The 56,039-nt window shown below is 66.6% G+C and carries 52 protein-coding genes, 2 tRNA genes and 1 pseudogene (1 of these 55 cut by a window edge); 16 read left to right on the forward strand and 39 right to left on the reverse strand.

The features are described 5' to 3' along the window. Both BMY12_RS20180 and BMY12_RS01985 read left to right on the forward strand, forming a co-directional pair. Window positions 1–282: pseudogene (locus BMY12_RS20180) on the forward strand (hypothetical protein); the annotation flags it as partial. A gap of 134 nt (window positions 283–416) precedes the next feature. Beyond that, window positions 417–1,478, forward strand: coding sequence for a fatty acid desaturase (locus tag BMY12_RS01985; protein WP_093281246.1), 1,062 nt, complete (start codon window positions 417–419; stop codon window positions 1,476–1,478). Window positions 1,479–1,552: 74 nt separating this feature from the next. Here BMY12_RS01985 and BMY12_RS01990 read toward each other — a convergent pair whose 3' ends face one another. From BMY12_RS01990 to surE, 4 genes are read right to left on the reverse strand one after another with little or no spacing between them, the layout of a single operon-like run. Continuing rightward, window positions 1,553–2,389: a peptidoglycan DD-metalloendopeptidase family protein gene (locus BMY12_RS01990; RefSeq protein WP_093281249.1), complete on the reverse strand. Its 837-nt coding sequence runs from the start codon at window positions 2,387–2,389 to the stop codon at window positions 1,553–1,555. Next, window positions 2,389–3,003 (reverse strand): DedA family protein, encoded by a 615-nt coding sequence (locus BMY12_RS01995; protein WP_093281252.1) that lies wholly within the window; start codon window positions 3,001–3,003, stop codon window positions 2,389–2,391. The genes BMY12_RS01990 and BMY12_RS01995 overlap by 1 nt, the downstream gene beginning before the upstream one ends. After that, on the reverse strand, window positions 3,003–3,656 hold the full coding sequence (locus BMY12_RS02000) for a protein-L-isoaspartate(D-aspartate) O-methyltransferase (protein WP_093281256.1): 654 nt from the start codon (window positions 3,654–3,656) through the stop codon (window positions 3,003–3,005). Before BMY12_RS02000 ends, BMY12_RS01995 begins: the two co-directional genes overlap by 1 nt. Continuing rightward, on the reverse strand, window positions 3,653–4,399 hold the full coding sequence (gene surE, locus BMY12_RS02005) for a 5'/3'-nucleotidase SurE (RefSeq protein WP_093281258.1): 747 nt from the start codon (window positions 4,397–4,399) through the stop codon (window positions 3,653–3,655). Before surE ends, BMY12_RS02000 begins: the two co-directional genes overlap by 4 nt. A 94-nt stretch (window positions 4,400–4,493) precedes the next feature. Here surE and BMY12_RS02010 point away from each other — a divergent pair, with 94 nt between their 5' ends. Next, window positions 4,494–5,039, forward strand: a complete 546-nt coding sequence (locus tag BMY12_RS02010; protein WP_093281261.1) for a Smr/MutS family protein — start codon at window positions 4,494–4,496, stop codon at window positions 5,037–5,039. A 242-nt stretch (window positions 5,040–5,281) separates the two neighbouring features. Here BMY12_RS02010 and BMY12_RS02015 read toward each other — a convergent pair whose 3' ends face one another. The 5 genes from BMY12_RS02015 to eno are packed head-to-tail and all read right to left on the reverse strand — an operon-like array spanning window position 5,282 to window position 8,747. Beyond that, window positions 5,282–5,920, reverse strand: coding sequence for a TetR/AcrR family transcriptional regulator (locus BMY12_RS02015; RefSeq protein ID WP_093281263.1), 639 nt, complete (start codon window positions 5,918–5,920; stop codon window positions 5,282–5,284). 41 nt (window positions 5,921–5,961) lie between these two features. Beyond that, window positions 5,962–6,441, reverse strand: a complete 480-nt coding sequence (gene ispF, locus BMY12_RS02020; RefSeq protein WP_093281266.1) for a 2-C-methyl-D-erythritol 2,4-cyclodiphosphate synthase — start codon at window positions 6,439–6,441, stop codon at window positions 5,962–5,964. After that, window positions 6,438–7,157, reverse strand: coding sequence for a 2-C-methyl-D-erythritol 4-phosphate cytidylyltransferase (ispD, locus tag BMY12_RS02025; protein ID WP_093281269.1), 720 nt, complete (start codon window positions 7,155–7,157; stop codon window positions 6,438–6,440). Before ispD ends, ispF begins: the two co-directional genes overlap by 4 nt. A gap of 3 nt (window positions 7,158–7,160) precedes the next feature. Beyond that, a complete protein-coding gene (gene ftsB / locus BMY12_RS02030; RefSeq protein ID WP_245732308.1) occupies window positions 7,161–7,451 on the reverse strand; it encodes a cell division protein FtsB in 291 nt (96 codons plus the stop codon). Next, window positions 7,452–8,747 (reverse strand): phosphopyruvate hydratase, encoded by a 1,296-nt coding sequence (eno, locus tag BMY12_RS02035; RefSeq protein WP_093281272.1) that lies wholly within the window; start codon window positions 8,745–8,747, stop codon window positions 7,452–7,454. A 186-nt stretch (window positions 8,748–8,933) separates the two neighbouring features. On the opposite strand from eno, the gene BMY12_RS02040 reads away from it, so the two are divergent. After that, complete coding sequence (locus tag BMY12_RS02040; RefSeq protein WP_093281275.1) at window positions 8,934–10,223, forward strand: M20/M25/M40 family metallo-hydrolase; 1,290 nt, start codon at window positions 8,934–8,936, stop codon at window positions 10,221–10,223. 33 nt (window positions 10,224–10,256) lie between these two features. Here the strand turns inward: BMY12_RS02040 and kdsA are convergent, their stop codons facing one another. From kdsA to rpsB, 21 genes are all read right to left on the reverse strand, one after another. Further along, entirely contained in the window at window positions 10,257–11,090 is an 834-nt protein-coding gene (gene kdsA / locus BMY12_RS02045; protein ID WP_093281278.1) for a 3-deoxy-8-phosphooctulonate synthase, read from the reverse strand. After that, on the reverse strand, window positions 11,087–12,784 hold the full coding sequence (gene pyrG / locus BMY12_RS02050) for a CTP synthase (RefSeq protein WP_093281281.1): 1,698 nt from the start codon (window positions 12,782–12,784) through the stop codon (window positions 11,087–11,089). The genes kdsA and pyrG overlap by 4 nt, the downstream gene beginning before the upstream one ends. Window positions 12,785–13,136: 352 nt before the next feature. Beyond that, entirely contained in the window at window positions 13,137–14,396 is a 1,260-nt protein-coding gene (gene tilS / locus BMY12_RS02055) for a tRNA lysidine(34) synthetase TilS (protein WP_093281284.1), read from the reverse strand. Window positions 14,397–14,427: 31 nt separating this feature from the next. Beyond that, window positions 14,428–15,390 carry an acetyl-CoA carboxylase carboxyltransferase subunit alpha gene (locus BMY12_RS02060; protein ID WP_093281287.1) on the reverse strand — a complete coding sequence of 321 codons (963 nt, stop codon included), beginning with the start codon at window positions 15,388–15,390 and terminating at the stop codon, window positions 14,428–14,430. Between the two features lie 3 nt (window positions 15,391–15,393). Next, window positions 15,394–18,981, reverse strand: a complete 3,588-nt coding sequence (dnaE, locus tag BMY12_RS02065; protein WP_093281290.1) for a DNA polymerase III subunit alpha — start codon at window positions 18,979–18,981, stop codon at window positions 15,394–15,396. Continuing rightward, the gene (rnhB, locus tag BMY12_RS02070) at window positions 18,978–19,610 is read right to left on the reverse strand and encodes a ribonuclease HII (RefSeq protein WP_093281293.1); all 633 of its coding nucleotides are present in this window, start codon (window positions 19,608–19,610) and stop codon (window positions 18,978–18,980) included. The genes dnaE and rnhB overlap by 4 nt, the downstream gene beginning before the upstream one ends. A 71-nt stretch (window positions 19,611–19,681) precedes the next feature. Further along, entirely contained in the window at window positions 19,682–20,830 is a 1,149-nt protein-coding gene (lpxB, locus tag BMY12_RS02075) for a lipid-A-disaccharide synthase (RefSeq protein WP_093281296.1), read from the reverse strand. A 7-nt stretch (window positions 20,831–20,837) separates the two neighbouring features. Then, entirely contained in the window at window positions 20,838–21,389 is a 552-nt protein-coding gene (locus BMY12_RS02080; protein ID WP_436278853.1) for a peroxiredoxin, read from the reverse strand. Window positions 21,390–21,413: 24 nt separating this feature from the next. Continuing rightward, the gene (gene lpxA / locus BMY12_RS02085; protein WP_093281302.1) at window positions 21,414–22,196 is read right to left on the reverse strand and encodes an acyl-ACP--UDP-N-acetylglucosamine O-acyltransferase; all 783 of its coding nucleotides are present in this window, start codon (window positions 22,194–22,196) and stop codon (window positions 21,414–21,416) included. 31 nt (window positions 22,197–22,227) lie between these two features. Continuing rightward, window positions 22,228–22,695, reverse strand: coding sequence for a 3-hydroxyacyl-ACP dehydratase FabZ (gene fabZ / locus BMY12_RS02090; RefSeq protein WP_093281305.1), 468 nt, complete (start codon window positions 22,693–22,695; stop codon window positions 22,228–22,230). After that, window positions 22,673–23,737 carry a UDP-3-O-(3-hydroxymyristoyl)glucosamine N-acyltransferase gene (gene lpxD / locus BMY12_RS02095; protein WP_093281307.1) on the reverse strand — a complete coding sequence of 355 codons (1,065 nt, stop codon included), beginning with the start codon at window positions 23,735–23,737 and terminating at the stop codon, window positions 22,673–22,675. Before lpxD ends, fabZ begins: the two co-directional genes overlap by 23 nt. 95 nt (window positions 23,738–23,832) lie before the next feature. Further along, the gene (locus BMY12_RS02100; protein ID WP_093281310.1) at window positions 23,833–24,348 is read right to left on the reverse strand and encodes an OmpH/Skp family outer membrane protein; all 516 of its coding nucleotides are present in this window, start codon (window positions 24,346–24,348) and stop codon (window positions 23,833–23,835) included. Between the two features lie 62 nt (window positions 24,349–24,410). Next, window positions 24,411–26,717, reverse strand: coding sequence for an outer membrane protein assembly factor BamA (gene bamA / locus BMY12_RS02105; protein WP_245732309.1), 2,307 nt, complete (start codon window positions 26,715–26,717; stop codon window positions 24,411–24,413). Window positions 26,718–26,735: 18 nt separating this feature from the next. Then, window positions 26,736–28,091 (reverse strand): RIP metalloprotease RseP, encoded by a 1,356-nt coding sequence (rseP, locus tag BMY12_RS02110; RefSeq protein ID WP_093281314.1) that lies wholly within the window; start codon window positions 28,089–28,091, stop codon window positions 26,736–26,738. Beyond that, on the reverse strand, window positions 28,091–29,275 hold the full coding sequence (gene dxr / locus BMY12_RS02115; protein WP_093281317.1) for a 1-deoxy-D-xylulose-5-phosphate reductoisomerase: 1,185 nt from the start codon (window positions 29,273–29,275) through the stop codon (window positions 28,091–28,093). Before dxr ends, rseP begins: the two co-directional genes overlap by 1 nt. Continuing rightward, window positions 29,272–30,087, reverse strand: coding sequence for a phosphatidate cytidylyltransferase (locus BMY12_RS02120; RefSeq protein WP_093281320.1), 816 nt, complete (start codon window positions 30,085–30,087; stop codon window positions 29,272–29,274). Before BMY12_RS02120 ends, dxr begins: the two co-directional genes overlap by 4 nt. A gap of 14 nt (window positions 30,088–30,101) precedes the next feature. Further along, window positions 30,102–30,830 (reverse strand): polyprenyl diphosphate synthase, encoded by a 729-nt coding sequence (gene uppS / locus BMY12_RS02125; RefSeq protein ID WP_245732310.1) that lies wholly within the window; start codon window positions 30,828–30,830, stop codon window positions 30,102–30,104. A 25-nt stretch (window positions 30,831–30,855) separates the two neighbouring features. After that, complete coding sequence (gene frr / locus BMY12_RS02130; protein WP_093281327.1) at window positions 30,856–31,413, reverse strand: ribosome recycling factor; 558 nt, start codon at window positions 31,411–31,413, stop codon at window positions 30,856–30,858. A 52-nt stretch (window positions 31,414–31,465) separates the two neighbouring features. Continuing rightward, window positions 31,466–32,191: a UMP kinase gene (gene pyrH, locus BMY12_RS02135; protein WP_093281330.1), complete on the reverse strand. Its 726-nt coding sequence runs from the start codon at window positions 32,189–32,191 to the stop codon at window positions 31,466–31,468. Window positions 32,192–32,316: 125 nt separating this feature from the next. Further along, the gene (tsf, locus tag BMY12_RS02140) at window positions 32,317–33,363 is read right to left on the reverse strand and encodes a translation elongation factor Ts (RefSeq protein ID WP_093281332.1); all 1,047 of its coding nucleotides are present in this window, start codon (window positions 33,361–33,363) and stop codon (window positions 32,317–32,319) included. 125 nt (window positions 33,364–33,488) lie between these two features. Continuing rightward, entirely contained in the window at window positions 33,489–34,304 is an 816-nt protein-coding gene (gene rpsB / locus BMY12_RS02145) for a 30S ribosomal protein S2 (RefSeq protein ID WP_093281335.1), read from the reverse strand. Window positions 34,305–34,523: 219 nt separating this feature from the next. Here rpsB and map point away from each other — a divergent pair, with 219 nt between their 5' ends. From map to dapD, 3 genes are read left to right on the forward strand one after another with little or no spacing between them, the layout of a single operon-like run. Next, the gene (map, locus tag BMY12_RS02150; protein WP_093281338.1) at window positions 34,524–35,309 is read left to right on the forward strand and encodes a type I methionyl aminopeptidase; all 786 of its coding nucleotides are present in this window, start codon (window positions 34,524–34,526) and stop codon (window positions 35,307–35,309) included. Beyond that, window positions 35,309–37,990: a [protein-PII] uridylyltransferase gene (gene glnD, locus BMY12_RS02155; RefSeq protein WP_093281340.1), complete on the forward strand. Its 2,682-nt coding sequence runs from the start codon at window positions 35,309–35,311 to the stop codon at window positions 37,988–37,990. Before map ends, glnD begins: the two co-directional genes overlap by 1 nt. Window positions 37,991–38,002: 12 nt before the next feature. Then, window positions 38,003–38,818, forward strand: a complete 816-nt coding sequence (gene dapD, locus BMY12_RS02160; RefSeq protein WP_093281343.1) for a 2,3,4,5-tetrahydropyridine-2,6-dicarboxylate N-succinyltransferase — start codon at window positions 38,003–38,005, stop codon at window positions 38,816–38,818. 39 nt (window positions 38,819–38,857) lie between these two features. On the opposite strand, the gene BMY12_RS02165 is transcribed toward dapD, so the two are convergent. Further along, window positions 38,858–39,313 carry an RT0821/Lpp0805 family surface protein gene (locus tag BMY12_RS02165; RefSeq protein WP_093281346.1) on the reverse strand — a complete coding sequence of 152 codons (456 nt, stop codon included), beginning with the start codon at window positions 39,311–39,313 and terminating at the stop codon, window positions 38,858–38,860. Window positions 39,314–39,385: 72 nt separating this feature from the next. Continuing rightward, on the reverse strand, window positions 39,386–39,865 hold the full coding sequence (locus BMY12_RS02170) for a DUF2721 domain-containing protein (protein ID WP_093281349.1): 480 nt from the start codon (window positions 39,863–39,865) through the stop codon (window positions 39,386–39,388). A gap of 98 nt (window positions 39,866–39,963) precedes the next feature. Here BMY12_RS02170 and dapE point away from each other — a divergent pair, with 98 nt between their 5' ends. Together dapE and BMY12_RS02180 are read left to right on the forward strand one after the other, a co-directional pair. After that, a complete protein-coding gene (dapE, locus tag BMY12_RS02175; RefSeq protein WP_093281351.1) occupies window positions 39,964–41,097 on the forward strand; it encodes a succinyl-diaminopimelate desuccinylase in 1,134 nt (377 codons plus the stop codon). Next, window positions 41,094–42,077 (forward strand): YheT family hydrolase, encoded by a 984-nt coding sequence (locus tag BMY12_RS02180; protein WP_093281354.1) that lies wholly within the window; start codon window positions 41,094–41,096, stop codon window positions 42,075–42,077. Before dapE ends, BMY12_RS02180 begins: the two co-directional genes overlap by 4 nt. Before the next feature lie 51 nt (window positions 42,078–42,128). Here BMY12_RS02180 and BMY12_RS02185 read toward each other — a convergent pair whose 3' ends face one another. Beyond that, complete coding sequence (locus BMY12_RS02185; protein ID WP_093281356.1) at window positions 42,129–43,142, reverse strand: class I fructose-bisphosphate aldolase; 1,014 nt, start codon at window positions 43,140–43,142, stop codon at window positions 42,129–42,131. A gap of 142 nt (window positions 43,143–43,284) precedes the next feature. On the opposite strand from BMY12_RS02185, the gene BMY12_RS02190 reads away from it, so the two are divergent. Next, window positions 43,285–43,372 (forward strand) — tRNA-Ser (locus BMY12_RS02190). Window positions 43,373–43,493: 121 nt separating this feature from the next. Here the strand turns inward: BMY12_RS02190 and adhP are convergent. After that, window positions 43,494–44,516: an alcohol dehydrogenase AdhP gene (gene adhP, locus BMY12_RS02195; RefSeq protein WP_093281359.1), complete on the reverse strand. Its 1,023-nt coding sequence runs from the start codon at window positions 44,514–44,516 to the stop codon at window positions 43,494–43,496. Window positions 44,517–44,664: 148 nt separating this feature from the next. On the opposite strand from adhP, the gene BMY12_RS02200 reads away from it, so the two are divergent. Beyond that, a tRNA-Thr gene (locus BMY12_RS02200) sits at window positions 44,665–44,740 on the forward strand. Window positions 44,741–44,882: 142 nt separating this feature from the next. Here BMY12_RS02200 and BMY12_RS02205 read toward each other — a convergent pair. Further along, window positions 44,883–46,352, reverse strand: coding sequence for a DUF5666 domain-containing protein (locus BMY12_RS02205; protein WP_093281361.1), 1,470 nt, complete (start codon window positions 46,350–46,352; stop codon window positions 44,883–44,885). Between the two features lie 315 nt (window positions 46,353–46,667). Between BMY12_RS02205 and BMY12_RS02210 the strand changes: the two genes are divergently transcribed. Further along, on the forward strand, window positions 46,668–47,534 hold the full coding sequence (locus BMY12_RS02210; RefSeq protein ID WP_093281365.1) for a hypothetical protein: 867 nt from the start codon (window positions 46,668–46,670) through the stop codon (window positions 47,532–47,534). 25 nt (window positions 47,535–47,559) lie between these two features. Here BMY12_RS02210 and BMY12_RS02215 read toward each other — a convergent pair whose 3' ends face one another. Both BMY12_RS02215 and BMY12_RS02220 read right to left on the reverse strand, forming a co-directional pair. Continuing rightward, window positions 47,560–48,261 (reverse strand): anti-sigma factor family protein, encoded by a 702-nt coding sequence (locus BMY12_RS02215; RefSeq protein ID WP_143068812.1) that lies wholly within the window; start codon window positions 48,259–48,261, stop codon window positions 47,560–47,562. Between the two features lie 9 nt (window positions 48,262–48,270). Beyond that, window positions 48,271–48,786, reverse strand: coding sequence for an RNA polymerase sigma factor (locus BMY12_RS02220; protein ID WP_093281370.1), 516 nt, complete (start codon window positions 48,784–48,786; stop codon window positions 48,271–48,273). 86 nt (window positions 48,787–48,872) lie between these two features. On the opposite strand from BMY12_RS02220, the gene BMY12_RS02225 reads away from it, so the two are divergent. After that, window positions 48,873–50,384, forward strand: coding sequence for a S8 family serine peptidase (locus tag BMY12_RS02225; protein ID WP_093281372.1), 1,512 nt, complete (start codon window positions 48,873–48,875; stop codon window positions 50,382–50,384). A gap of 11 nt (window positions 50,385–50,395) precedes the next feature. On the opposite strand, the gene BMY12_RS02230 is transcribed toward BMY12_RS02225, so the two are convergent. Then, on the reverse strand, window positions 50,396–51,304 hold the full coding sequence (locus BMY12_RS02230; protein ID WP_093281375.1) for a recombination-associated protein RdgC: 909 nt from the start codon (window positions 51,302–51,304) through the stop codon (window positions 50,396–50,398). A 136-nt stretch (window positions 51,305–51,440) separates the two neighbouring features. Between BMY12_RS02230 and BMY12_RS02235 the strand changes: the two genes are divergently transcribed. Beyond that, a complete protein-coding gene (locus tag BMY12_RS02235; protein ID WP_093281378.1) occupies window positions 51,441–51,962 on the forward strand; it encodes an RDD family protein in 522 nt (173 codons plus the stop codon). A 149-nt stretch (window positions 51,963–52,111) separates the two neighbouring features. Here BMY12_RS02235 and BMY12_RS02240 read toward each other — a convergent pair whose 3' ends face one another. After that, window positions 52,112–52,627: a CC0125/CC1285 family lipoprotein gene (locus tag BMY12_RS02240; RefSeq protein ID WP_245732312.1), complete on the reverse strand. Its 516-nt coding sequence runs from the start codon at window positions 52,625–52,627 to the stop codon at window positions 52,112–52,114. Window positions 52,628–52,915: 288 nt separating this feature from the next. Here BMY12_RS02240 and BMY12_RS02245 point away from each other — a divergent pair, with 288 nt between their 5' ends. Next, window positions 52,916–54,427 carry a leucyl aminopeptidase gene (locus BMY12_RS02245; protein ID WP_093281380.1) on the forward strand — a complete coding sequence of 504 codons (1,512 nt, stop codon included), beginning with the start codon at window positions 52,916–52,918 and terminating at the stop codon, window positions 54,425–54,427. A 46-nt stretch (window positions 54,428–54,473) separates the two neighbouring features. Next, window positions 54,474–56,039 carry the 5' portion of a phosphoethanolamine transferase gene (locus tag BMY12_RS02250; protein WP_093281383.1) on the forward strand. Its footprint extends 63 nt past the window's final position, so only the first 1,566 of its 1,629 coding nucleotides appear in the window; its start codon is at window positions 54,474–54,476; the stop codon falls past the right edge of the window.

Consider the following 56,039-nt stretch of genomic DNA (forward strand, 5'->3'; position numbering starts at 1 on the left):
GTCCCGGGTGCGGGCGTGGTCGTGGGTGGCGGCCAGGGCATCCGCGCCGGCGCCGGCAGCGCGGGCGTCAGCATGGGCGCGGGCCAGGGCATTCACGCTGGCGTGCCGGGCGCGGGCGCGTCCATCGACCGCAACGGGATTCGCGCGGGTGCGGGCAGTGCGGGCGTCGCCATCGGCGGCGGCCAGGGCATCCGCGCCGGCGTGCCGGGCGCCGGGGCGGTCGTCGATCGCAATGGCGTGCGCGCCGGTGTTTCGGCCGAGGTGCAGGTCGAACGGCGCTGAAGCCTCACGGGACGCGACGCCGGCAAGGGCGTCGCGTCCCCGCCTTGACCCAGGTCAAGACCCCTGCGAGGCACCCGGGCTAGCCTGCCCCGGTCCGGTGCACAGCACGTGCGCCGCCACCTCGCCTGGGACCCATGAACGCCCCCGACACCTCAATCGCCGCTGCCGAAATCCCTTCCCGCAAGACCATCCGCGAATGGTTGCAACCGTTTCGTGAACGCTCCACCGCGCGCGCGGTGAGCCTGCTGCTGCTGGACCTGACGCTGTTCGGCGCCTCGCTGGCGGCGGTGATCCTGCTGCGTGCCTGGCCGCTGAAGCTGCTGTTCGGCGCACTCGCCGGCATCGTCATCGGCCGGCTGTTCATCATCGGCCACGACGCCTGCCACCAGGCGCTCACCGACAGCAAGGCGCTCAACAACTGGATCGGCCGCATCGCCTTCCTGCCCTCGATGACGCCTTACAGCCTCTGGGAAGTGGGCCATAACACCGTGCATCACGGTTACACCAACCTCAAGCAGGTGGACTTCGTCTGGGCGCCGAAAACGCCGGAGGAATTCGCGGCCCTGTCGCCCTGGCGTCAGCGCCTGGAGCGCATCTATCGCAGCGGCTGGGGCCCGGGCCTCTATTACCTGGTGGAAGTCTGGTGGCTGCGCATGTACTTCCCCAGCGCGCGCTACATGAAGGCCCGGCGCAAGAACTTCCTGCCCGACACCCTGCTGGTCAGCGCCGTGGGCCTGGTCTGGATCGCAGGACTGGTGGCGGCGGCGCTGGCCACGCAGCAGAGCGTGCTGCTGATGCTGCTCACCGGCTTTGCCCTGCCCTTCCTGTTCTGGACCGCCATCGTGGGCTTCGTGATCTATGTGCATCACACCCACACCAGCGTGATCTGGCATCAGGACAAGATCGACTGGGCGCGCGCCATTCCCAATGTCACCACCACCGTGCACCTGAAGTTCCGCCACGGTGTCGGCACCCTGCTCCACCACATCATGGAGCACACCGCGCATCACGTGGACATGAGCATTCCGCTGTATCACCTCAAGGCCGCGCAGCGCTGCCTGGAAGCGGCGATGCCGGGCCGCATCATCATCCAGAACTTCTCCTGGCGCTGGTATTTCGACACCGCGCGCCGCTGCAAGCTGTTCGACTTCAAGCAGAACTGCTGGACGGACTTCCAGGGCGTGCGCGTGGCCTGAACGATGGGAGCTGTGAGAGGTGAGACAAAGCCGGGCAAGCCGCGCGGCGTCTCACGTCTCACAAGCTGCCCGGGTCAACGCTTCGGCAGCTTGAGCAGGGGATCGATAGGCTGGCCCTTGTTGCGGATTTCAAAATGCAGCATGGGCTGGTTCTCCGGCCCCAGGCCCAGTTCGCCGATGGGCTGACCACCGGTGACGATGTCGCCTTCCTTGACGTGCCGCAGGCGGTTGTAGCCGTAGGCGGAGAGGAAGGTTTCGTCGTGCTTGATGATGATCAGCTCGCCGTAACCTTTCAGCGCATTGCCGCTGTACACCACGCGGCCCGGCGCGGCGGCGAACACCGGCTGCCCCAGACGACCGACGAGGTCGATGCCCTTGCTGCCCTCCTGGCCGAAGCCCCGCTGCAGCTTGCCCAGGGTCGGCCAGGCCCATTCGTACTGACCCAGCTCTGCCAGGGGCTCGGGCACAGGCGCCGGCGGCAGGCCGGGCGGCGGCGCCTCCGGTTCCGCCACACCGGGCGCGGCCACGACTTCCACCGGACCGCTTGCGACAGGCGGCGATGGCGGCGGCGCGGAGATAGCGGGCGCCGGCATGGGCCGCGCCCCTGCCGGCGGTTTCAGACGCAGCAACTGTCCGGCGTAGATGCGGTAGTCGCCGCCGATGCCGTTCCAGCGCGCCAGCTCGCGATAGTCCAGGCTGTTGCGAAACGCGATGGAGTACAGGGTGTCACCGGCCTGTACGCGGTATTCACCGGGGCCGGCTGGCGGCAAGGCGGCACGCGCCGGCACCTGACTGCGCGCGGCGCGCGGCGCAGGTTTTTCCCAGGACGACCAGCTGCCGCAGGCGGCCAGCAGCAGCGCCGCGAGCCCCGCCCCCAGCCAGCGAAACGCGCGGGCGCGGGCCGATGGCATCAGCGGCGCGGATCGGGACGCGAACCGCGATTCTTGAGCAGGAAGCGCAGGCCCAGCACGCCCAGCAGCAGCAGGGCCGCCACTCCGATCTCGTTGGCGTAGTGGCGCATCACCACCGCAGCGGCCTCGCCGAAGTGATAACCCACGGCCAGCAAAATGCCGCACCACAGCGCCGCGCCCAGCGTGGTGAGCAGGGCAAACGGCGCCAGCGGCATGCCGAACACCCCGGCCGGCAGCGAGATCAGATGACGGATCACCGGAATCAGGCGCCCCACGAAGGTGGCCCAGCGGGCATTGCGCAGGAACAGACGCTCGGCCTCGTGATACTTGGCCTCGCTCACCAGAAAATAGCGGCCGTAGCGCAGCAGAAACACGCGCCCGGCATAGCGGCCCAGCACGTAGTTGGCGCTGGCACCGGCGAGCGAACCGCAGGCGCCGGCAGCCAGTGCCAGCAGCGGATCGAGTTGCTGCTGCGCGATCAGATAGCCGGCCGGAATCATCACCAGCTCGGAAGGCACCGGGAACAGGCTCGACTCCAGCGCCATCAGAAAGAAGATCTCGGCATAGCCCAGATGCGCCAGATACTGCTCCAGCCAGCCGCTGAGCAGATGCATCAGACCTTGCCCGCCAGCAAGGGCACGAAGCTGACCCAGCCCAGATCCTGCTCGCGCAGGATGCCGCCGCGCCGCTCGATGAGCCTGAGCGACTGGCGCCCCTGCGGCCCCACCGGAATCACCAGACGGCCGTTGGGCCCCAGCTGATCGAGCAAGGCCTGCGGCACGTTCTCGGCGCCGGCGGTGACCAGGATGCCGTCGTAGGGCGCATACGGCAGCCAGCCCTTCATGCCATCGGCATAACCGAAATGCACATTGCGATAGCCCAGCGCCGAGAGCCGCTGGCGCGCCTGCTCGGACAGCGCCTTGATGCGCTCGACCGTGAACACCGTATCCACCAGCTCCGCCAGCACCGCGGTCTGATAGCCGGAGCCGGTGCCGATCTCCAGCACCCGCGCCAGCTTGCGCCCCTGCGTGAGCGCCTGGCTCATGAAGGCGACGATGGCCGGCTGCGAGATGGTCTGCGCATGGCCGATGGGCAGCGCGTTGTTCTCGTAGGCGCGGTTCTTCAGCGCATCATCGAGAAAGAAATCGCGCGGCACCTTGGCCATCGCCGCCAGCACCGCGGCATCGCTGACGCCGCTGCGCGTGATCTCTTCGAGCAGGCGCTCGCGGCCGGGATTGGGCGCCGCCGCCGGGGGACGCGGCCTCATAGCGGCATCATCCAGCTGCGCAGGCGTTCCATCATCGAGTACTGGCTCAGGTCCACCAGCAGCGGCGTGATCGAGACGCGGCGCTGCGAGACGGCGTGAAAGTCGGTGCCCGGACCGCAGTCGGCGCCGGGGCCGGCCGAACCGATCCAGAAGATCTTGCGGCCGCGCGGGTCCGTCGCCTCGACGATGCGCTCGGCGGCGTGGCGGTTGCCGGTGCGGGTGACCTCGAAACCATCGATCTCGTCCCAGTGCAGATCGGGCACGTTGACGTTGAGAATGGTGTTGCCCGGCAGCGGCTCGCGCTGCAGGCGCTCCAGCAGCCGCAGCACCACGCGCGCGGCGGTGTCGTAATGCTGGGGGTTGGGCGCCACCGTGGACACCGCGATCGCCGAGCAACCCAGGTGCCGGCCTTCCATCGCCGCCGCCACCGTGCCGGAATACAGGGTGTCGTCGCCGAGATTGGCGCCGGCGTTGATGCCGGAGACCACGATGTCCGGACGCTCCGGCAGCAGGCCGTTGAGCGCCAGATGCACGCAATCGGTGGGCGTGCCGTCCACGCAGTAGTCGGCCTCGCCCTGCGCTTGCACGCGCAGCGGATTCAAGATGGTCAGGGAGTTGCTGGCACCGCTGCGATTGCGGTCGGGGGCCACCACCGTGACCTGATGGTGCTGGCGCAGATGGTCGCGCACGCAGATCAGGCCCGGCGCCTGGTAGCCGTCATCGTTGGAGAGCAGGATTTTCATTCGGGGGCCGCGATTACCCTGCTAGTTTACCGGCTTTGCCGGCTATCATGAGCCTCACCAGCGCCGACGACCCCATTTGCGACTGAGCCAGCCGATGAGCAGCGACTCCCAGGACGCAGCCGACGACGATCACGCCCTGTTCCGCCTGGCGCTGAGCGGCGTGCGTCTGGCGCCGCCCTCTTCGCGCGTCGCCGAGCATCGCAGCGTTCCGGCGCCGCAGCCGCGTCAGCGGCATGCCGATGATCTGGCGGTGCTGCGCGAGATGCTGGAAGACCCCGATCCGGAACTGCTGGAACACGGCGAGACGCTCAGCTATCGCCACGCCGGTGTGCAGGACAGCGTGCTGCGTCGCCTGCGGCGCGGTCATTACCGCCTTGAGGCCGAGCTGGATCTGCACGGCCACAACCGCGAACGCGCCAAGCTGGCGCTCGCGCAGTTCTTGAGCCGCTGCCTGGACCGCGATCTGCGCTGCGTGCGCATCATCCACGGCAAGGGCCACGGCTCACCCAACAGCGGCCCGGTGCTGAAGGTGCTGGTCGCCGGCTGGCTGCGCAAGCGCCGCGAGGTGCTGGCCTATTGCAGCGCGCGGCCGGTGGATGGCGGCAGCGGCGCGGTGTATGTGTTGCTGCGCGGGCGCTGAAGGGTCCAAGGCTCGCGCCTGAGCGGATCGCACGGCCATAAGGCGTTGGGCGCGTGAGCGCCGTAACCCGCCGCTTTACTTGTGCTGTTTGTTGCCGGATTTGTCTCTCGATTCATTGCCTCATTCGTCCGCCCTTCGGCGCCCGAAACCAAGGCTGGATCAAGCAATCAAGCGAAGCAAGCAACGCCAAGGCCCGGCGAATTGCAGCGCGCAAAGCCCAACCTAATAGACGCGATGGCCGCTCAAGGCAGCGCGCCCTCATCATTGCTCTCGCCGGTCAGTTCCAGGCTCAGCTGGGTGAGCAGCTGGCGGAAGCGCGAGACGCCATAGACGCGCGCGATCTGGAGCCCGCCTTGCAGGGCGGCGGCGATTTCCACGGCCTTGTCGCTGGCATCGCCGACGAAGCACAGGCGCTGCGCCTGGCGGCCTTCTTCCAGCAGCTGACGCAGCCATTGGTGGAGGTCGCAGATCAGGGCGCGGGCTTCTTCGCGGATCGCGTCGGTGAGCGTGAGATATTCGGTGCTCAGCACGCCGCCGGGGCAAAGCTGCGCGACGCGTTCGTCCAGATGGCGCTGATAGGTGGCGAAGTAGGCCAGCAGACGTGCGCGCGGGTCCAGACGTTCGTCGTGCTCGCGCGCCCACTCGCGGAACTTCTCGCGATAGCGCTGCACCAGGGCGGCGCCGAGATCGTCCTTGCTGGGAAAGTGGTAATGGATCGCCGCCGGACGGATCTGCAGCTGCGCGGCGATGTGCTGGTAGCTGAAGCCGTTGAAGCCGCGCGCCTGCAGCAATTGTTCGGCACAGATCAGGATGGCCTCGCGGGTATCGGGCCTGCCGCGCGGACGGCGTCGCAGGGGCGCCTGATGCATCGGATCGAACATGGCCGCAGTCTATGCCGGCCGCTGGCCAGCTGCCAGCAAACTCAAGCGCCGCCGAGCAGAACCACGGCGTGCGCGCTCAGGCCTTCCTTGCGCCCGATCGCGTCCAGGCCTTCGTTGGTGGTGGCCTTGACACTGACCGCGTCCGCCGCCACGCCCAGGCCCTGCGCCAGCTGCTGACGCATGGCGAGCACATGCGGGGCCACGCGCGGCACCTGCGCGATCAGGCTCAGATCGGCATTGATCACGCCATAGCCGGCCTCGCGCACGCGACGCATCACCTCGGCCAGCAGCTCACGGCTGTCGATGCCGGCGAAACGCGCGTCGTTGTCCGGGAACAGCTTGCCGATATCGCCCATCGCCAGCGCGCCGAGCAGCGCATCGCAGAGCGCGTGAATCAGCACGTCGCCGTCGGAGTGGGCGATGATGCGGTAGGGACAGGCGATGAACACGCCGCCCAGGTGCACGCCCTCGCCCGCCTCCAAGCGATGCGTGTCGAAGCCATGACCGATGCGCAGCTTCATGGCCGGCGCTGCGCCTGTGCCAGCCAGAATCCGGCCAGCTGCAGGTCCTCGGGATAAGTGACCTTGATATTGGACTCACGGCCGCGCACCAGGCGCGGCTGATAGCCGGCGCGCTCCATGGCGCTGGCCTCGTCGGTCACCGGCAGGCCGTGCTCGGCGCATTCCTTGAGCGCGCGGATCAGCGGCTCCAGACGGAACAGCTGCGGCGTCTGCGCGCGCCAGTAGAAGGCGCGGTCCACGGTCTCGGCGATCTTGTGCTGCCGGGCGCGCTTGAGCGTATCGCTGACCGGCAGCGCGAGGATGCCGCCATGGTCGTCATCGGCCTCCTCGCAGAGCCGCTCCATGTCGCTGCCGTGCAGACAGGGTCGCGCCGCGTCGTGCACCAGCACCTGCACATCCTTGAAACCGGCACTGCGCTCGGCCACCACTTCCAGCCCCGCCAGCACCGACTCGGCACGGGCGCCACCGCCGAGCGTGGTGAGGATGCGCGGATGCCGGGCGATGGGCAGGCGCGCAAACTCGCTGTCGGCGCGGGCCAGCACCAGCACCACGCCGTCGATCCACTCGGCATCGAGAAAGGGCTGGATGGACCACTCGATCAGCGCACGGTCCTTGAGCGACAGATACTGCTTGGGCCTGCCGCTGTTCATGCGCGTGCCGCCGCCGGCGGCGGGAATCACCGCCCAGTAACGCGTACTCGCCGCCGCGCCGGACACGGTTTACTTCTGCACCACGAGATAGAAGGTCTCGCCTTCCTTGATCATGCCCATGGTGGTGCGGGCGCGACCCTCGATGGCGGCGACGCCGGAATTCAGATCCTGCACTTCGGCATCCAGGGTGGCGTTGCGCGCGCGCAGCTGCTCGTTCTCCGCCTGCTGCGCCGCGACTTGCGTCTTGAGGCGATGGGTATGCGCGATGCCGCCGTTGGCCACCCACAGACGCCACTGCAGAACCAGCAGCAGCGTCGCGAGCACCAGCAGCAAGCCGCGCTTACCCATCGCCGCGAGCATTTACAGCACCACCGGGAAGGCGCCGCGACCCGGGTAACGGGCGCGCGAGCCCAGCTTGCGCTCGATGCGCAGCAGCTGGTTGTACTTGGCCATGCGGTCGGAGCGGCACAGCGAGCCGGTCTTGATCTGCGTGGCGCTGGTGCCCACCGCGATGTCGGCGATGGTGGCGTCCTCGGTTTCGCCCGAGCGGTGGCTGACCACGCTGGAGTAGCCGGCGTCGGTGGCCATCTGGATCGCGTCCAGGGTTTCGGTGAGCGTGCCGATCTGGTTGGGCTTGATCAGGATCGAGTTGGCCACGCCGCGGATGATGCCTTCGGCGAGAATCTTGGTGTTGGTGACGAACAGATCATCGCCCACCAGCTGCACCTTGCCGCCGAGCTTGTCGGTGAGGTACTTCCAGCCCTTCCAGTCGCCTTCGGCACAGCCGTCCTCGATGGAGATCACCGGGTACTTGGCGACGATGCTGGCGAGGAAGTCCGCGAACTGCTCGCTGGTGAAGGACTTGCCCTCGCCATGCAGGTGGTACTTGCCCTTCTCGTAGAACTCGCTGGAGGCGACGTCCAGACCCAGGTACACGTCCTTGCCCGGCTTGTAGCCGGCCTTCTCGATGGCTTCGATCAGCACGTCGAGCGCGGCGACATTGCTCGGCAGGTCGGGCGCGAAACCGCCTTCGTCACCGACGGCGGTGTTGAGCTTGCGGCTCTTGAGCACGCCCTTGAGCGTGTGGAAGATCTCGGCGCCGTAGCGCAGCGCCTCGGAGAAGCTGGGCGCGCCCACCGGCAGGATCATGAACTCCTGGATGTCGACGTTGTTGTCGGCATGCGCGCCGCCGTTGATGACGTTCATCATCGGCACCGGCAGGGTCAGGCTGGAGATGCCGCCCAGGTGCTGGTAGAGCGGCACGAAGTTCTCTTCGGCGGCGGCCTTGGCGCTGGCCAGGGACACGGCGAGGATGGCGTTGGCGCCGAGCTTGGATTTGTTCTCGGTGCCGTCGAGATCGATCATGGTCTGGTCGACCCGGGCCTGATCCTGCGCGTCCAGGCCGAGCACGGCCTTGGCGATCGGGCCTTCGGCATTGGCCACGGCCTTGCTCACGCCCTTGCCCAGATAGCGCGCCTTGCCCTTCTTCGGCGCGCCGTCACGCAGCTCCACCGCCTCGCGGGTGCCGGTGCTGGCGCCGGAGGGCGCGGCCGCGCGACCGGTGGCGCCGGACTCCAGCTCCACCTCGGCTTCCACGGTCGGGTTGCCGCGCGAATCGATGATTTCCAGGGCAGTGACTTTGACGATCTTCGACATGAGTACGACGTGCTCCGCGTGTGGCCGATAAAAGATTCGTGATTCTAGCCTGCGCACAGGCCGGCGTCATGAAACATCGTGCGGTTTCGCAGCACTGGACTGCGCTCGCGCACGGTTTCCCCTCATGACGCGGCGCGGGCCGCGCTGCTAACTTGGCCGCGCCCCGTCCCCGCTTGAAACCCGACGATGAACAAAGTGCTGCTTCTGCTCCTGCTGATCTGCGCGGCACCGGCGCACGCGGCGGGACTCTCCGCCCAGGAGCGGCGCATCGCCGCCGCCGTACAGGCGCACCAGGCCGAGCATCTGCTGCTGCTCGAACAGCTGGTGAACATCAACAGCGGCACGCTCAATCCGGCGGGGGTGAGGCAGGTCGCGGAGTTGCTGCGTCCGCGCTTCGAAGCCCTGGGCATGCGCGTGCGCTGGCTGCCGATGGACCCGGTCGGCCGCGCCGGTCATCTGCTGGCCGAGCAGCGCGGCGGCCGGGGCGCGCGTCTGCTACTGATCGCGCATCTGGACACGGTGTTCGAAGCCGACAGTCCCTTCCAGCGCTACCAGCGCGAGGGCGACACTGCCGTCGGGCCCGGCGTCAACGACATCAAGGGCGGCATCGTGGTGATACTCGCGGCCCTGCAGGCCCTGCATGAGGCCGGCGCGCTGTCGCGCAGCAACATCACGGTGTTCCTGAGCGGTGACGAGGAGCGGCCCGGCCAGCCGCTGGCGATCGCGCGCCGCGATCTGCTCGCCGCCGGCGCCGCCAGCGACATCGCCCTGGACTTCGAAGCCATGTATCGCGAACAGAACCAGGACACCCTGCATCTGGGCCGGCGCGGCTCGCTGAGCTGGAAGCTCTGGGCCAGCGGCGATTCGGGGCACTCCGCCGGCGTGGGACGCGGCGCGGGCTACGGGGCGGTCTACGAGCTGGTCCGCATCATCGACGCCTTCCGCACCCAGCTGCCCGAGCCCGATCTGAGCTACAACGCTGCACTGATTGCCGGCGGCAGCAGCCTGCAGCTCGATGCGCAGGGCGTGAACGCCAATGCCAGCGGCAAGCCCAACATCATCGCCGCGCAGGCCTATGCCACGGGCGATCTGCGCGCGCTGTCGCCGGAGCAGGTGGCACGGGTGCAGGCGCGGATGCGCGGCATCGTCGCGCAGCATCTGGACCGCACGCAGGCGCGCATCGAGTTCGACGAAGCCTACCCGCCCATGGCACCCGGCGCCGGCAGTGCCGCGCTGTTCGAACAGATGCAGCGCATCAACCGCGACCTGGGCCTGGGCGAGCTGCGCCTGGGTGATCCGGCCAATCGCGGCGCCGGTGATATTTCCTTCGTGGGCCAGCTGCCGGGCCTGGTGGGCATGGGTCTGGCCGGCGGCGGCGCCCATGCCGTGGGCGAATACGCCGATCTGCGCAGCCTGGTGCCGCAGGCGCAGCGCGCGGCGCTGCTGATGCTCAGACTCTCCAGGCCGCACCCATGAAAAACGCCGCGATTGCGGCGTTCTTCATCCCACTCACTTGAGCTGGTTTTCCGCCAGCGGCTTGCGCTTGACCGCGCGATCCAGCTCGACCAGCGTCTCCAGCAGATCGGCCAGACGCGGCAGCGGGAAGGAATTGGGCCCGTCGCAGAGCGCCTCTTCCGGCTTGGGATGGGTTTCCATGAACAGGCCCGACACGCCCGCGCCCACCGCCGCGCGCGCCAGCACCGGAATCATCTCGCGCATGCCGCCCGAGGCATTGCCCTGCCCGCCCGGCAGCTGCACCGTGTGCGTGGAGTCGAACACCACCGGCGCGTAGGCGCGCATGATGGCCAGACCGCGCATGTCGGCGACCAGATTGTTGTAGCCGAAGGAGAAGCCGCGCTCGCAGAGCAGGAACTGGTGCGGCGCCACCGCCTTCATCTTCTCGATCACATTGCCCATTTCCCAGGGCGACATGAACTGGCCTTTCTTGACGTTGATCGGCTTGCCGGTGCGCGCGGCGTTCTGCATGAAGTTGGTCTGCCGGCACAGGAAGGCCGGGGTCTGGATCACGTCGATCACGCTCGCCACTTCCGCCAGCGGCGTGTCCTCGTGCACATCGGTGAGCACCGGCACGCCGATCTGCTTCTTGACGTTCTCCATGATCTTCAGGCCTTCGTCCAGGCCCGGACCGCGGTAGCTCTCATGCGAGCTGCGGTTGGCCTTGTCGAAGCTGCCCTTGAACACATAGAGCATGCCCAGACGCTTGGTCAGCTCGGCGATATGGCCGGCCACGTCCAGGGCCAGCTGCTGCGACTCCAGGGTATCGGGACCCGCGATCAGGAACAGGGGCTGATCGATCCCGACCTCAACGCCACAAATCTTCATGCGACCTTCACTGTGCTGGAGGCGCCGCTGACCGGCGCCTGGGTGGCCTGATGGGCAAGCTGGTGTTCACGCGCGGCCTTCACGAAACCGGCGAACAGCGGATGACCGTCGCGCGGCGTCGAGGTGAATTCCGGATGGAACTGGCAGCCGACGAAGAAGGGATGGTTCGGCAGCTCGATCATTTCCACCAGCTCGTTCTCGGCGGATTCGGCGACCAGATCCATGCCGGCCTCGCTGAGCAGCTTCTTGTAGCGGTTGTTGAACTCGAAGCGGTGACGATGACGCTCGCGGATGATTTCGGCGTTGTACATCGCGCGCGACTTGGAGCCGGCCTTGAGCCGGCAGGCCTGCGCGCCCAGGCGCATGGTGCCGCCCTTGTTGGATTCCTCGCTGCGGACCTGGGTCTGGCCGCTGGCGTCCTGCCATTCGGTGATCAGACCGATCACCGGATCGGGCGATTTGGGGTCGAACTCCGTGGAATGCGCACGCGGCAGATTGCAGACATGGCGCGCGAATTCGATCACCGCCACCTGCATGCCCAGGCAGATGCCCAGATAGGGAATCTTGTTCTCGCGGGCATAGCGCGCCGCCAGGATCTTGCCTTCCACGCCGCGCTCGCCGAAACCGCCGGGCACCAGAATCGCATCCATGCCCTGCAGGATGCGCGGGCTCTGGGTTTCCACTGCCTCGGATTCGACGTAGCGGATTTTCACGCGCGTGCCGGTGTGCAGGCCGGCGTGATAGAGCGCCTCGTTGAGTGATTTGTAGGCGTCGGCCAGGTCCACGTACTTGCCGACCATGGCGATCTGCACTTCCATGTCGGCCTGCGTGCGCGCTTCCACCAGACGTTCCCAGGCGGAAAGATCGGCCGGCCGCGCTTCCAGGCCGAAGTGGTCGATCACCAGCTGGTCGAGATTCTGCTGATGCAGCCAGCCGGGAATCTTGTAGATATCGTCCATGTCCACGGCCGCGATCACCGCCGGATACGGGACATTGGTGAACAGCGAAATCTTGCGCCGCTCGGCTTCCGGAATCGGGCGCTCGGTGCGGCAGACCAGCACATCGGGCTGGATGCCGATGCCGCGCAGTTCCTTCACCGAGTGCTGCGTGGGCTTGGTCTTGAGTTCGCCGGAGGCCTTCACATACGGCAGCAGCGTCAGATGCATGAACATTGCATTGCGCCGGCCCAGCTCCAGGGAGAACTGGCGGATGGCTTCGAGAAAGGGCAGCGATTCGATATCGCCCACCGTGCCGCCGATCTCCACCATGCAGATGTCGGCGCCGCCGACGCCACGACGGATGCCCGCCTGGATCTCGTCGGTGATGTGCGGAATCACCTGCACGGTCTTGCCCAGATAGTCGCCGCGGCGCTCCTTGTCGAGCACGTTGCGGTAGATCTGGCCGGTGGTGATATTGGAGTGGCGGGTGGTCTTGCCGCGCAGGTAGCGCTCGTAGTGACCCAGATCGAGATCGGTTTCGGCGCCGTCTTCGGTCACGAACACCTCGCCGTGCTGGAACGGACTCATGGTTCCGGCATCGACGTTGATGTAAGGGTCGAGCTTGATCATGCTGACCTTGAGGCCGCGCGATTCCAGCACGGCCCCCAGCGAAGCAGCAGTGATTCCCTTGCCCAGCGAGGACACCACCCCGCCGGTTACAAACAAAAAGCGCGTCTGAGGCTGCGCGTCAGGCATGGAAGAATTCGGTCAGGGGGTTTGCGCGATTTTAAGGCATACCCCCGCACCTTGCCATGCGCGGGGCACCCTCCCGGCGCCTTTTAGGGCCTGTTAACGCTATGGCAATCGCTGTGACGGAGGTCGTTTTGCCGCAGGGCAAGGCGGCAGACACGCCGCGTGGTGGTTTCCCAGCCAGCGGCTGCCAACGTCGCCCTGCGGCAAAACGGCCCCGTCCCTTCGGCTTGCGCCAGAATTTGCGCCATGCGGCGTTGCGAAACTTGGCCTTGGCACCATCAAAGCCCGCGTTTCGCGCCTTGCCTGGCGCGATTTCTGGCAGCAACGCAGCAATCGTCCATAGCGTTAACAGGCCCTAATCCAGCCAGACCAGCTGGCGCAGCCGCCGCGCGGCGGGATAGTCGGCGCGCCAGCCCAGGCCGCCGATCCAGATCAGCTCGCCATCCTCGTACAGCAGCGGCGTGCGCCGCCGCACCCAGACCGGCACGCCCAGCTCCTGGAACAGGTTCTTCAGGGTGCGCCGGCCTGCGGCCTGCTCCGGACAGAAGCGCTCGCCGCCGCGCGGCAGCTGCACACGCAGGCGCCGGCGCTGCGGATGCGCTGCGCGCAAGCGGCCACAGCCCTCGGGCAGCAGCAGCTCGCCCTGCCCGGCCCAGGTTTGCGCGTAATCCGCCGGCGGCTCCGCCATTGCCGGCAGGGCGTAGAGCGTGTCGCGATAGCGCCGCCACTCGCCCTGCGCATGGCGCAGCACCGGCTCGGCATCGGCGCGGGCGCGCAGCAGCTCGCGCTCCAGCAGTGTCAGCTGCCGCGCCGCCGGCAGCTGGCCATAACGCCGGGTCCAGAGCCGGTAGAGCGCATTGCGCCGGCGCGGCGGCGACAGCGCCAGCAGGCCCGACACCGACCAGCCCGCGCCGTGCAGCAGCGGCGCCAGATCGTGATCCGCCAGCTCCGCCAGCAGCCCGGCCGCCTCGGCAGCCTGCCCGGCCAGCTGCGCCAGCGCCGTCTTGGCCTGCGGCCAGTGCGGCTGCAGGCGCGGCAGGATTTCCTGGCGCAGATACGAGCGCGCGTAACGGGCCTGCTGGTTGTGCGGGTCTTCTACCCAGCTCAGCTGCTGCGCCCGGGCATAGGCCAGCAGGCGCTCGCGTGGCAGCCTGAGCAGCGGCCGCCACAGCCGGCCGCGCGGCAGCGCCTGCAACGGCGCCATCGCGGCGAGACCAGCGATGCCGCTGCCGCGCAGCGCGCGCAGCAGCACGGTTTCGGCCTGATCGTCCTGGTGATGGGCGGTGACCAGCAGGTCCTGCGCGCGCAGCAGCGACTGCAAGGCCGCGTAGCGCGCCTCGCGCGCCGCCGCCTCCGGACCCTGCGCATGGCGCGCCGGCACCATCACCTTCTTCACGCGCAGGGGAACGCCCAGCGCGCGGCAGTCGCGACGCAGCTTCTTCACCCAGTCGTCGGCCGCCGCCTGCAGGCCGTGATGCACGTGCACGGCGTGCAGATTGCCCAGGCCCTGGGCCTGCAGCGCGTGCAACAGCACCGTGGAATCCAGACCGCCGCTGCAGGCCACCCAGATGCGCGCATCCGCCTGCAGCGACGGCGGCGCGAAGCTCAGGCCCATAGCAGAAGGGCCGCGTCCGCGGCCCTTTTGCTCAGTGGATGGTCTCGTAGGCACCGTAGGCCAGCAGGCGCTGGTAGCGGTCGGCCATGAGCTTGGTCATCGGCGTGTGGCGCAGACGCTCCAGATTGGCGATCAGCTTCTGGCGCACGGTGGCCATGATCGCGGCGTAATCGCGGTGCGCACCGCCCAGGGGCTCGGGGATGATCTCGTCGATCAGCTTGTGCTCGTAGAGATCCGGCGCAGTCATGCGCATGGCCTCGGCGGCTTCCGGCGCGCGGCCGGAATCCTTGAACAGGATCGAGGCGCAGCCCTCCGGCGAGATCACCGAGTACACGCTGTACTGCAGCATCATCACATGATCGGCGACGCCGATGGCCAGCGCGCCGCCCGAACCACCCTCGCCGATCACCGTGGTGATCACCGGCGTGCGCAGCTTGGACAGTTCCAGCAGATTGCGCGCGATGGCCTCGGACTGGTTGCGCTCCTCGGCATCGATGCCCGGGAAGGCGCCCGGCGTGTCGATGAAGGTGAGCAGCGGCAGATTGAATTTCTCGGCCAGCTTCATCAGGCGCAGGGCCTTGCGATAGCCCTCGGGCTTGGGCATGCCGAAGTTGCGGTAGACACGCTCCTTGGCATCGCGGCCCTTCTGCTGGCCCAGCACCACCACGGCGCGGCCTTCCAGGCGCGCGACGCCGCCGACGATGGCCGGATCGTCGGCGAAGTGGCGGTCACCGTGCAGCTCTTCCCAATCGGTGAACAGGGTCTTGATGTAGTCCAGCGCGTAGGGGCGTTGCGGGTGACGCGCCAGCTGCGCGATCTGCCAGGGCGTGAGCTTGGCGAACACCTGCTCGGTGAGCTGGCGGCTCTTGGCTTCCAGCCGGGAGATTTCTTCGGTGAGATTGACGCCGCTGCCGGTGGTGGCAAAGCGCAGCTCTTCGATCTTCTGCTGCAGCTCGGCGATGGGTTGTTCGAAGTCCAGGTAATTCAGATTCATGTTTCACTCGTCGTCATAGGCGCCACCCGCAGCGGCGGCGAAGCGTCGCTCCGTGGCGGGCGGCTGGTAGCGCCGGTAATGCACTTTAACGCAATCATCGCCGAGAAACTGCTGTAATCCCAGCACGGTGGCGTCATCCAAAGCCAGCTTCCAGTCCGCGCCCAGCTCCAGCTGGCAGCTGGCCTTGGCATTGCGGTACTGCACGCTGATCTCGGTGCCGCCGCCCCGGCGCGCCTGCAGCAGCTTCTTCATGGCATTGACGTCCGACACCGGCCGCCGCCAGTCGATGGCCAGGCGCGTGGCGTAGTCGCGCAGCACCTCGTCCAGGGCGTAGAACTCGGGGTCATAGAGCCGTGGTTCCGCCTCGCGGCCTTCGCGGGCCTGCGACAGGCCGATGGCGGATTTCACGAACACCAGGCCGTCCACCTTCACGAAGGGCGCGTAGCGGCCCCATTTGTCGGCGTCCACCCAGGTGGACAGCTGCACGCCGCGATCATCCAGGGTGATCTTGTAACTGGCGCCGCCGCGCCCCTCGCCGCCCTTGAAGAAGCGCAGATCGTTGACCCAGGCCGCGAACAGATGGCGGGTGCGCGGCTGCCAGATCGGCTTGCCGTTGGCGGCCACCGGCTGCGGCTGGGCGTGCTGGGCGATCAGTTCGCGCAAACGGCCGGAGCAGACCTGCTCGATGATTTCGCGATAGGCCTCGATGGGATGCCCGGAAAGATAAAAGCCCAGGGTATCGCGCTCACGCGACAGCAGTTCGCGCTGCGACCATTCCGGCTCGTGCTCGGCTTCCATGACGCGCTCGGGCTGGACGCTGGCGCCGCCGCCCAGACCAAAGAGATCGTTCTGTCCGGAATCGGCGCTGGCGGCGCTGGCCTCGGCCAGCTGGATGGCCTTGGGCAGCGTCTTGCTCAGCGAGGCGCGATTGAGGCCGAAGCAGTCCATGGCGCCGGAACCGATCAGGGCTTCCAGCACGCGCTTGTTGGCGCGGCGCAGATCGATGCGCCGGCAGAAATCGAACAGATCACGGAACGGCCCGTTCTGCTCGCGTTCCTTGAGAATGCCTTCCAGCGCCGACTCGCCGGCGCCCTTGATCGCACCCAGGCCGTAGCGGATCGCGCCCCTCTCCGGCACCGTGAAGCGGTACTGGCTCTGGTTCACATCGGGCGACAGCATCTTGAGGCCCATGCGCAGACATTCCTCGCGCATGGTGACGATGGTTTCGGTGTGCGCCATTTCGCAGGACAGCACCGCCGCCATGAACTCCGCCGGGTAATGGGTCTTGAGCCAGGCGGTCTGGTAGGACACCAGCGCGTAAGCGGCCGCGTGCGATTTGTTGAAGCCGTAGTTGGCGAACTTCTCCATCAGGTCGAAGACGCGGCCGGCGGTCTCGGCATCCACGCCGCGCCCGGTGGCGCCTTCGGTGAACACCTCGCGCTGCTTGGCCATTTCATCGGCCTTCTTCTTGCCCATGGCGCGGCGCAGCAGGTCGGCGCCGCCGAGCGTGTAGCCGGCCAGGCGCTGCGACATCTGCATCACCTGCTCCTGGTACACGAAGATGCCGTAGGTGGGCTGCAGCACCGCCTCCATTTCCGGATGCAGGTATTCGACGTTGGCGTCACCGCGCTTGCGCGCGCAGTACTCGGGAATCAGCTCCATGGGGCCCGGGCGGTACAGCGAGACCAGGGCGATGATGTCCTCGAAGGTGTCGGGTTTCAGATCGCGCGAGGCGCGCTGCATGCCCGGCGATTCCATCTGGAACACCGCGGTGGTGTCGCCGCTGGCGTAGAGCGCGTAGGTGGCGGCGTCATTGATCGGCAGTTCCAGCACCGTGATGCGCCGGCCGCTGCTGCGCTCGATATTGCCCACCGCCTCCTCGATCACGGTCAGGGTCTTCAGGCCCAGGAAGTCGAACTTCACCAGACCCACGGCTTCCAGGTCCTTCATGTCGAACTGCGTGCGCAGACCGCCGCCGCCCGGTTCGCAGTACAGCGGCGCGTATTCGGTGAGCGGCTTGGGCGCGATCACCACGCCGCCGGCATGCACGCCCACGCCGCGCGTCACGCCTTCCAGGGCCAGGCCCAGATCGATCACCGCGCGGGTGTCTTCCTCGTTGTCGTAGCGGGTCTTCAGCTCCGGCACCGATTCCAGGGCATCGAGCAGGGTCGCACCCGGCGTGCCCGGCACCAGCTTGGCGATGGAATCACCGAAGCCATAACCATGGCCCATGACACGCGCCACGTCGCGCACCACGCCGCGTGCGGCCATGGTCGCGTAGGTGATGATCTGGCCGACGCGCTCGCGGCCGTACTTGTGCGAGACGTACTCGATCACGCGGTCGCGGTTGTCCATGCAGAAATCGACGTCGAAGTCGGGCATGGACACGCGCTCGGGATTCAGGAAGCGCTCGAACAGCAGATTGAAGGGCAAGGGATCAAGGTCGGTGATCTTGATCGCATAGGCCACCAGCGAGCCGGCGCCCGAACCGCGACCCGGCCCCACCGGACAGCCGTGGGTCTTGGCCCACTCGATGAAGTCCGACACCACCAGGAAGTAACCGGCGAAGCCCATCTTCTCGATGATGCCCAGCTCGTAGTCGAGGCGCTGCCAGTACTCCTCCTCGGGCTTGGCGAGCGTGATGCTCTTGAAGCGCTCCTTGAGTCCTTCCCTGGAACGCTCGCGCAGCCAGCTGTTGGTGTCGTAGCCCTCCGGAACCGGGAATTCCGGCAGGTGGTACGGCGGCGCGAACTTCAGGGTCAGCGAGCAGCGGCGCGCAATCTCCACCGAATTGGCCAGGGCCTCGGGCAGATCGGCAAACAGCGCCAGCATCTCCTCTTCGGACTTCAGGTACTGCTGATCGGTGTAATCACGCGGACGCTTGGGATCGTTGAGCACGCGGCCCTGCGCGATGCAGACGCGCGCCTCGTGCGCGTCGAACTCCTCGCGGGTGAGAAAGCGCACATCGTTGCTGGCCACCAGCGGCAGCTGTTCGTGACGCGAGAGCGCCACCGCCGCCTCCACCCATTCCTCATCATCGGCGCGGCCACAGCGCGCGATCTCCAGATACAGGCGTCCGGCGAACATGGTGCGCAGATCCTGCAAGGCCTCCAGCGCCGCCGGCACCTGCTCGGCCAGGGCCGCGCGGAACACCGCGCCGTCGCGGCCGGTGAGGGCGATCAGACCTTCGCTGGCCTCGGCCAGCCAGTCGCGCGCCAGCAGCGGCTCGCCGCGCGTCTGGCCTTCGGTGTAGCAGCGCGAGATCAGGCGCGCGAGATTGCGGTAGCCGGTTTCGTTCTGCACCAGCAGGGTCAGACGCTCGGGACTTTCGCCCGTCACGCGCGGCTCCAGGCGCACATCGGCGCCGACGATGGGCTTCACGCCCGCGCCCTCGGCGGCCTTGTAGAACTTCACCATTGCGTAGAGGTTGCCCAGGTCCGTCACCGCCACCGCGCCAAAGCCCAGCTCGGCGGCGCGCGAGGTGAGCGTGCTGCCCACACCGCCGCCCTTGCGCTTGGGCGGCTCGACCCGCACCACGCCGTCGATCAGCGAGTACTCGGTGTGCAGACGCAGGTGGACGAAGCGGCTCATGCGGGGGACACGAGGCGTGAACCGTGCAGCTGCAGGGCGAGCTGCGCGCAGGGGGCAAAGCTCATGCGGTGAACCGGACTGGGACCTTGCCTGCGCAGCGCCGCGACGTGCACCGCGGTGCCGTAGCCCTTGTGCTGCGCGAAACCGTAACCGGGATATTCCGCATCCAGGCGTTTCATCTCGTGATCACGCGCGACCTTGGCCAGGATGGAGGCGGCCATGATCGGCGCGTGGATGGCATCGCCCTGCACCACCGCCTCGCCCGCGCAAGGCAGCTGCGCCGGCAGACGGTTGCCGTCGACCAGGCAGAGCTGTGGCGCGGGACTCAGGGCGAAAGCGGCGCGCTGCATGGCCAGCATCGCGGCGTGCAGGATGTTGAGCCGCTCGATCTCCTCGACCTCGGCGCGGGCGATGGCAAAGGCGCGGGCGCGCTGCTGGATGTCCTCGAACAGGCGCTCACGCGCAGCAGCGCTCAGCGCCTTGGAATCATCCAGGCCACGGATGCCATGGCCTTCTTCCAGGATCACCGCCGCCGCGTAGACCGGGCCCGCCAGACAGCCGCGCCCGGCTTCGTCCAGACCGGCGACCAGGGCGTGGGTGTACGTGGAGAGCGCGACTCGGCGAGGCATCGTCGTCAGGCAGGAAAACCGCAGACGATTGTAGGGCTTTGATCGGGTAAAACCAGACTTGACGGCGACGCCTACAGCAGGGGTGCGAGCAGTTCCGCCGCACGCTGCGCGGCATTGCAGCGCAGACGCGCTCGCACCGCGTCGAACTGCGCCAGCTGGCGCTGCCGCGCCGCGCTGCCGAACAGCGCCTGCACCTCGCGCGCCAGATGCTCGGGCGTGCAGTCGTGCTGCAGCAACTCCGGCACCACGGGTTCGTCGGACAAGAGATTCGGCAGACTCACATAACGGGTCTTGAGCATGCCCAGCTTGAGCAGCAGCAACTCGGTGAACCAGGCGCCGCGATAGCCCACCACCATCGGCCGGCCCAGCAGCAGGCATTCCAGCGTCGCCGTGCCGGAGGCCAGCATCACCACATCGGCGGCGCGCATGGCCTCGCGCGACTTGCCGTCGAGCAGCGTCCAGTCCAGCCCCGGGGCCTGCTGCGCGATCAGCGCCTGCAGACCGGCACGCAGGCTGGGCTTGGCCACCGGCGTGATGATGCGCAAACCCGGGATGCGCTGCGCCAGCAGCGTCGCTGCCTGCGCGAAGGGCAGGCCCAGATACTTGAGTTCCGAGCCGCGACTGCCGGGCAGGATCGCCAGCACCGGGCCCTGCTCTGCCAGCCCCAGGGCTGCGCGCGCCTGCGCCGGCGTGGTCCGATCATCCAGCTCCTCGGCAAGCGGATGGCCGATGTACAGCGCCTTGTCCTTCACACCCTGCTGCTCGTAGAACGCCGGCTCGAACGGGAACAGGCAGAGGATGCGTTCCACCGCGCGGTCGATGCCGTGCACGCGACCGGCGCGCCAGGCCCAGACCGTGGGACTGACCACGTGCACGGTCTTCACGCCGCGCGCACGCAGCTTGCGCTCCAGCGGCAGATTGAAGTCCGGCGCGTCGATGCCGATCAGCAGGTCCGGCGGATTGCGGCTGAACTCCTGGAACAACTGCTTGCGCAGGCGCAGGATGCGCGGCAAGGCATGCAGCACCTCGGCGATGCCCATCACCGACAGCATCTCGATGGAGGCCAGCTCCGCACAACCCGCCTCGCGCATGCGCGGCCCCACCACGCCGTAACACTGCGCCTGCGGCAGGCGCTCACGCAGCGCGCGCACCAGCGCGCCGCCCAGCAGATCGCCGGAGAGTTCGCCGGCGACCAGCGCGATGCGCAGCGGTCTGCTCAAGCGTGCATCAGGGCTTGCCGCCCTGCTCTGCCTGCCACTGCTTGATCGCGGCCAGGGTGTTCTGCACGTGCTGGCTCGGGTCCATGGCGCTGTAGCTGTACAGCACCTTGCCGTCCGGCGTGACCACGTAGGAGATGCGGCTGGCGTAGTTCACCATGGGCAGCTTGGCATCCCAGGCGCTCATGATCCGGGTGTCGGGATCGGCCGCCACCGGAAACTTGCCGCCGCATTCGCTCAAGGAAAACTTGTGCAGGGTCTGCACATCATCGCTGGACACGCCGATCACGCTGGCGCCCAGCTTCTGGTATTCCGGCATGGCCTTGGCAAACAGATGCGCCTCCACGGTGCAGCCGGAGGTGAAGGCCTTGGGATAGAAGTACACCACCACCGGACCTTTCTTCAGGGCCTCGGCCAGGGCAAAGCTGTAATCCTTGCCGGCCAGCGAGGCCGGCGCGGTGAAATCCGGCGCCGTGCTGCCATTGGCCAGCGCCGCCAGCGCCGGCGCGGACGCGCTCAACGACAGCATCAGCGCCAGAAACAGTTTGAGGCTACGCATGATCGAATCTCCGGTGTGCGAAGACGCCTAGCGTTGCAGCGCGCGCTTGGAGCCCTCGATGAATGTCAGCATCTGCGCCACATACGGCGAAGACGGCGCCATGGATGCCAGCTCCTGACGCACCTGCTCCATGGTCTTGCCGGACAGGAACACCAGCTTGTAGGCATCCTTGATGGCGGCGATGTCCTCGGCGGAGAAGCCGCGTCGCTTGAGGCCCTCGCTGTTGATGCCGCGCGCCTCGGCCGGATGACCCTGCACCATGATGAAGGGCAGCACGTCGCGGGTGATGACGCTGCCGCCACCGGTGAAGACATGCGAGCCGATCTGGCAGTACTGGTGGATGAGCGTATAGCCGCCGCAGCCGACGAAATCGCCCATGCGCACATGCCCGGCCAGCGAGACATTGTTGGCGAGAATGCAGCTGCTGCCCACGTAGCAGTCATGGCCGATGTGCACGCTGGCCATGATCCAGTTGCGGTCGCCGACCTTGGTCAGCCCGTCCTTTTCCTTGAGCGTGCCGCGCTGGATGGTGACGTACTCGCGGATGGTGTTGCCGTCGCCGATCTCGACGCGGGTGTCGTCCTCGGGCTTGGCGCTCATGTCCTGGGAAATCTCGCCCAGGCTCGCGAACTGAAAGATGCGGTTGCCGGCGCCGATGCGCATCGGCCCGCGCAGCACCACATGCGGACCGATCACGGTGTTCGCGCCGATCTCGACATGATCGCCAATGATGCTGTACGGCCCCACTTCGACGGACTCGTGCAGGCTCGCGCCGGACTCGATGATCGCGGTCGGATGAATCTTGCTCATGCCACTCTCGGCTGATCGTCTTTGAAAATCATCAAGCCGCGTATTCGGCTTTGCGCAGCACGCAGATCAGCTCGGCTTCGCAGACCACTTCGCCGCCCACGGTGGCCTGGGTCTTGAAGCGCCAGAAGTCGCGCTTCTGCTTGTCCAGCTGCACATGGAATACCAGCTGATCGCCCGGCGTCACCGGCTTCTTGAAGCGCGCATTGTCGATGCCGGCGAAGTACAGGATCAGGCCGTCGCTGGCGCGCAGTCCGGACTTGCGGATCGCCAGCAGGCCGGCGGTCTGCGCCAGCGCCTCCAGCTGCAGCACGCCCGGCATGGTCGGCAGGCCCGGGAAATGGCCCGGGAAAAACGGCTCGTTGAACGTGACGTTCTTGATCGCGGTGATGCACATGCGCTCGACATCGCATTCCACCACACGATCCACCAGCAGAAACGGATAACGATGCGGCAGCAGCTTGAGAATTTCGCAGATGTCAAAATGAGTCGGGGTCGTCATTGCTCTTGTTTCCTTGCGCTTCGCGCAGCTGCGACTCCACCACCCGCAGCCGCTCATCCATTCGTCCCAGACGGCGCAGGCGCGCCACCGTCTTGCGCCAGTCCTGCGCCGGCTCCAGCGGCGGGGCCGAGCCGTAGGCGCCGCGCTCCTTGATTGAATTGGTCACCATCGCGCCGGCGAGCAGGATCACGTCGTCGCTGATTTCGATATGGCCGTTGATGCCCACCGCGCCGCCAATCATACAGCGCCGACCGATCACGGTACTGCCGGCGATGCCGGTGCAGGCGGCAATCGCGGTGTGCGCGCCGATGCGGCAGTTGTGCGCGATCTGGATCAGATTATCCAGGCGCACGCCGTCCTCGATCACAGTGTCCTCGATGGTGCCGCGATCGATGCAGGTGCCGGCGCCGATCTCGACATCATTGCCGATGCGCACGCTGCCCAGCTGCGGCACCGCCTCCCAGCCCTTGGGGCCCAGGGCATTGCCGAAGCCGCGCGCACCGATCACCGCACCGGGCTGCACCAGACAGCGCTCGCCCAGCTGCACACGCGCACCGACGTGCGCCTGTGCCACCAGTCGCGTGCCAGCGCCGATGCGCGCATCGCGGCCGATCACGCAGCCCGGGCCGACGTACACGCCGGCGCCCAGCGTGGCGCCGGCTTCGATCACGGCGGCGGGTCCGACGTAACAGCCCTCGCCCAGCTGCGCGTCCTGCGCCACGGCCGCATTCGCGCTGATGCCGGGTGCGAACTCGCGCTCGGGATCGAACAGCGCGGCGACGCGCGCATAAGCCAGATAAGGATCGGCGGCGATCAGACCCGCGCCGCGCAGCTCGGCGGCATCGCCGGGCTTGACGATGACGATGCTGGCCTGCGTCTGCGCCAGCTGCGCCCGGTAACGCGGATTGGAGAGAAAGCTCAGCGCGCCGGCGCGACCCGGCAACAGGCTGCAGACGCCATCGACACGGGTTTGCGGATCGCCGGATGCCTGCAGGCCAAAGCGCTGCGCAAGCTCCGCCAGGGTGTAAGTATTTTCACTCATCGTCATAAGTCCTCCCCGCGCCTGAAGCTTACGCGCTTGGCCCTGTAAACGACTACGGCCTGCGTAAGCAGGCCGTAGTCACTGCCAGAATCCGCTTACTTGGCGGCGGCCGGTGCCGACAGGCGCTTGAGCACGTCGTCGGTGATGTCCAGGTCGTTCTTGGCGAACACCGGATTTTCAATGATCAGATCCAGGCTCTTTTCCTTGGCGATGGCGTCGATCACGTTCTTGATGCTGCCCATGGTCTGCGCGAACAGCTCCTGGCGGCGCTTGCCGAAGTCCTCCTGCAGCTTGCGGGCCTTGGACTCGATGTCGATGCGACGCGTGGTCAGGTCCTTGGCCTTCTTGTCGCGGGCGTCGGAGGTCAGGGTGTCGGCTTCGCGCTGGAAGTTGGTGCCGTCGTCGTTGAGCTTCTTGGCCTCGGCTTCGAGGTCGTTCTGCTTGCGCTCGAATTCGGCCTTGAGCTTGTCCTGCATGGACTTGAACTGCGGCGCCTTGTCGGCGATTTCCGCCGAACGCACGGTGGCGATCTTGAGCTCGGCCTGCGCCGGCAGGGCGAAGGCGGCGGCCAGCATCAGGCCGGTGGCAAGAATCAGTTTGCGCATCTTCATCTCTCTCTTTAGTCGTGGACGGCTCGAAACAAAATTTGACGGGGCGAAAATCAAAACAGCGCTCAGAAGCCGGAACCGAAGGTGATCTGGAAGCGGTCCTTGCGATCCTCGAACTGCGAGTTGAGCGGGAAGGAATAGCTCAGATCGAGCAGGCCCAGGAACGGCGTGAACCAGGAGAAGGCAATACCGGCCGACTGGCGCAGATCGTGGGTGGAGAAATCCTGCGGCTCGGCGAAGACGTTGCCGATATCCCAGAACGCTTCCAGACGCGTGGACTTGCCGTCGCTCTCGATGGGCAGCGGGATGATCAGATTGGTCTGGCCCGTGGTGCGCAGCTTGCCGCCGTAAGGATTGTTGAACGGCGTGTCGCGCGGTCCCAGCGAGCCGTCGCGATAACCGCGCACCGTGCGCGGACCGCCGGCGAAGAAGTTCTCGAACGGCGGCACCACATTGGTGGCGCCGTAAGCGTCCACCACGCCCACGGAGGCATTCATTTCCAGCGTGAACTTCCAGATCAGCGGCACGTACTGCTGACCGCGGTAGCTGACGTTGTAGTACTGCAGATCACCGCCCGGCAGCGCCACGTCCGCCGACAGCGAGTGCAGCGCACCGCGCGTGGCGAAGAAGGTGCGGTTGCGGGTGTCGTAGCTGATACCGGTGCGCAGCTCGTAGGTGAAGAACTGCGTGCCGTTCTCGACTACGAAATTCAGGATCTGGTCCGAGGTGGAGTTGGCGTAGGTCTGCACCGCGATGTCCTGCACGCCGAAGCCGGCGCGCAGCGCCACGTATTCCGAGAGCGGAATGCCGTAGGTGAGGTTGAAACCGATGGTGTTGGTGTCGAAGCCCGAGGAGTAGCGGATCACCGACTTGGAGGTGCGGTAGAACAGCGAGGCGGTCTGGCTGATGCCGTCCTCGGTGAAATACGGATCGCTCCAGGACAGGTTCAGCGACTTGGCCACCGTGTTGTTTTCCGCTGACAGATCCAGGCGGTTGCCGGTACCCAGGAAGTTGGTGTGGGTGACCTGGCCGGTGATCAGGAAGCCGTAGGAACCCGAATAACCCACGCCGAACTGCACCGAACCGGGCGGACGTTCCTTGACCTTGAAGCTGACATCGACCTGGTCGTCGGTGCCCGGCACCGGCTTGGTGTCGACCTCGGCATTCTCGATGAAGGGCAGACGCGAGAGACGCACGCGCGAACGCTCCACCGCCGACTTGGAGAACGGCGCGGCTTCCAGCTGACGCATTTCGCGGCGCAGGGTCTCGTCGTTGGTCCCGGTGTTGCCGGTGAACAGGATGTGGCGCACATAAGCACGCTTGCCCGGGTCCACGGCGTAGTTGAGCGTGACCTCGCGCTTGTCCTCGTCCACCTCCGGCACCGGCGTGACCTTGGCGAAGGCGAAGCCGATGTCGGCCAGCGCGGCCTCGATGCGGTCGGCGGACTCGGTGGCCTGCTTGCGCGAGAAGGTGCTGCCATCCGGGGTGCTGGTCAGCACTTCCAGATAGCGCTCGTTCAAGATGGTGTTGCCGCTGTAGCGGCGCGTCTTCACCTTGTAGACATCACCTTCCGTGATGTTGATGGTGATGTAGATCGACTTCTTGTCCGGTGTCAGCTGCACCTGCACGGAGTCGACGCTGAACTTCAGATAGCCGCGGTCCTGGTAGTAGGACTGCAGCTTTTCCAGGTCACCCGACAGCGACTGCTTGGAATAGCGGTCGCTGCGCTGGAACGGCACCCAGTTGGTCTCCTTCAGATCGAACTGCTTGAGCAGCTCGTCGGTGGAGAACACCTTGTTGCCGATGATGTTGATGTTGGTGATCTTGGTCACCGTGCCTTCGGTGACCTTGATGTTGATGCTGACGCGGTTGTTCGGCTCTTCGGTGACCTTGGACTCGATGCCCACGTCGTAATAGCCGTTGGCATAGTACTGGCGGCGCAGTTCCTGCTCCACGCCGTCGAGCAGGTCACGACGGAACAGTTCGCCGTCGGCCAGGCCCATGTTCTTCAGCGACTTCTTCAGCTCGTCGCCGCCGATCTTGTCATTGCCCTCGATCTTGAAGGTGGAGATCGCGGGACGCTCCTGCACCTTGATGATCAGGGTGTCGCCGTCGTGCAGCAGCTGCACGTCCTGGAACAGGCCGGAGCCGTAGAGGGCGCGGATCGCCTGCTTGGCGGTGCCGGGATTGAGTTCGTCACCCGCCGCCAGCGGCATGTAAGTGAGCACCGTGCCGATTTCCAGGCGCTGCAGGCCTTCGGCACGGATCTCCTTGATGGTGAAGCGCTCGGCGTCGTCCTGGGCGTGCGCATGGAAGGCCAGCGCGGCCAGAGTGGCGGCAATGGCCGTTTTGGAGAGTTTCAGTCTATTCACCGACTCGTCTTTCTTCGATCAGTTCAGCAGGCGCACGACATCGTTGTAAAACGCCAGTCCCATCAACAAGGCCAGCAGCGTGAAGCCCAGGCGCTGCCCGGCTTCCTGCGCCCGCTCGGACAGCGGCGAACCTTTTACGGCTTCCACGCCGTAATACAGCAAATGGCCGCCGTCCAGCACCGGCACCGGCAGCAGATTGAGCACGCCGAGACTGACACTGACCACCGCCATGAAACTCAGGAACGCCACCAGACCGATCTGCGCGGAGTATCCCGCCACCTGCGCGATCTGGATCGGACCGCTGACATTTTTGACCGACACTTCACCGGTCACCATGCGCCACAACATGCGCAAGGTCAGCGACGACATGCGCCAGGTCTCGTCCAACGCTTTTGGCAGCGCTTCCAAGGGCCCGGACCGGCTCACGGCGCGCAAATCCTGCCACAAGTCCCCCGGGTTCGCCACGGCGGCGCCGAAGCGGCCCATGGTTTCCTCGCCATGACCGAGCTGTCCGATGATCACCTGCAGCTGCACGATCTGGTTCTGGCGGCGCACTTCGAGCTTGGCGAGCTCACCGGGATGCGCCCGCACCCAGCCCGCCCACTGCTGCCAGGAGCTGATCGGCACCCCGTTGTAGCTGAGCAGCTGATCGCCCGGCTTGACGCCGGATGCTTCGGCCGCCTCGCCCGGCTCCAGGCGCTCGATCACCGCCGGGATGGGTTTTTCGTAAGGGCGCAGGCCCAGATCGCGGAACAGGTATTCGGGGTCGACGCGCACGCCCGACAGCGGCAGGCTCAGGCTCTCCAGGCTGCCGTTGCCGCGCTTGACCGTCAGCGGCAGGCTGTTCTTGTCCAGCGCGCGATCGACGATGCGCGCCCGCAGATCATCCCAGGTGTCCACCGGTTCGCCGGCCACGCGGGTGATCTCCTCGCCCGCCACCAGGCCGGCCTTGGCCGCCAGCGATCCGGCCGGCGGCTCCGCCAGCACCGGCCGCAGGCCCTGCACGCCGATCACGAACACCGTCCAGTACAGCACCACGGCCAGCGCGAAATTGAAGATGGGGCCGGCGGCGACGATGGCCATGCGCTTGCCGACGCTGGCGTTGTTGAAGGCCTGATCGCGCAGCGCCGGCGGCACGATGCCCTCGCGCTCATCCAGCATCTTCACGTAGCCGCCCAGCGGAATCAGCGACAGCGACCACTCCACGCCGTCCTTGGCGCGATAGGTCCACAGCTGCCGGCCGAAGCCGATGGAGAAGCGCAGCACGCGCACACCGCAGCGCCGCGCCACGTAGTAGTGGCCGAACTCATGAAACGACACCAGCACGCCGATGGCGACCAGAAAGCCGCCCAGCGACCAGAAAATTTCAGGCATCACAGCTGCTCCTGTGCATAGCGACGCGCCCAGGCATCGACCGCCAGCACCTCGTCCAGGGTATTGGCCGCCGCGTCCGTCCTGCCCGCTGCCGCGCTCAAGCTGCGTTCGATCACCGGTGCAATCCCCAAATAGCCGAGCCGTCCCTCCAGAAATGCTTGGACAGCGATTTCATTGGCGGCGTTCAACACAATCGGCGCATCACCGCCGGCACTGCCGGCGGCGCGCGCCAGCTTCAGACAGGGGAAGCGCTGCATGTCGACGCTCTCGAAGCGAAAGCGCCCCAGCTGCAGCAGATCCAGCGCTCCCACGCCCGACTCCCAGCGCTGCGGCCAGGCCAGGGCATGGGCGATGGGCACGCGCATGTCCGGCTGGCCGAGCTGCGCCAGCATCGAGCCGTCACAGTATTCGACGATGGAATGGATGGCGCTTTCCGGATGAATCACGACCTCCAGCTGCGCATCCGGCAGACCGTAGAGCACGGCGGCCTCGATCAGCTCCAGGCCCTTGTTCATCATGGTCGCCGAATCCACCGAGATCTTCGGCCCCATCACCCAGTTGGGATGACGCACTGCCTGCGCCGGCGTGATCGCGGCAAACTGCGCCAGCGGCAGCTCGCGGAACGGGCCACCGGAGGCAGTGAGAATCAGGCGCGAGACATGCCGCGGCGTCTGCCCGCAGCGACTGCCCTCGGGCAGACACTGGAAGATCGCGTTGTGCTCGGAGTCGATGGGCATGATGGTGGCGCCGCAACGCTGCGCCTCGGCCATCAGCAGCCGGCCGGCCATCACCAGCGGCTCCTTGTTGGCGATCAGCACGCGCTTGCCGGCGCGCGCCGCGGCCAGGGTCGGCAGCAGGCCGACGCTGCCGACGATGGCCGACATCACCTGATCGGCATCCGGATGGGCCGCGAGCTGGGCCACCGCCTCGTCGCCGGCCAGCACCTCGATGCGCAGGGCTTGCGCCTGTATCGCCTCACGCAGCTGGGCGGCGGCGCCCGCATCGGCCATCGCCACATAGGGCGGCGCGAACTCGCGGCACAGCGCCAGCATGCCGGCGACATCGCGGTGCGCGGTCAGTGCCAGCGCGCGCAGACGCTGCGGATGGCGGCGCACCAGGTCGAGCGTGTTGCGCCCCACCGTGCCGGTGGCGCCCAGGACGACCAGATTCTGCGGCGCGCTCATTGCAGCTGCAGCAGGTGCAGGCCCAGCACCATCGTCGGCAGGGCGGCGACGATGCTGTCGACACGGTCGAGCACGCCGCCGTGTCCGGGCAGGATTTTGCCGCTGTCCTTCAGACCTGCGGCGCGCTTGAGCATGGACTCGGTGAGATCGCCGACGATGGACAACACCGCCACCAGCAGCGACAGCGCCACCAGCACCAGGATCCGCGCCCCGTGCAGGCCGAACACATGAGCGCCGGCCGTGGCGGCCCACAGCGCGCACAGGGCCAGACCGCCCAGCGCGCCCTCCACGGTCTTGCCGGGTGAAATGGACGGTGCCAGCTTGTGCCGGCCCAAGGCGCGACCGGCGAAATAGGCGCCGGTATCGGCGGCAAACACCAGGAACAGCACGAACAAGAGCTTGAGCGAACCCTGCGGCAGTGCGTGCAGCGCAGCGATTGACAGCAGGGTGCTGACGATCATCACCTGCCCGGCCAGCGCGGCCAGCGCCCCCGGCAGCGGCGCTCTCTGCGGAAAGCCGCGAAAGCGCAGCGGCATCAGCAGCCAGGCGCCGACCACCGGCAGCAGCAGCCAATCCAGCGCGCGATCCTTCAGCGGCGAATGCCAGGCGGCGGCCAGCAGCAGCGCCGCCAGCAGCACATAGGCCCAGCGCGCGGCCGCGCTCTGCCAGCGCAGCAGGCCGGTCCACTCCCAGGCCATGGCCAGTCCGGCCAGACCCAGCGCCGCGTACAGCTGCGCGGTGGGCGCGTAGAACACCAGCGCCAGCAGAATCGGCAGCAGCACCAGTGCGGTGATCACTCTTTGCTTGAGCATGGTGGGCTCGCCTTTCAGGCCTGCGCGTTGAGCAGGCCGCCGAAGCGCCGCTCACGGCTCTGATACCAGGCCAGCGCCGTTTCAATCAGGCCGGCGTCGGCATCCGGCCACAGCAGCTCGGAGAAATACAGCTCGGTGTAGGCCAGCTGCCAGAGCATGAAATTGCTGATGCGGTACTCGCCGCCGGTGCGGATCAAGAGATCCGGCGCCGGCCATTGCGCGGTGCTCAGGCACTGCTCGATATGTTCCGCCGTCAGCTCGCGGCCCTGCGCCAGCACCTGCTTGGCCGCCTGCACGATGTCCCACTGTCCGCCGTAACCCAGGGCGATCACCAGCGTCATCGCGGTGTTGCCGGCGGTCAGGCGTTCGGCCTCGGCGATGCGTTCACGCAGGCCGGCGTCGATGTTGTCGTGCGCGCCGATCACGCGCAGCCGGATGTTGCGCTCGTGCAGCTCGCCCAGCTCCTGCGTCAGCGTCGATTGCAGCAGCAGCATCAGCAGCCGCACTTCCAGGGGCGGGCGCTTCCAGTTCTCCTGCGAGAAGGCGAACAGGGTCAGCACCTTGATGCCGGCCTTGCCGGCGGCCTGCACGATGCGCCGCACCGCCTGCACACCGGCACGATGGCCCTCCGCGCGCGGCAGGCCGCGCCGCTGCGCCCAGCGGCCGTTGCCGTCCATGATGATGGCCACATGCTGCAGCGGGCTGGTGCCGGCTGCAGTGGGCAGTTGACGATTGACGCTCACGTGGCTACGCCGGAATCGGCGCCGATCACATCGACAGCAGTTCCTTTTCCTTGGTCGCGGCCGCCTCATCCACCTTGGCCACGTACTGGTCGGTGAGCTTCTGGATTTCGGTTTCGGCGCGCTTTTCGTCGTCGGTGGAGATCTGCTTGTTCTTCACCAGCTCCTTGACCTGGGTGTTGGCGTCGCGGCGCACATTGCGGATCGCCACCTTGGCGTTCTCGGCCTCGCCCTTCACCACCTTGGTCAACTCCTTGCGGCGCTGCTCGGTGAGCGGCGGCATGATGATGCGGATGGTCTGGCCGGCGGTGTTCGGCGTCAGGCTCAGATCCGAGGTGAGAATGGCCTTCTCGATGACGCTGACCATGGCCTTGTCCCAGGCCTGGATGACGATGGTGCGGGCGTCTTCCACGCTGACCTGCGCGGCCTGCGAGATCGGCACTTCCGAGCCGTAGAAGTCCACGCGCACATGATCCAGCAGCGCGGCATTGGCGCGGCCGGTGCGCAGCTTCATGAGCTCGGTCTTGAGCACGTCCACGCACTTCTGCATGCGCTTGGTGGCTTCGTTCTTGATGTCGTTCAGCATCGATTGCTCCAAATCCGCGCAGCGGCGGAAAATGCCCCTGAAGTAGCGGGTTCTAGCGGTTGACCCAGGTGCCGATGCCGGTTTCGCCGGTGACGATGCGCCGCAAGGCGCCTTCCCGGCTCATGTCGTACACGCACAGCCTCATGCCATGATCACGGCACAGCACCATCGCGGTCTGATCCATCACGCCCAGGCGTTTGCCCAGGGCCTCGTCATAACTGATTTCCTGATAACGCACCGCGCTCGGGTCTTTCTTCGGATCGGCGCTGTAGATGCCGTCGACCTTGGTGGCCTTGAGCATCAGCTCGGCCTCGATCTCGATGGCGCGCAGGGAGGCGGCCGAGTCGGTGGTGAAGAAGGGATTGCCGGTGCCGGCGGCGAACACCACCACCCGGCCCTTCTCCAGATGGCGCATCGCCTTGCGGCGGATGAAGTCCTCACAGACCTCGTTGATGCGGATCGCCGACTGCACGCGCGCCTGCATGCCGCCGATGCGTTCGATGGCGTCCTGCAGGGCCAGGGCGTTGATCACGGTGGCCAGCATGCCCATCTGATCGCCGGTGACGCGGTCCATGCCGGCACGGGCCAGACCTTCGCCACGGAAGATGTTGCCGCCGCCGACCACCAAAGCAACCTGCACGCCGATGTCCACCACCGACTGCACTTCGCGAGCCAGAAATGCGGTGACCTCCGGCGAGATGCCGAAGTCCTGTTCGCCCATCAAAGCCTCACCGGAGAGCTTGAGAAGAATTCTCTTGTAAGCGGGCTGCTGGCTCATGACCTGGCTCGGACGGGCGGCAAGGCGGCACGGGAAGCCTTGCGACGAAAAGGGTTCACTTACCGGAAGGCCCCGTTTCCGGGGCCTCCTGGGTTCAAAGTGTTATCGCACAATCTTAACGCAGATCAACTCTTGATGCCGGCCTGCGCCATCACTTCCGCGGCAAAGTCGGTCTGCTGCTTTTCGATGCCCTCGCCCACGGCGAAACGCACGAAGGCGGCGACCTTGGCCTTCTTGGCGGCGAGCAGCTTGGCCACGGTCTCGTCCGGGTTCTTGACGAAGGGCTGACCCATCAGCGTGATCTCGTTGACGAACTTGGCGACGCGGCCGTCGATCATCTTGGCCAGGATCTCGGCGGGCTTGGGCTTGAAGCCGCCACCGAACTTCTTCTTGATGGTCGCGTAGTCCTCGTCCCAGCTCTTCTTTTCCTCGTCGGAGAGGCCGGCGTAGACACCGTTCTGCTTCTCGGCGTCCATTTCCTGCAGCGCGGCGGCCAGCTTGTCGGACTCGGCCTTGGCATCGGCCTGTTCCTGGGCGGCGGTGGCTTCGATCACGCGGCGCTCGGAGGCGAGCACCTCGGCGGAAATCTCGCTGGAATCCAGGAAGCGCGGGCTCATGGCGGCGATGTGCATGGCCAAATCCTTGGCCAGCTCCTCGTCACCATTGGCCATGGCCAGGGCCACGCCGATCTTGTCGCCCGGGTGCAGGTAGGTCACCAGCGGACCGCCGGCGGCTTCCAGACGCGCGAAGCGACGGATGGTGAGGTTCTCGCCGAGCTTGGCGACCAGACCACGGCGCTGCTCGTCCAGGCTGGAGTCGCCGGCCTTGAGCTGGGCCAGGGCTTCGACATTGGCGGGCTTTTCGCTCAGCGCGGTTTCGGCGGCGCGCTTGGCCAGGGCGCGGAACTCATCGCCCTTGGCGACGAAGTCGGTTTCCGAGTTCAGCTCGACGATGGTCACGGCCCCGGCGTCGCGGGCGATCGCCAGCACGCCTTCGGCGGCGGTGCGGCTGGCCTTCTTGTCGGCCTTGGCGGCGCCGTCCATGCGCAGCTTCTCGACGGCCTTGGCGACGTCGCCGCCCACGGCCTCCAGGGCCTTCTTGCAGTCGCCCATGCCGGCGCCGGTGCGGTCGCGCAGTTCCTTGACGAGTGCAGCAGTGATCGGGGTGCTCATAGGAATTTCACTCAGCTAATAAGTAGAAAGGCCCGCAGCGCTAGGAAGGCGGCGGGCGCAGGGGTCGGGGCCTGGCGCCCCGGACGCAGCCGCCGCGTTATGAACGCGGCGGCGCGCCATGATGCTTACTCGCCGCGACGGCCGCGTGACGGACGGTCGCGATCGTTGCCGGGCTTGCCGCCGCGCGGCTTGCGCGGCGCCGGCGCTTCCTCGCTGGCGGCGGCAGCGCGCTCTTCAGCGGCCCGCACGGCCTGCGGGTTGCTGCCACGGCCGTCGATGATGGCGTCGGCCACGCACTGGGCGTAGACCTTGATCGCGCGGGTGGCGTCGTCGTTGCCCGGAATCACGCAGTCGATGCCGGAAGGATCGTTGTTGGAATCGACCACGGCGATGACCGGGATGCCCAGCTTCTTGGCTTCCAGCACCGCGTTCTTTTCATAGCCGGTGTCGATGATGAACAGGCAGTCCGGCAGGCTCGGCATTTCCTTGATGCCACCCAGCGACTTGCGCAGCTTTTCCAGCTCGCGGGTGAAGGTCAGCTGTTCCTTCTTGGTGAGACGGTTGATGGAACCGTCCTCGACCTGCTTTTCCATCTCGACCAGGCGCTTGATGGAGCCCTTGACGGTCTTGAAGTTGGTCAGGGTGCCGCCCAGCCAGCGCTGGGAGACGAAGGGCATGCCGGCACGCTTGGCTTCTTCCTCGACGGTCTCGCGGGCGGCGCGCTTGGTGCCCACGAACAGGATGCGGCCGCCGTTGGCGGCGAGCTTGCCGGCGAAGGAGCAAGCGTCCTTCAGCATCGGCAGGGTCTGCTCGAGGTTGATGATGTGGATGCGGTTGCGGCTGCCGAAGATGTACTGATCCATCTTCGGGTTCCAGTAGCGGGTGCGGTGGCCGAAATGGGCGCCCGCTTCCAGCAACTGACGCATGGTGACAGTCGTCATGAATACAACTCCTAAACGGTTGATGGCAGATCGCGCCGGGGGCTGGCTTCATGGGAAGCTGGCACCGTTTTGGGTGGCGCGAATGGATTTCCAGAAGCGATGCGCCGATGATGCGGGGCTCACATTGCCTTTGGAGGGCGCGCTTTATACCATAGCGCCCCTTTGAAAACAACGAGTTTGCCCTTCCCACAGTGAAGGGCGGCGCAGCGATCCTAGAGCATGGCCGTCACCATAAAGAACCCTGAAGAGCAACAGAAAATGCGTGAGGCCGGCGTCGCCGCCGCCTCGGTGCTGACCATGCTGGAACCCTATGTGAAGCCGGGGGTGAGCACCGATGAGCTCAACCGTCTCTGCCACCAGTACATCGTCGACACGCTCAAGAGCATCCCGGCGCCGCTGAATTATGGCGGTGGTGGCGGCCGCCCGCCCTTCCCGCGCTCGATCTGCACCTCGGTCAATCACGTGGTCTGCCACGGCATTCCCGGACCCAAGGTGCTGAAAAAGGGCGATGTGCTGAACGTGGACATCACCGTCATCAAGGACGGCTTTCACGGCGACACCAGCCGCATGTTCTACGTCGGCGAGCCCAGCATCCTGGCGCGGCGCCTGACCGAAACCACGCGCGAGGCGATGATCGAGGGCATCCGTCAGGTGCGTCCCGGCGCTCGGATCGGCGATATCGGCGCGGCGGTGCAGAAGTACGCCGAGGCGCGCGGCTTCTCCATCGTGCGCGAATACTGCGGTCACGGCATCGGCCGGGTCTTTCATGAAGATCCGCAGATTCTCCATTACGGCCGCCCTGGCACGGGTCTTGAACTCGTGGAAGGCATGACCTTCACCATCGAACCCATGATCAACGCCGGCCGCCCCGAGGTGAAACTGCTGCCGGACGGCTGGACCGTGGTCACCAAGGATCATTCGCTGTCGGCACAGTTCGAACACACGGTGCTGGTGACCGCCAGCGGTTACGAGGTACTGACCCTGCGCGAAGGCGAGACCCTGTGATGGGCGCCGAGATCGATCTCGCCGACGAGGAAGCCGCCAGCATCTTCAGCGCCTCCCGCATCCGCGCGCGTCTGGCCCAGGGCGGTTATTCCATCGCCGCGTTCCGCGAAACCCTGAGCTGGGGTCGCGAGCGACTGTACAGCCTGTTTCACGAAGGCATGCCGGCGGATTCGCTGGTGCATGCGCGCGCGCATCTGGTGGACGAGGTGCTGTGCGCCGCCTGGCAGAAGTTCCTGCCCGAGAACACCCAGGGCCTGACCCTGGTGGCGGTGGGCGGCTATGGGCGCGGCGAGCTGCTGCCGCATTCCGACATCGACATCCTGCTGCTGCACCAGGGCACAGCCCTGGAACAGCATCGCCGCGGCCTGGAGCAGATGACCGCCTTCGGCTGGGACATCGGCCTGGAAGTCGGCCAGAGCGTGCGCAGCGTCGAGGAATGCGTCAGCGAGGCGGCCAAGGACATCACCGTCATCACCAATCTGCTGGAGGCGCGCCTGCTCACCGGCGACGCGGACCTGTTCCGGCAGATGCAGCAGGCGCTCACCCCGGACAAGGTCTGGCCGGTGCAGGCCTTCTTCGAGGCCAAGAAGGCCGAGCAGGCCGCGCGTCACCGCAAGTACGACGACACCGGTTACAAGCTCGAACCCAACGTCAAGGAAAGCCCGGGCGGCCTGCGCGACATCCACACCATCGGCTGGGTGACCAAGCGCCTGTTCGGCACCCAGACCCTGGGCGAGCTTCGTGAAAAAGGCCTGCTCAGCAAGCAGGAATGCGATGAGCTGTTCGCCGGCCAGGATTTCCTCTGGCGCGTGCGCTTCTCCCTGCACATGCTCACCGGCCGGCATGAGGACCGCCTGCTGTTCGATCATCAGATCAAGGTCGCCGAGCTGTTCGGCTACGAGGACGATGACAAGAACAAGGCGGTCGAGCAGTTCATGCAGCTCTACTACCGCACCATCAAGTCGCTGTCCTGCCTGAACGATCTGCTGCTGCAGCTGTTTGAAGAAAGCATCGTGCAGCCGCCGCAGGGCGGCGAGATCACGCCGATCAATGCCCGCTTCCAGATCCGCAACGGTTATCTGGAAGCACGCAGCGAGGAAGTGTTCAGCAAATCGCCCTGGGCGCTGCTGGAAGTGTTTCTGCTGCTGCAGCAGCACGGCAAGATCGCCGGCATCCGCGCCCAGACCCTGCGCCTGATCCTGCGCGACAGCCGCCTGATGGACGACACCGTGCGCCAGTCGGTGCAGGCGCGCTCGCTGTTCGTGGAAATGTTCCGCGAAGGCAACGGCCTGACGCGCAATCTGCGCCGCATGAACCGCTACGGCGTGCTGGGGCGTTACCTGCCGCCCTTCGGCAATATCGTCGGCCTGATGCAGTACGACCTCTTCCACACGCTCACCGTGGACGAGCACATCCTCTACGTGGTGCGCAATGCGCGGCGCTTCGCCATGCAGCGTTTCCGCACCGAGCTGCCGTTCTGCAGCGAGGTCATGGACCGCCTGGCCAAGCCGGAGCTCTTGTACCTGGGCGCGTTCTGGCACGACATGGCCAAGGGCCGTGGCGGCGATCACTCCGACATCGGCGCCGCCGAGGCCGAGCAGTTCTGCCTGGATCATGGCCTCTCGCATCCGGATGCGGCACTCGTGCGCTGGCTGGTCAAGAACCATCTGCTGATGTCGCTCACCGCACAGAAGCAGGACTTGAGCGACCCCAAGGTGATTGCCGAATTCGCCCGCACCGTGGGCGACCGCCAACATCTGGATTACCTGTATCTGCTGACCTGCGCCGACATCCGCGGCACCAATCCGGCGCTGTGGAACGCCTGGCGCGATTCGCTGCTCAAGGAGCTGTACAACCTCACCGTGCGCGCCCTGGATCGCGGCGTGGACAATCCGCTGCGCAGCGAGGAGCGCATCGGCGAGGTGCAGGCCAAGGCCATGGCCCTGCTCGCCGCCCGGCATTTCAATGACGAAGCCTCGCGCGCCGCCTGGAAGCGCTTCGACCGCGACTACTTCCTGCGTCACTCGCCGGAAGAAATCGCCTGGCATCTGCCGGCGATTCTCGCGGCGAAGGAAGAAGACCTGCCGCTGGTGCTGGTCGATCAGATCGGCGGCCTGGGCACGGCGGTGTTCATCTACACCCGCGACCGCGACCATCTCTTCGGCCTGTCCACCGGCGTGCTCGCGCGCCTGGGCCTGACCATCCTGGATGCGCGCCTGCACACCACCGACGACGGCTTCGTGCTCGACAGCTACGTGGTGATGGAGAGCGACAACACGCCGATCAGCAATCCGATGCGCTTCGAGGAAATCCGCGCGGCGCTGCGCAAGGTGCTCAGCGATCCGGAAGTCTCCACCATCGACGTCAATCGCCGCACGCCGCAGCGCCTCAAGCACTTCAACACGCCCACGCATGTGCACTTCAGCCAGGACACCGCGCGCGGCCGCACGATCCTGGAACTGGTCACCGCCGACCAACCGGGATTGCTGTCGCTGATCGGCCGCGTGTTCCAGAAGCGCGGCATCCTGCTCGACGCCGCCAAGATCGGCACCATCGGCGAGCGCGCCGAAGACGTGTTCTATATCACTGACCGCATGCACCGGCCCATCACCAGCGACAGCGCGCTCGAGGATCTGCGCGAAGTGCTGGTGCGCACCCTGAGCCGTTCTGAAACCACCTGACAAGCAAAAACCATGACGCAGAATCTGAAGTCTGTCATCGAAGCTGCCTGGGAGCAGCGCGAGCAATTGAACAAGAACGACGCCGGCCTGCGCGCCGCCGTCGATGAAGCGCTGCTGCTGCTCGACGGCGGCAAGGCGCGCGTGGCCGAACCCACCGCCGGCGGCTGGCAGGTCAACGAATGGCTGAAGAAAGCCGTGCTGCTGTCCTTCCGCCTCAATGACAACGCGCCCATCGAGATGGGCGCGCTGTCCGGCTACGACAAGGTGCCGCTGAAGTTCGCGGGCTGGACGGAGGAGCAGTTCAAGGCCCAGAACGCGCGCGTGGTGCCGCCGGCCGCCGTGCGGCGCGGCGCCTTCATTGCCCCGGGCGCGATTCTGATGCCCTCTTACGTGAACATCGGCGCCTATGTCGGCAGCGGCACCATGGTGGACACCTGGGCCACGGTCGGTTCCTGCGCGCAGATCGGCGCCAACTGCCATCTGTCCGGCGGCGTGGGCATCGGCGGCGTGCTGGAACCGCTGCAGGCCTCGCCGACCATCATCGAGGACGACTGCTTCATCGGCGCGCGCTCGGAGATTGTCGAAGGCGTGATCGTGGAAAAGGGCGCGGTGATTTCGATGGGCGTGTTCATCGGCCAGTCCACGCCGATCTACGACCGCGAAGCCGACCAGATTCTCTACGGCCGCGTGCCCGCCGGCAGCGTGGTGGTTGCCGGCTCGCTGGCCAAGAACGACAAGTACAGCCTGAGCTGCGCGGTGATCGTCAAGCGCGTCAACGAGCAGACGCGCAAGAAAGTGGGCATCAACGCCCTGCTGCGCGACCTGTAAAACCAAAGGGGCGGCTCGCGCCGCCCCTTCTTCCCGTTCTTAGCGAACCACCTGCCAGGTGCCGTTGGGCTGACGGCAGGCGGTGCCTTGCACCTGCTGCGGCTGGCCGTCGATGTCGGCCACCATGTTGAATTCGCGGCAGGGCGAATTGTTCTGGTAGTAGGTGCGCGTCGGGGTGACGCTGTAGTTGTACTGCGAATCCGGATTGCGCCAGCTGTAGGGACGACCGGTGGAGCCATATTCCATGGCCTGCGCGGTCTGCACGCGATCCTGCTCGTTCATGCCGCGGCCGATGCTGGCGCCGATGTTGGAGCCCAGCAGCGCGCCGAGGATGATCGCCGCGCCGCGACCGGCGCCATGGCCGATGGTCGAACCCACCGCCGCACCGACGCCGGCGCCCACCAGACCACCCTGCTGTTCCGGCGTCACCAGGCAGCCGCTGATCAGGCTCAGCGACAGCAGGCCGGCTGCCATCGGCCCAAGTTTGCGAATCATTGCGAAGTCCCTTGTGTCTCTTGTTTGAATAGCGGGCAGTCTACTTTGCGAAGCTGAACGCACGCCAGATCGTCAAGCCGGTGGTTCGTTTACAGGCAAGCGCCGCTCCGGTTCCACTTCACCGATGCGCAAGTAACGGGTCGCCAGCTGCACCTCGCGCAGGAAACAGAACAGGCCGCAGATCAGCGACAGCACCGCCAGCACGAACAGCGCGGCCGTCGGCACCGCCATGTTCCAGCGTGAAAACGCGCCCACGAACAGCACCACGATCACGCTGCTGATCAGCAGCGCGCAGCCGATGCAGAAGGCGATGGCCTTGCTGGTCAGCCGCGCCCGACGCGACAAGCGCTGCAGCCCCTGCGAGACCAGGTACTGCAGCTCCGGCGAGGCGCCCTGCCCTTCGATCTCCAGCGCACGGGCGCGATCGACGATGCGCGCCAGACGGCTGGTGAGCACGCCGAGCATGGAGCTGACACCACCGAGCAGGAACACCGGCGCGACCGCGACCTGGATGGTGTGGGCGATGATGGCGAGCTGGGTATCGTTGTCCATGTGCGGGCGGCTCTTGTGGCGCCGGCATTATCCAGCATTCCCGCCGGGCGCGGCCGGCTACAATCGCGGGCCTGCCTCATTGCCCGATACGCCCGCACATGGCCCAAGCCGCCACCGAAGTCCTCGATCTCTGCATGGATCTGATCGCCCGCAACTCGCAGACGCCGGAGGACGCCGGCTGCTGCGCGCTGCTCGGCAGCCGCCTGGAAAAACTCGGCTTCGCGCTGGAATGGATCAATGCCGGCGGCGTCACCAATCTCTGGGCGCGTCTGGGCACGCAAGGCCCGCTGTTCATCCTCGCCGGCCATACCGATGTGGTGCCGCCGGGTCCGCGCGAGCAATGGCAGAGCGATCCCTTCGTGCCGGAAATCCGCGACGGCCTGCTCTACGGGCGCGGCGCCGCCGACATGAAGTCGGGTCTGGCGGCGATGGTGGTGGCCACCGAGCGCCTGCTGGCGCGGCGCCCCTTGCGCGGCTCCCTGGCCTATCTGATCACCAGCGACGAGGAAGGCGCGGCGCGCCACGGCACGCGCCATGTGGTGGAGGTGCTCAAAAGCCGCGGCATCGTGCCGGACTACGCCATCGTCGGCGAGGCCACCGGCGCGCAGCAGCTGGGCGATCGCATCACCATCGGCCGGCGCGGCTCGCTGGGCTGCAATCTGCGCGTGCTCGGCAAGCAGGGCCATGTGGCCTATCCGGAGAAGGCCGACAATCCCATCCATCGCCTGGCACCGGCACTGGCCGAGCTCTGTGCCACGGTCTGGGATCAGGGCAATGCGCACTTCCCGCCGACCTCGTTCCAGGTCTCCAATATCCACGCTGGCACCGGCGCCAACAACGTCATCCCCGGCCAGGTCGATCTGATCTTCAATTTCCGTTTCAGCACCGAGTCCAGCGCCGAATCACTCAAGGCCCGTGTGCATACGGTGCTGGACCGCCACGGCCTGCGCCACGAGGCCGACTGGTGGCTCAGTGGCGAACCCTTCCTCACCCGCGAAGCCGAACTGATCAGCGCCGCGCGCGCGGCAGTGGCTGAGGTGACCGGCCTGTCGCCCAGCCTGTTCACCGGCGGCGGCACCTCCGATGCGCGCTTCATCGCGCCCTGGGGCGCGCAGGTGGTGGAGATCGGCCCCGTCAATGACAGCATCCACAAGGTCAACGAGCACGTATTGGTCAGTGATCTGGATCGGCTCAGCCGCATCTATGAAGGAGTGATGGATCGCCTGATATGAAGTCCGCCGCCGAGAGCTTCCGCCCGCACTGGGCGCTGCGTCATGCGCAGCTGCAGTCGATCCTGGCCACCAAGAGTCCGCGCCGCAAGAGCTGGCTCAAGCGTGGCAGCCGCATGGAAGCCCTGGCGCAGTATCACGAGCTGGATGCCGGCGACGGCGTCAGGCTCTGCGGTTATCGCTCGGCGCAGCCGCAGGCCCAGGGCCTGCTGGTCCTGATTCACGGCTGGGAAGGCAGCCATGAATCCAGCTATCTCTACTCGATGGCCTGCGCCGCCTTCGCCGCCGGCTACAACGTGTTCCGCCTGAACCTGCGCGATCATGGCGGCAGCCATCACCTCAATCGCGAGATGTTCCATTCCGCGCGCATCGACGAGGTGATCGGCGCGATCCGCAGCGCCCAGGCCCTGGACGCGCAGCTGCCACTGTCCGTGATCGGTTTTTCCCTGGGCGGCAACTTCGCGCTGCGCGTCGGGCTCCATGGCCCCGCACAAGGCCTGCAGCCGAAACTCGCCATCGGCATCTCGCCGGCCATCAATCCGCGCGCGACGATCCAGGCCATCGACCGCGGCCCGCTGCTGTTCCGCTGGTACTTCAACAACAAGTGGCGCAAGACCGTGCGCGCCAAGCAGCGCGCCTGGCCGCAGCTGCGATCCGAGGGCCTGACGGACCGTGTGCCGCTGCTGCGGATCACCGAGCAGTTCGTGGCACGGCACACCGAATACCCGGCGCTGGACGATTACTTCGCCGCCTACACGCTCGGCGCCGAACAGCTGCAGCACTCGCCCACACCGCTGGCCATCATCACCGCCGCCGATGATCCGGTGATTCCGATCCGCGACTTCGCCCCGCTGCGCCAGCAGGGCAGCCTGCGTCATCTGGAAATCACCACGCGCGGCGGCCACTGCGGCTTCATCGAAGACTTCGACCTGCGCTGCTACAGCGAACGCCGCGTGCTGCAGTTGCTGCGCGAGGCGCATTAAAAAACCCGCGGCCGTTGCAGCCGCGGGTTCTGTCGTGCAGCCGGTGAAACCTCAGGCCGCCTTTTCCAGCGCCGCATCCCACTTGCCCAGCGCCGCCAGGCCGTTCATGTGCGCGCGATGCAGATGCGCCTTCTTGCCGGCGTCCACGTTCTGGCCACCCCAGGCCTTCAGCGCCGCCGCCTGCAGGGCGCGGCCGTAGGAGAAGGTCAGCTTCCAGGGATTGGGGCCGAGCTTGTTCATGATGTCCAGATGCGCGGTGGCATCCACATCCGACTGGCCGCCCGAGAGGAAGGCGATGCCCGGCACCGCGCCCGGCACGTGGCGCTTGAGGGTGCGCAGCGTGGCCACGGCCACGGCATTGCGGTCGGCCTGCACCGCGCACTTCTTGCCGGCGATGACCATATTGGGCTTCAGGATCATGCCTTCCAGCAGCACCTTCTGCTTGTCCAGCTCCTGGAACACGGCAGCCAAGGTGCGGTTGGTGACGTCTTCGCAGACCGCGATGCTGTTGTCGGCATCCATCAGCACTTCCGGCTCCACGATCGGCACGATGCCGGCTTCCTGGCAATACGCAGCGTAGCGCGCCAGGGCGTGGGCATTGGTGTGGATGCAGTAGTCGGACGGAATGCCGTTGCCGATGGTGATCACTGCGCGCCACTTGGCGAAGCGGGCACCGGCCTCGCGGTACTTCACCAGACGCTCACGCAGGCCGTCCAGGCCTTCGGTGATGGTTTCGCCCGGCGCGCCCGGCAGGTCCTTGGCGCCCTTGTCCACCTTGATGCCCGGCAGCACGCCCTTGTCGGCGAGCAGCTTGGCGAACGGCGTGCCGTCCAGGCCCTTCTGGAACAGGGTTTCCTCGAACAGGATCACGCCCGAGGTGTATTGCTCGAAGCCCGGGGTGGTGAACAGCATGTCGCGATAAGCCTGACGATGCGGCTCGGTGTTCTCGACCTTGATGCTCTCGAAGCGCTTCTGAATGGTGCCGGTGCTCTCGTCGGCGGCCAGAATTCCCTTGCCGGCGGCCACCATGGCCAGCGCGGTTTCGTTCAACACCTTCTCGTTCATGGTTTTCCTGCTGTATGCGGATGGATTCGGTCACTGGACCGTGCCACGGCCAGTGAGACAGGTGATTTTAGTGGATCAAGGCTGATAATTCAGCCGGAAAATGCAGATTGCCGGGCAAGTTTGGGTAGAATCGCGCCCTCGCGGAGAGGTGGCAGAGTGGTCTATTGCGGCGGTCTTGAAAACCGCTGACGGGAAACCGTCCGGGGGTTCGAATCCCTCCCTCTCCGCCACACACACCAAAAAGCCCCGGGGATTGGGGCTTTTTGGTGTGTGCAAAATCAAAACATGAGGGAGGGATTCGAAGCCGCGGCAGCGGCCGGCCCGCAGGGGAACCCCTCCCTCTCCGCCGCCTCAGCTGAAATCCAGCACCACGCGCCCCTCGATCTGCCCCTGGCGCATCTGCTGGAACACCTGATTGATGTTCTCCAGACGCTGCGTTTGCACCGTGGCCCTGACCTTGCCGTCGCCGGCGAACTGCAGGGCTTCCTGCAGGTCCAGTCGCGTGCCGACGATGGAGCCGCGTACGGTGATGCCGGACAGCACCATGTCGAAGATCGGCAGCGGGAAGCTGCCCGGCGGCAGACCGTTCAAGGAAATGGTGCCGCCACGGCGCACCATGCCCAAGGCCTGTTCGAAGGCCTTGGGCGAGACCGCCGTGACCAGCACGCCGTGGGCGCCGCCGATTTCCTTTTTCAGATACGCCACGGGATCCTGCGTCTGCGCGTTCACCGTGACGCTGGCACCGAGCCGTCGCGCGAGTTCCAGCTTGTCGTCAGCCACGTCCACGGCGGCCACGTTCAGACCCATGGCCTTGGCGTACTGCACGGCCATGTGCCCCAGTCCGCCGATGCCGGAAATCACCACCCAGTTGCCGGGCCGGGTGTCGGTGACCTTCAAACCCTTGTAGACGGTGACGCCGGCACAGAGCACCGGCGCCAGTTCCACGAAGCCGAGATCGGCCGGCAGATGACCGACGAAGTTGGGATCGGCAATCACGTATTCGGCAAAGCCGCCGTTGACCGAGTAACCGGTGTTCTGCTGGCTTTCGCACAGCGTTTCCCAACCGCCCAGGCAGTGTTCACAACAGCCGCAGGCGGTGTACAACCAGGGCACGCCGACGCGATCCCCTTCTTTCACATGCTTCACGCCCGCGCCGACGCCGGAGACATAGCCCACGCCCTCGTGACCGGGAATGAAGGGCGGATTGGGTTTGACCGGCCAGTCGCCTTCGGCCGCGTGCAGATCGGTATGACAGACACCGGAGGCCTGGATCTTCACCTGCACCTGGCCCGGACCGGGCGTGGGCAGCGGCACTTCCTCGATGCTCAAAGGCTTGTGGAATTCACGCACCACCGCGGCTTTCATGGTCTTCATCGCGCGCTCCTTGCAGATCAGAACAGGCCCGGGGCCCTGGCCACCGCAGCAGTCTGTCGGCCCGGTGCCGGGCCTGCCTTGAGCCATATCAAGCGCCCGCAGCGCGCCATTGTGACCCCGGCGCCTCGCCCCTATAATGCGCGCCCTTGCCGAAATAGCTCAGTCGGTAGAGCGACTGATTCGTAATCAGTAGGTCGCAGGTTCGATTCCTGTTTTCGGCACCACATGCTGCATTGCCGACATCGCCAGATGTCGAAGAACCCCATAGCGATATGGGGTTTTTTGTTGCGCGCCTGATCCGGGAGCCACCACGAAGAAGCGGAGCCCGACCGCGCCGGACTCCGCCAGATCTTTACGCCGCTGCGCTCAGGACTGGATTTCCAGTTCGAGTTCGCTTGCCATCAGCACACCCAAGCTGTACGAACCGCTGGCCTTGACCTTGTCACCGCTGGCAAGCCGGGCAAAGAAGGTGTCTGCGCTCACAGCCAGATCATTGAAGCGATAAACCGCACCACTGCCGTTCACCGCCACCCCGGCGATCACCAGGGCGCGATTGGCCGGGTCCACGGAACCCACGGCGGCCTTGATCAGCTGACGGTTATCGCTGCCGCGACGTTCGACACGCAGCGCCGTCAGCACGCCATCGCTCTGCACCAGACCCAGCTCGACAAAATCATTGACGGAGAGATTGGCGAAGTTGAAGGTCTTGAGCCGGTCGCGCGAGTCGCGATACACCGTGCTGTCGGCAACGAACACCGTCACACCCAGAACCTGAAAGCTGCGCGTTGCCGAGTCGATGGCGGTGATGACGGCCTGCGCCTGTGCCTGCACCGCCCCGCTGGCGTTGCCGCCGGCGCCGGCGTCGCCACCGGCTCGCCCCTGCCGGCGACTGCCCGGCTTGAATTCGATTTTGCTGGCGGCCAGTGAGCCATCGGTCTGCAGCTGCCCCTTGGCTTCCACCCGCGCCCCATCGACCAGATCGCTGGCCGTGCCATCTTCGTAGACGGTGCTGCCGCTCACGCTCACCGCAGTCGCACCGATCTTGAAGCTGCCGGCGCCGGCCACCAGCTCGCTGATCAGTCCCTCGACTTCCGCCAGCGTGCCGCTGGCAACCGTCGACAGATGATCCTCGGGCGAGATCCTGGCAGCCACCAGCACACCGCCGCTGTTCAACGCGCCCGCCACTTCCACATAGGCACCATCGGCGGGCAGGTAGCCGACCGGCGACAGCAGCGCTGTGCTGTAATCCACCAGCTGCGTGCCGACCAGGAAGGTCTTGGCCACCATGTCCAGCGACGCGACCAGGCCCTTGACCTCCAGCTCGCTGCGCACCGCTTCCTTCTGGATGTAGCTGGCCACGATGCTGCCATCATCGGCGCGACTGCCGCTGAGTTCGATGAAGTCGCCCACAGCCAGCTCCGACAGACCGCTGACCCCGTCAAAAACCGTCGCCGCATCGACCACGATGGTCTGCCCCAGCGCGCTCAACTGGTTGTTGCCGGGATCGATGGCGGTGATGCGGCCATGCAGCTCGGCTTCGTAACTGACTTCATCGGCGCTGCGCGAACCATCGTCGTGAACGCGGCCCTTGACCAGCACGCGCTGACCGACGCTGAGTTCGCCCTGGCTGTGCCCGCTCTTGCCGTCAATGGAAAACTGCGCCTGGCTGGTTTCATAGCGCACGCCATCAATGATCACGCTGCCAAAGCCGGTGATCGTGCCGTAGCTCGCGACCGGGGTGCCGCTGGCCGCCGCCGCCGAGCCATTGGAGGAACCGCCGCCGCAGGCCGTCAGCAGCAGGCTGGCCAGAACGCCGACACAAAGTATTTTTTTCACCGCGAGCTCCTTGAATTTTTTTGGGGGAATGGGCGCTGCATGTCGTCGCTCCCGACGGCGACGCCAGCAACGCCCTGCGATACCCCGCAAACATCCGCTGCTGCGCCGGCGTCGGCTGACGCCGGCAAGGCGAGCCGGTCTTTGCGCTTTGGATGGGGCTGTCGCATGCTCAAAAAACGATTCGGCCAGCGCTTTATTCCCGGCCGCTTCATTTTTTGTGTTGCGCGACAGGGCGAACCGGGACCCGCAGGCCATCAGCGCGGCGTCAGCGGCTTGCGCACACAGGCTTCGCGATCAGGACCAAGGGAGATTGCAATGACGATGCATCGCGCCGCTGGCCGCCTCGGCTCGGCGCTCTGGCTGCTCATGGCAGCGCTTCACGCAGCGCAGGCCCCGGCGGCCGACAGCCTGCTGCTGTCATCGGGCACCGAGTACTCCCGTGGCCAGTACGGCGGCGACACCCAGACCACCGTGCTCTCCGTGCCCGTCTCCGCGCGTCTGCGCTGGCACGATTGGGCGCTGCGCCTGTCCGTGCCCTATGTGCGCATCCATGGCCCGGCCGACGTGACCGTGCTGCTGGACGACGATGGCGGCTCCGATAGCGGCAGCTCCGGCAGTAACAGTGGCAGCGGCAGTAGTGGCAGTGACGGCAGCGACGATGGCGCCACCACGGTCAGCTCCCCGAACCGCAAGGTCGCGGGCCTGGGCGATATCACCCTGTCGCTGAGCCATTCATTCCCGCAGCTCGGCGGCTCACCGTTCTATCTCGATCTGATCGGCCGTGTGAAATTCGCCAGCGGCCGGCAATCCGAAGGCCTGGGCACCGGCACCACGGACTACAGCGCCGGCGGTGAACTGGGCTGGAGCGGCGCCGGCGGTGGTTTGTACGCAGCGGGTGCGCGTCGTTTCGTCGGCAGCACGGCCACACTCCAGCGCGTCGATGCCTGGCAGTGGAGCGGCGGCGGCTGGCTGTATCTGGGCACCATGGCCGAACTCGGCGCCAGCTACAGCCATCGTCAGGCCACGGTCGCCACCGGCACCGACAGCCGCATGCTGGAGACCACGCTCGCCCTGCTGTTCGGCGCGAGCTGGCGCCTGAACCTGTATCTGAACCGCGGCCTTTCGGACGGCGCAGCTGATCTCGGCGGCGGCCTGGGACTGTCCTGGCAGTGTCCGCTCTGATGCGCCCGCCCGACGCGGCGGTCCATCACTTCACCGGCCAGCCCTGCGCGATCAGGCTGCGTTCCGCCGCAGCCTCCAGCGTCGGCGCCTGGCCCAGGCGATTCATCTCGGCATCGAGTCCGCCGTCGCCGCCGGCGGCACGAAAGTCGAGCGCATCTGCGGCGCCGCGCGCCTGCGCCAGAATCTGCCAGCGCCCGTCCTGACGGCAGGCCAGACCTTCCAGTGTCCCCGACTTGCCGCTCTGCTCGAACATGCGGCACCAGCGGCCATCGTCGGCACGAAAGCTCAGTATCGGACGCGTCCGCACCCCGGCATCGTCACGCTGCTGGCCGCTGGGCAGCTGTTCGAGAGCCAGCTGCAAGGACTCGGCAGGGGACTTCAGGCGCAGCGACAGCAGACCGCCCAACACCGCCAGCGCGAGGCTGGCAGCCAGCGCCCAACGCAAGCCGGCGCGATGGCGGCGAGGCCGCCGCTGCCCGCCGCCCGGTACCGCAGCCTCGTCCGGCGCGGCCAGCAGCAAGGCCGCCAGCGGGTCCGGCTTCTGCGTCTGCGGCAGGGCAAAAGCCTGCCTGAGCCGGGCATCGAGCGTGCGCAGACGTTCGACACGCGCCTGCGCCCCGGGATCGGCCTCCAGCGCCAGCCTGACCGCCTCACGCTGCGCCGCCGGCAGCTCACCATCCAGCCAGGCGCCCAGGATCTCGTCCGTCAGTTGCAGTTGTTCATTCATCACCGTCACCTATGCGCGTGAGGATGCATTCCCGCCGGAATGCGTCGCGCCATCCAGACGCTCGGCCAGGCGGGCACGGGCCCGCGCGAGCCGGCTCATCACCGTGCCGATGGGAACCTCCAGAAACTCGGCGGCCTGCTGATACGACATGCCATCGAGCACCACCAGATTCAGCACCACTCTTTGTTCCTCGGGCAAGCTGCGCATCGCCAGCCTCAGTTCCTGCCATTGCAGACTCTGGACGTGCGAGTCGCGGCCATCCTCACCCACCAGTTCATCCGTGTCATCGAGCGACTCGGCCCTGCGCCGGTGCGCACGCAACTCATCGCGCCACAGGTTCTGGATGATGCGGTACATCCAGCTGTCCAGCGCCGAACCCGGCGTCCACTGCGCCGCGTGCCGCAGCGCCCGCTCCACTGCCGCCTGCACCAGATCATCGGCCTCGTGCTCCGCCTGACTCACGGTCAGCGCAAAACGTCGCAGGCGTGGCAACAGGGCCAGCAACTGGCGCTTGAATTCATCCATGCCTGCAATCTGCTCATGCTGGTGATATAACGATTCAGACCCTCAGTTTATTCCAGTCCCACGATGCTTCTTTCATCCGCCGCATCATGAGCCGGCATCGTCGTCCCCCCTTCAGCAGTCTGCTGCTGGCCTGCGCCCTGGCCAGCGCGCTGCTGCAAGCCGCAGCGGTACAGGCCAGGGACGACGCCGATGGCGGCCGCGAGTCGCAGGCCCGCGAGCGAGGCGATGCCGGGCGCGGCGGTGAACATGCAGTCCGTGACAGTGCGCGCCAGGAGCAGAACCGCAGCGAGAGTCGCGGCGAAAGACATGGTGATGCCCTCAGGCCGGAGACCAGGACAGCGCAGGACGCCGTCAAGGCACAGGCCGATGCGCAGAAGGACGCCCGCAAACTCGCCGAGGACAGCGCCAGGGAGCAGGCCAAGGCGGCTGAGGATGCGGACAAGGAACAGGGCAAGGACGAACACAACGAACGCAAGGAAGCGGTGCCGCGCAGCGAGGGCGCGCTGCACGCGCTGGAACGACTGCACATCGAACGCGATGCGCAGGGGCTGGAGCGCGTGCAGGGCGAGGTGCTGGTGGTCGGCGGCGCGGAACTCGCCGGTCGTGTTCGCGACGCCGGCTACCGGGTGCTCGCCGAGCAGAGACTCGCCGAGCGTGAGGAGCTGATGTTGCGCGTGGCCCTGGCCAGCTCGCGGACGCTGGAGCAGACCCTGACCGAGCTGCGCACGCTGCTGCCAGCGGCCTGGATCGCACCGAACCACATCTACCGACCTTCGGCGAGCACGCGCGCAGCGGCGCCGGCAACGGAGCGCGGCGACGCCAAGGCGATGCCGATCCCGGCGCGCGGCGCCGGCAACACCATCGGCCTGCTCGACACCGGCGCCGATCCTCGCAGCCCGCTGCTGACAGCGGCGCTGCAGCACATGCAGAGCTTCACACGCAACACTTACACAGCACGCGCCCACGGCACGCTGGTGGCGGAACTCGCGGCCTCACGCGGCGCGAGTCTGGCCGTCGCGGATGTCTTTGCTGCCGACGAGGATGATTTTCTGGTGGCGCCGGCGGACGCCATGGCCGCCGCGCTGTCCTGGCTGCTCGCCCAGCATGTGGCCGTGATCAACATCAGCATCGAAGGGCCGGACAACGCGATCATGGCCCTGATGATCCGCCGCGCCATCGCTGCGGGTGTAGTCGTCGTGGCGGCGGCAGGCAACCGCGGGCCTGCGGCGGCGCCAGCGTATCCGGCGGCCTATCCCGACGTGATCGCGGTCACCGCCATCGACCGCGACGGGCAGGTCTACCGCCGGGCCAATCATGGCAGCTACATCAGCTTCGCCGCGCCGGGTGTCAACATCGTCAGTGCCGGACATTCCTACGACGGCAAGCCGGTATCCGGCACCTCGTTCGCGGCGCCGCAGATTGCAGCCCTGGCCGCCGAACAGCTGCTGGTGCCGAGCAGCGACAGCCTGCCGGCTGCGACACGCGTGATGGCCCAGCTGCGTCGCCAGGCCCGCGATCTCGGTGTCGCAGGATTCGATCCCGTCTACGGCTGGGGCGTACCCGAAGCCGCGACCGCCGGCGCCGGCTCGTATCGCTGAAGCGCGGCTGATCAGGCCGCCGCCTTCAGCGCCTCACCGCCCAGCACCGCCTGCAGATCCTTGAGCAGCGCGGCCAGCTCGCCGGACATCAGCGCGAACTCGGCATCGAACTGTTCCTGGGCACTGAGCGTGCCGGCCTCTTCGCGCGCCTTTTCGATGTCCTCGAAGCGCAGCTTCTTGATCTCGAACTTGTCGGTGAGCAGAAAAGTCGCCCGCACGTTCCAGCGCAGACCCAGGCGCGTCACCAGCTTGCCGCCGGCGATGTGCTGGCGGATTTCCGCGCCGTCGAGTGCATGGCGCAGGTAGCGGATGGTGGGCTTCACCGCATCCTTGCCGCTGAGCTCGCATTCCTGATCGATATCGAAAGTGCCCGGCGCCTGGCCGGCGGAGAGCCAGCCGGTCATCGCCATCGACGGCGACTGCGCCAGCTCCGGCAGTTCCAGATTCAGGCCCGGCACCGCGTCGCGCAGCATCTCCAGCAGTTCCTCGGCGCGCGCCGGCGAGGCCGCGTCCACCACCAGCCAGCCGGAAGCCGGATCGAGCCAGGCGCGGGTGACGCGGCGCTTGGCGAAGGCGCGCGGCATCAGCTCGGCGGTGACCGCGTCCTTGATGTCGCGCAGCTGCTTGCGGCCAGGCTTGAAGCCCTGGCGCTGCTCCAGTTCCTGCGCACGTTGCTCCGTTTCCTGGCGCACCACGGCGGCGGGCAGGATTTTCTGCTCCACGCCCAGCGCGATCAGCATCTGCCGGCCCTGGCCGTAGACCAGCTGCTCGGTGCCGGGCACTTTCACCCAGCCCCGGCTCTGCGGATTGAGACCGATGCAAGGCTGCAGCTGGCGCGGCGACAGGCGTTCTTCCAGAGCACCGGGGGCCAGCGTCCACTCGCCTGCCAGACGATAGGTCTGCAGATTCTTGAACCACATGGGAGGGATCGTCCTTAAAAAGTCGTTGACGCGACCACGGCGGGCCGCGCAAAAGCGGGCGGCGATTCTAGCAAGCCCGCGCTGTTCTTTTTCGAAGCGCTCGCTATCCTGAGCGCCCCTCGCCGCCCGCCCCGTCATGTCCCGTTCCGAAACCTTGCAGCCCGCACCGATCTGGCGCCGCCTCGCCGCCTCGGTTTACGACGGACTCTTGCTGCTGGGCCTGTGGATGTCAGCCATCCTGGTCGAGGAAGTGCTGCGCGCCCTGTTCGGTTTCGGGCACGCCTGGGCGGCGCTGCGCGCGTATCTGTTGCTGCTGGGCTTCTGCTTTTTCGGCTGGTCCTGGACGCATGGTGGCCAGACCCTGGGCATGCGCGCCTGGCGCCTGCGCGTGGACAGCGCGTACGGCCCCGGTCTGCGCTGGCCGGCGGCCCTGAGCCGTTACGCCCTGCTGCTGTGCTGCTGGGGCGTGAGCCTGGCGCCGCTGCTGGCGCGTCTGCCGCAGGTGCGTGAAGAGCCCCTGGCGCGGCCGGTCACCCTGGTCTGCCTGACCCTGCTGGTACTGGGCTTCACCGCGATGCGCCTGGACCGTCTGCGTCGCGGTCCGCAGGATCACCTCAGCGGCAGCCTCGTGGTGCTGCTGCCCAGGACGCCGGGCTAGCGGTCTGTTGCCCGCCAGGCGAGCCATAACACCGTGTCCTTCGGTCCATGGCGGCGCTGCAAATCCTGGCGATAGCGCTGCTGGTGCTGCGGTTTGCGCCTTGCCGCGAACCAGGGTCCATCGATTTCATGCGTGCCGCCCGCCCGGCTTCACTTGGCCGGCGGCGGTGCCGGGCGCTGAATCAGCGGCTGCAGATTGCTCATCACCTGCTTGGCGTCGAAGGCTTTCACGTTGTCGTCGGCCTTGGCGCCGGAAAACATCAGCACATTGGCCTGCGCCTCGTACTGCGTGATCGGCGTGACGCTGGACACCCCGGTGGCAAAGCGCGGCCGCCACCAGTAGCCGCCGAAGCCATCGTAGTTTTCGATGTAGCGGGTATTGGCCTCGGTGCCGTCGGAGACCAGCACGAAGTAATCGTAGCCATTGGCCACGGTCAGCTCGGCGGCGCGATACAGCAGGTAGTTCTCCACGGTCTGCTTGGGCGTGGAGGAGTTGCCGTTGAAGGTGACCCGGAAGCGGTTCTTCTCGATGCGCTGCTCGAAATAACCATAGCCCTGGTTTTCCGGTTGATACGGCGTGGCCGTGGCGCAGGCGGCGAGCACGCCCAGCAGCGACAGCGCAAGGCCAGTGCGCAGCAGAACGGCGGCAGAGATTGAGTCGGACATAAGACACTCCAGAAGATCGGCCCGGACCCAGCCGGGTTTCGCCATATTAACCATGACCGGGCTTTCAGCCGGCTTGTTCCCGCATCGCGGTCGCAAGGCAAACCGAAAAAAGCAGCGGCAGCCCGGCGCAAAGGCCCCATAAGCACCCGTTTTTTAAAAGCTTGCCCTCTTGTGGCGGGACTGCCAGGCGCTAGAATGCCGGCTCGCCCGGGCGACTGAACGCAGCGCATTCCAATGCCGCGCAGGGCGGACGCCATCCCATCAACCAAAAGGCTTCCCAAGTTTTCCATGGAATATTTTGTAAAAAGCGGCAGTCCGGAAAAGCAGCGCGTGGCTTGCGTGATCGTGGGCATCTTCGACCGGCGCTCGCCCAGCACGGCCGCCGCCGCCATCGAGGAAGTCAGCGACGGCGCCATCGCCTCGGTGATGCGTCGCGGCGACATGGACGGCAAGCTCGGCGCCACGCTGCTGCTGCACAATGTCCCCGGCATCTTCGCTGATCGCGTGCTGCTGGTGGGCCTGGGCAAGGAACGCAATTTCGACGAAGCCGCCTATCGCCGCGTGCACGTGGCCGCCGCCCGCGCCCTGCGCAACACCGGCGCCATCGACGCGGTGTCTTACCTGAGCCATCTGCCGGTGAAGTCGCGCGACTTCCACTGGAACGTGCAGCAGGCGGTGCTGGCCACCGAGGACAGCTACTACCGCTTCGACGACTGCCGTGGCGAGAAGGCGCGCGAGGAAATCACGCCGCCCAAGCTGGAGCGCTACACCTTCGACGTGCCGCGCCGCTCCGACCTGCCGGCCGGCGAGCGCGGCCTGGCCGAAGCCCTGGCGATCGCCAAGGGCGTGGCCCTGACCAAGAACCTGGGCAACCTGCCGGGCAATCTCTGCACGCCCACGTATCTGGCCGAGCAGGCCAAGAAGATGCCGGCGCCGATCAAGGCCAAGGTGCTGGAGAAGGCCGACATGGAGCGCCTGGGCATGGGCGCGCTGCTGTCGGTGGCCAAGGGCTCCAGCCAGCCGCCGAAGCTGATCGTCATGGAATATCTGAAGGGCAAGAAGGGCGAAAAGCCCATCGCCCTGGTCGGCAAGGGTCTGACCTTCGACGCCGGCGGCATCTCCATCAAGCCGGCCGCCGGCATGGACGAGATGAAGTTCGACATGTGCGGCGGCGCCTCGGTGTTCGGCGCTCTGCTCGCCATCGCCGAACTCAAGCTGCCGGTGAACGTGGTGGGCGTGATCGCCGCCACCGAAAACCTGCTCAATGGCGAGGCCAACAAGCCCGGCGACATCGTCACCAGCATGGCCGGCATCACCATCGAGGTGCTCAACACCGATGCCGAAGGCCGCCTGATTCTCTGCGACGCGCTGACCTACGTGGAGCGCGAGTACGAGCCCAGCCTGTGCATCGACATGGCCACGCTCACCGGCGCCTGCGTGGTGGCCCTGGGCAGCCCGGCCAGCGGCTTGTTCACCAACACCCCGGCCCTGGGCCGCGCGCTGATCGCTGCCGGCGAACAGAGCGGCGACCGCGTCTGGGAACTGCCGCTGTGGTCCGACTACGACGACAACATCAAGAGCGAGTTCGCCGACATCGCCAACATCGCCACCCGCAACGGCAAGGAAGCCGGCGCCATCATCGGTGCCACCTTCCTGCACCGTTTCACGCGCAAGATGAAGTGGGCGCATCTGGACATCGCCGGCACCGCCTGGGTGGGCAAGAAGGCCTCCGGTCGTCCGGTGCCGCTGCTGGTGCAGTACCTGCTCAATCTGGTCGCCAAGCAGGACGATAACGGCTGAAGGCAGCGCTTGAAGCTGCCGCACCGCAGGGTCTGAGGAGAGAGGTTTGAAGCTGCAAGTCGTGTCGCGGGCGCTGCAACGGGAGCGCTGGTGCTGGCCGCTGGCCATGGCGCTGATGGCCGGCGCCTATCTGCTGATGGACATGAACTGGCGCGACACCGCGCTGGCGCTGATCATCTACAGCTGCGGCCGCTTCCTGCTGCGCCAGTTCGCACCCCAGGCGCTGCACGGCGCACTGCAGCGTGTCTGGCTCACGGCCTTCGTGCTGGACCTGGGCGTCAAGTCCTTCCTGATCTCGGTCTACCAGACCAAGCCGGACGCGGTGCTGATCATCGACTCGCTGAGCAACACCAACTCCGGCGAGACCTTCGAGTTCATCGAGCAGTACTGGCGGCTGATCGGCCTGTTCCTGGGTGAGACCCTGCTGGTCGGCGTGCTGCTCTGGCGCCTGCTGCCGGCCGTGCAGGCCCGCAGCCGCGTCTCGCGCATCGGCGGTCTGGTGGTGCTGGCGCTGGTGCTGGGCCTGCAGTTCAACCCCACCTTCCGCCGCAACAATCCCTTCTACTTCTGGCCCAGCCAGGTCGGCAGCTACACAGCCTTCCAGAAGAACATCAAGACGCTGGGGCAGAAGCGCGAAGTGGCACGCCGCGAAATGCAGACGCAGTGGCAGCCGGTGTACCAGGGTCCGGCGCAGGACACGGTGGTGGTGGCGCTGGGCGAAAGCACCAGCCGCTGGGACTGGCAGCTCTACGGGTATCCGCGCCAGACCAATCCACAGCTGGCCAAGCTGGGCGATGAGCTGCTGGTGTTCCGCGATGTGCTCTCCGGCGCCGGCGGCACGGTGTCCTCGTTCAAGCTGATGCTGACGCCGCGCGATCTGCACAACCAGCTCGACGACGAGTCCTCACCCAGCGTGATGCTGCTGGCCAAGGCCGCCGGCTACAAGACCTTCTGGATTTCCAACCAGCACGACCGCTACATCAACCCGCGCTTCGCCGAGGAAGCCGACGAGATGCATTTGGTCAACACCGGCGGCGGCCGCGGCGACCGCAAGCTCGACGAAGGCGTGCTGCCTTACTACGAACAGGCGCTGCGCGATCCGGCGCCGCGCAAGCTGATCGTGGTGCATCTGCTGGGCGCGCATCCGGACTATGCGCTGCGCTCGCCCGATGACTTCAAGCGCTTCGACGGCGACCAGGACGCGGTGGGCCAGGCGCTCAAGGCCAGGGGCCGCAATGCCTGGGTGCGTTACGAGCGCGACGTCTACGACGACGCCATGCTCTACCAGGACCACATCCTCGCCAGGCTGCTGGACACGCTGAAGGCCAGCAGCGGCGGCAGCAGCGCCTCCTTCCTCTACACCTCCGATCACGCCCAGGAAGTGGGCCATACCCGCGACTTCGCCGGCCATTCCGGCGAGGAGCCGGGCCAGGTGGTGCCGCTGCTGATCTGGCTGTCCTCGCCCCTGCCCGCACCGCAGGCACAGGCCCTGGAGCAGCGTCCCTACCAGACCGACCGTCTGGACTGGACGCTGCTGGATCTGCTGCACATCAAGACCCGTCGCGATCTGCCCGGCGCCAGCCTGCTCTCGGCCGACTACCACGCCCTGCCG

The sequence above is a fragment of the Solimonas aquatica genome (assembly GCF_900111015.1).
GTDB lineage: Bacteria > Pseudomonadota > Gammaproteobacteria > Nevskiales > Nevskiaceae > Solimonas > Solimonas aquatica.

Coding starts and splice junctions, on each gene's coding strand:
- surE (WP_093281258.1), bottom strand. CDS start 4,399: ATGAAAATCCTGCTCTCCAACGATGACGGCTACCAGGCGCCGGGCCTG.
- lpxD (WP_093281307.1), bottom strand. CDS start 23,737: ATGAGTGAAAATACTTACACCCTGGCGGAGCTTGCGCAGCGCTTTGGC.
- BMY12_RS02120 (WP_093281320.1), bottom strand. CDS start 30,087: ATGCTCAAGCAAAGAGTGATCACCGCACTGGTGCTGCTGCCGATTCTG.
- BMY12_RS01985 (WP_093281246.1), top strand. CDS start 417: ATGAACGCCCCCGACACCTCAATCGCCGCTGCCGAAATCCCTTCCCGC.
- BMY12_RS02010 (WP_093281261.1), top strand. CDS start 4,494: ATGAGCAGCGACTCCCAGGACGCAGCCGACGACGATCACGCCCTGTTC.
- BMY12_RS02060 (WP_093281287.1), bottom strand. CDS start 15,390: ATGAATCTGAATTACCTGGACTTCGAACAACCCATCGCCGAGCTGCAG.
- rseP (WP_093281314.1), bottom strand. CDS start 28,091: ATGCCTGAAATTTTCTGGTCGCTGGGCGGCTTTCTGGTCGCCATCGGC.
- BMY12_RS02215 (WP_143068812.1), bottom strand. CDS start 48,261: ATGAATGAACAACTGCAACTGACGGACGAGATCCTGGGCGCCTGGCTG.
- rnhB (WP_093281293.1), bottom strand. CDS start 19,610: ATGCCTCGCCGAGTCGCGCTCTCCACGTACACCCACGCCCTGGTCGCC.
- BMY12_RS02230 (WP_093281375.1), bottom strand. CDS start 51,304: ATGTGGTTCAAGAATCTGCAGACCTATCGTCTGGCAGGCGAGTGGACG.
- BMY12_RS02225 (WP_093281372.1), top strand. CDS start 48,873: ATGAGCCGGCATCGTCGTCCCCCCTTCAGCAGTCTGCTGCTGGCCTGC.
- BMY12_RS01990 (WP_093281249.1), bottom strand. CDS start 2,389: ATGCCATCGGCCCGCGCCCGCGCGTTTCGCTGGCTGGGGGCGGGGCTC.
- tilS (WP_093281284.1), bottom strand. CDS start 14,396: ATGGGCCTGAGCTTCGCGCCGCCGTCGCTGCAGGCGGATGCGCGCATC.
- lpxA (WP_093281302.1), bottom strand. CDS start 22,196: ATGAGCAAGATTCATCCGACCGCGATCATCGAGTCCGGCGCGAGCCTG.
- BMY12_RS02180 (WP_093281354.1), top strand. CDS start 41,094: ATGAAGTCCGCCGCCGAGAGCTTCCGCCCGCACTGGGCGCTGCGTCAT.
- adhP (WP_093281359.1), bottom strand. CDS start 44,516: ATGAAGACCATGAAAGCCGCGGTGGTGCGTGAATTCCACAAGCCTTTG.
- BMY12_RS01995 (WP_093281252.1), bottom strand. CDS start 3,003: ATGCATCTGCTCAGCGGCTGGCTGGAGCAGTATCTGGCGCATCTGGGC.
- BMY12_RS02170 (WP_093281349.1), bottom strand. CDS start 39,865: ATGGACAACGATACCCAGCTCGCCATCATCGCCCACACCATCCAGGTC.
- BMY12_RS02040 (WP_093281275.1), top strand. CDS start 8,934: ATGAACAAAGTGCTGCTTCTGCTCCTGCTGATCTGCGCGGCACCGGCG.
- ispF (WP_093281266.1), bottom strand. CDS start 6,441: ATGAAGCTGCGCATCGGTCATGGCTTCGACACGCATCGCTTGGAGGCG.
- BMY12_RS02000 (WP_093281256.1), bottom strand. CDS start 3,656: ATGAGGCCGCGTCCCCCGGCGGCGGCGCCCAATCCCGGCCGCGAGCGC.
- BMY12_RS02165 (WP_093281346.1), bottom strand. CDS start 39,313: ATGATTCGCAAACTTGGGCCGATGGCAGCCGGCCTGCTGTCGCTGAGC.
- BMY12_RS02235 (WP_093281378.1), top strand. CDS start 51,441: ATGTCCCGTTCCGAAACCTTGCAGCCCGCACCGATCTGGCGCCGCCTC.
- pyrH (WP_093281330.1), bottom strand. CDS start 32,191: ATGAGCCAGCAGCCCGCTTACAAGAGAATTCTTCTCAAGCTCTCCGGT.
- rpsB (WP_093281335.1), bottom strand. CDS start 34,304: ATGACGACTGTCACCATGCGTCAGTTGCTGGAAGCGGGCGCCCATTTC.
- BMY12_RS02210 (WP_093281365.1), top strand. CDS start 46,668: ATGACGATGCATCGCGCCGCTGGCCGCCTCGGCTCGGCGCTCTGGCTG.
- BMY12_RS02100 (WP_093281310.1), bottom strand. CDS start 24,348: ATGAAGATGCGCAAACTGATTCTTGCCACCGGCCTGATGCTGGCCGCC.
- BMY12_RS02220 (WP_093281370.1), bottom strand. CDS start 48,786: ATGGATGAATTCAAGCGCCAGTTGCTGGCCCTGTTGCCACGCCTGCGA.
- frr (WP_093281327.1), bottom strand. CDS start 31,413: ATGCTGAACGACATCAAGAACGAAGCCACCAAGCGCATGCAGAAGTGC.
- eno (WP_093281272.1), bottom strand. CDS start 8,747: ATGTCGAAGATCGTCAAAGTCACTGCCCTGGAAATCATCGATTCGCGC.
- ftsB (WP_245732308.1), bottom strand. CDS start 7,451: ATGCTCGCGGCGATGGGTAAGCGCGGCTTGCTGCTGGTGCTCGCGACG.
- dapE (WP_093281351.1), top strand. CDS start 39,964: ATGGCCCAAGCCGCCACCGAAGTCCTCGATCTCTGCATGGATCTGATC.
- dnaE (WP_093281290.1), bottom strand. CDS start 18,981: ATGAGCCGCTTCGTCCACCTGCGTCTGCACACCGAGTACTCGCTGATC.
- BMY12_RS02185 (WP_093281356.1), bottom strand. CDS start 43,142: ATGAACGAGAAGGTGTTGAACGAAACCGCGCTGGCCATGGTGGCCGCC.
- kdsA (WP_093281278.1), bottom strand. CDS start 11,090: ATGAAGATTTGTGGCGTTGAGGTCGGGATCGATCAGCCCCTGTTCCTG.
- fabZ (WP_093281305.1), bottom strand. CDS start 22,695: ATGACGACCCCGACTCATTTTGACATCTGCGAAATTCTCAAGCTGCTG.
- map (WP_093281338.1), top strand. CDS start 34,524: ATGGCCGTCACCATAAAGAACCCTGAAGAGCAACAGAAAATGCGTGAG.
- BMY12_RS02245 (WP_093281380.1), top strand. CDS start 52,916: ATGGAATATTTTGTAAAAAGCGGCAGTCCGGAAAAGCAGCGCGTGGCT.
- dapD (WP_093281343.1), top strand. CDS start 38,003: ATGACGCAGAATCTGAAGTCTGTCATCGAAGCTGCCTGGGAGCAGCGC.
- pyrG (WP_093281281.1), bottom strand. CDS start 12,784: ATGCCTGACGCGCAGCCTCAGACGCGCTTTTTGTTTGTAACCGGCGGG.
- BMY12_RS02240 (WP_245732312.1), bottom strand. CDS start 52,627: ATGTCCGACTCAATCTCTGCCGCCGTTCTGCTGCGCACTGGCCTTGCG.
- tsf (WP_093281332.1), bottom strand. CDS start 33,363: ATGAGCACCCCGATCACTGCTGCACTCGTCAAGGAACTGCGCGACCGC.
- glnD (WP_093281340.1), top strand. CDS start 35,309: ATGGGCGCCGAGATCGATCTCGCCGACGAGGAAGCCGCCAGCATCTTC.
- BMY12_RS02015 (WP_093281263.1), bottom strand. CDS start 5,920: ATGTTCGATCCGATGCATCAGGCGCCCCTGCGACGCCGTCCGCGCGGC.
- dxr (WP_093281317.1), bottom strand. CDS start 29,275: ATGAGCGCGCCGCAGAATCTGGTCGTCCTGGGCGCCACCGGCACGGTG.